52 protein-coding genes (1 of these 52 running past the window's edge) are annotated in these 57,671 nt (G+C 45.8%); 28 read left to right on the top strand and 24 right to left on the bottom strand.

Annotated features, from left to right (window positions below; genetic code table 11):
• The 6 genes from rpsG to QUA43_RS14090 all read left to right on the top strand — a co-directional run.
• A protein-coding gene (rpsG, locus tag QUA43_RS14115) for a 30S ribosomal protein S7 (protein WP_006632196.1) crosses the window boundary here: on the top strand, positions 1 to 32 show its 3' end. Its footprint begins 439 nt before the window's first position; only the last 32 of its 471 coding nucleotides appear in the window; its start codon lies off the left edge, out of view; its stop codon occupies positions 30 to 32.
• A 345-nt stretch (positions 33 to 377) separates the two neighbouring features.
• Complete coding sequence (gene fusA / locus QUA43_RS14110; RefSeq protein ID WP_333058224.1) at positions 378 to 2,450, top strand: elongation factor G; 2,073 nt, start codon at positions 378 to 380, stop codon at positions 2,448 to 2,450.
• A gap of 101 nt (positions 2,451 to 2,551) precedes the next feature.
• Entirely contained in the window at positions 2,552 to 3,781 is a 1,230-nt protein-coding gene (tuf, locus tag QUA43_RS14105; RefSeq protein ID WP_333374694.1) for an elongation factor Tu, read from the top strand.
• A 203-nt stretch (positions 3,782 to 3,984) separates the two neighbouring features.
• The gene (gene rpsJ / locus QUA43_RS14100) at positions 3,985 to 4,302 is read left to right on the top strand and encodes a 30S ribosomal protein S10 (protein ID WP_006632193.1); all 318 of its coding nucleotides are present in this window, start codon (positions 3,985 to 3,987) and stop codon (positions 4,300 to 4,302) included.
• A 407-nt stretch (positions 4,303 to 4,709) separates the two neighbouring features.
• A complete protein-coding gene (locus tag QUA43_RS14095) occupies positions 4,710 to 5,351 on the top strand; it encodes an LON peptidase substrate-binding domain-containing protein (RefSeq protein WP_015174045.1) in 642 nt (213 codons plus the stop codon).
• A gap of 216 nt (positions 5,352 to 5,567) precedes the next feature.
• A complete protein-coding gene (locus tag QUA43_RS14090) occupies positions 5,568 to 6,506 on the top strand; it encodes a PspA/IM30 family protein (protein WP_333374693.1) in 939 nt (312 codons plus the stop codon).
• Between the two features lie 33 nt (positions 6,507 to 6,539).
• Here QUA43_RS14090 and QUA43_RS14085 read toward each other — a convergent pair whose 3' ends face one another.
• Together QUA43_RS14085 and pheA are read right to left on the bottom strand one after the other, a co-directional pair.
• Positions 6,540 to 7,181 (bottom strand): pentapeptide repeat-containing protein, encoded by a 642-nt coding sequence (locus QUA43_RS14085; protein ID WP_333374691.1) that lies wholly within the window; start codon positions 7,179 to 7,181, stop codon positions 6,540 to 6,542.
• A 50-nt stretch (positions 7,182 to 7,231) separates the two neighbouring features.
• Positions 7,232 to 8,179 carry a prephenate dehydratase gene (gene pheA, locus QUA43_RS14080; RefSeq protein ID WP_333374689.1) on the bottom strand — a complete coding sequence of 316 codons (948 nt, stop codon included), beginning with the start codon at positions 8,177 to 8,179 and terminating at the stop codon, positions 7,232 to 7,234.
• Between the two features lie 208 nt (positions 8,180 to 8,387).
• On the opposite strand from pheA, the gene QUA43_RS14075 reads away from it, so the two are divergent.
• Positions 8,388 to 8,966 (top strand): DUF1997 domain-containing protein, encoded by a 579-nt coding sequence (locus tag QUA43_RS14075; RefSeq protein WP_333374687.1) that lies wholly within the window; start codon positions 8,388 to 8,390, stop codon positions 8,964 to 8,966.
• A gap of 138 nt (positions 8,967 to 9,104) precedes the next feature.
• Here QUA43_RS14075 and QUA43_RS14070 read toward each other — a convergent pair whose 3' ends face one another.
• The 6 genes from QUA43_RS14070 to pgl all read right to left on the bottom strand — a co-directional run bounded on the left by QUA43_RS14070 (position 9,105) and on the right by pgl (position 13,714).
• Positions 9,105 to 9,557: an FHA domain-containing protein gene (locus QUA43_RS14070; RefSeq protein WP_333374686.1), complete on the bottom strand. Its 453-nt coding sequence runs from the start codon at positions 9,555 to 9,557 to the stop codon at positions 9,105 to 9,107.
• Complete coding sequence (locus QUA43_RS14065; protein ID WP_333374684.1) at positions 9,554 to 10,000, bottom strand: hypothetical protein; 447 nt, start codon at positions 9,998 to 10,000, stop codon at positions 9,554 to 9,556. The genes QUA43_RS14070 and QUA43_RS14065 overlap by 4 nt, the downstream gene beginning before the upstream one ends.
• A 280-nt stretch (positions 10,001 to 10,280) precedes the next feature.
• Positions 10,281 to 11,018 (bottom strand): PRC-barrel domain-containing protein, encoded by a 738-nt coding sequence (locus QUA43_RS14060; RefSeq protein ID WP_333374682.1) that lies wholly within the window; start codon positions 11,016 to 11,018, stop codon positions 10,281 to 10,283.
• Between the two features lie 55 nt (positions 11,019 to 11,073).
• Positions 11,074 to 11,550: an FHA domain-containing protein gene (locus tag QUA43_RS14055; protein ID WP_445301972.1), complete on the bottom strand. Its 477-nt coding sequence runs from the start codon at positions 11,548 to 11,550 to the stop codon at positions 11,074 to 11,076.
• A gap of 97 nt (positions 11,551 to 11,647) precedes the next feature.
• Positions 11,648 to 12,439 (bottom strand): FHA domain-containing protein, encoded by a 792-nt coding sequence (locus QUA43_RS14050; protein ID WP_333374678.1) that lies wholly within the window; start codon positions 12,437 to 12,439, stop codon positions 11,648 to 11,650.
• A 555-nt stretch (positions 12,440 to 12,994) separates the two neighbouring features.
• Positions 12,995 to 13,714 carry a 6-phosphogluconolactonase gene (pgl, locus tag QUA43_RS14045; protein ID WP_333374676.1) on the bottom strand — a complete coding sequence of 240 codons (720 nt, stop codon included), beginning with the start codon at positions 13,712 to 13,714 and terminating at the stop codon, positions 12,995 to 12,997.
• Between the two features lie 462 nt (positions 13,715 to 14,176).
• Here pgl and QUA43_RS14040 point away from each other — a divergent pair, with 462 nt between their 5' ends.
• Positions 14,177 to 15,544: a hypothetical protein gene (locus tag QUA43_RS14040; protein ID WP_333374675.1), complete on the top strand. Its 1,368-nt coding sequence runs from the start codon at positions 14,177 to 14,179 to the stop codon at positions 15,542 to 15,544.
• 172 nt (positions 15,545 to 15,716) lie between these two features.
• On the opposite strand, the gene QUA43_RS14035 is transcribed toward QUA43_RS14040, so the two are convergent.
• The 5 genes from QUA43_RS14035 to QUA43_RS14015 form a co-directional block, all read right to left on the bottom strand.
• Entirely contained in the window at positions 15,717 to 16,883 is a 1,167-nt protein-coding gene (locus QUA43_RS14035; RefSeq protein WP_333374673.1) for an LptF/LptG family permease, read from the bottom strand.
• 81 nt (positions 16,884 to 16,964) lie between these two features.
• Complete coding sequence (gene lptB, locus QUA43_RS14030) at positions 16,965 to 17,693, bottom strand: LPS export ABC transporter ATP-binding protein (protein ID WP_333129396.1); 729 nt, start codon at positions 17,691 to 17,693, stop codon at positions 16,965 to 16,967.
• 173 nt (positions 17,694 to 17,866) lie between these two features.
• The gene (locus QUA43_RS14025; protein ID WP_333044586.1) at positions 17,867 to 18,337 is read right to left on the bottom strand and encodes an LptA/OstA family protein; all 471 of its coding nucleotides are present in this window, start codon (positions 18,335 to 18,337) and stop codon (positions 17,867 to 17,869) included.
• Between the two features lie 291 nt (positions 18,338 to 18,628).
• On the bottom strand, positions 18,629 to 19,036 hold the full coding sequence (locus QUA43_RS14020; RefSeq protein WP_333374671.1) for a DUF309 domain-containing protein: 408 nt from the start codon (positions 19,034 to 19,036) through the stop codon (positions 18,629 to 18,631).
• Positions 19,037 to 19,183: 147 nt separating this feature from the next.
• Positions 19,184 to 19,546, bottom strand: a complete 363-nt coding sequence (locus QUA43_RS14015) for a ferredoxin-thioredoxin reductase catalytic domain-containing protein (protein WP_194012549.1) — start codon at positions 19,544 to 19,546, stop codon at positions 19,184 to 19,186.
• A 300-nt stretch (positions 19,547 to 19,846) separates the two neighbouring features.
• Between QUA43_RS14015 and cas6 the strand changes: the two genes are divergently transcribed.
• Positions 19,847 to 20,965 carry a CRISPR-associated endoribonuclease Cas6 gene (gene cas6, locus QUA43_RS14010; RefSeq protein ID WP_333374669.1) on the top strand — a complete coding sequence of 373 codons (1,119 nt, stop codon included), beginning with the start codon at positions 19,847 to 19,849 and terminating at the stop codon, positions 20,963 to 20,965.
• A 140-nt stretch (positions 20,966 to 21,105) separates the two neighbouring features.
• Here the strand turns inward: cas6 and QUA43_RS14005 are convergent, their stop codons facing one another.
• On the bottom strand, positions 21,106 to 22,542 hold the full coding sequence (locus QUA43_RS14005; RefSeq protein ID WP_333374668.1) for a DUF2079 domain-containing protein: 1,437 nt from the start codon (positions 22,540 to 22,542) through the stop codon (positions 21,106 to 21,108).
• A 9-nt stretch (positions 22,543 to 22,551) separates the two neighbouring features.
• Complete coding sequence (locus QUA43_RS14000; protein WP_333374667.1) at positions 22,552 to 24,135, bottom strand: DUF2079 domain-containing protein; 1,584 nt, start codon at positions 24,133 to 24,135, stop codon at positions 22,552 to 22,554.
• A gap of 127 nt (positions 24,136 to 24,262) precedes the next feature.
• Here QUA43_RS14000 and dxr point away from each other — a divergent pair, with 127 nt between their 5' ends.
• Positions 24,263 to 25,453 (top strand): 1-deoxy-D-xylulose-5-phosphate reductoisomerase, encoded by a 1,191-nt coding sequence (gene dxr, locus QUA43_RS13995; protein WP_333291401.1) that lies wholly within the window; start codon positions 24,263 to 24,265, stop codon positions 25,451 to 25,453.
• A 400-nt stretch (positions 25,454 to 25,853) separates the two neighbouring features.
• Positions 25,854 to 26,546: a Uma2 family endonuclease gene (locus QUA43_RS13990; RefSeq protein WP_333374666.1), complete on the top strand. Its 693-nt coding sequence runs from the start codon at positions 25,854 to 25,856 to the stop codon at positions 26,544 to 26,546.
• On the opposite strand, the gene QUA43_RS13985 is transcribed toward QUA43_RS13990, so the two are convergent.
• A complete protein-coding gene (locus QUA43_RS13985; RefSeq protein ID WP_333374664.1) occupies positions 26,543 to 27,055 on the bottom strand; it encodes a phosphoribosyltransferase family protein in 513 nt (170 codons plus the stop codon). The genes QUA43_RS13990 and QUA43_RS13985 overlap by 4 nt on opposite strands.
• Positions 27,056 to 27,109: 54 nt before the next feature.
• Between QUA43_RS13985 and QUA43_RS13980 the strand changes: the two genes are divergently transcribed.
• Entirely contained in the window at positions 27,110 to 27,859 is a 750-nt protein-coding gene (locus QUA43_RS13980) for a pentapeptide repeat-containing protein (protein WP_333374662.1), read from the top strand.
• 325 nt (positions 27,860 to 28,184) lie between these two features.
• Here the strand turns inward: QUA43_RS13980 and QUA43_RS13975 are convergent, their stop codons facing one another.
• Entirely contained in the window at positions 28,185 to 28,385 is a 201-nt protein-coding gene (locus tag QUA43_RS13975) for a hypothetical protein (RefSeq protein ID WP_172186381.1), read from the bottom strand.
• Between the two features lie 695 nt (positions 28,386 to 29,080).
• Positions 29,081 to 29,305: a hypothetical protein gene (locus QUA43_RS13970; RefSeq protein ID WP_333374660.1), complete on the bottom strand. Its 225-nt coding sequence runs from the start codon at positions 29,303 to 29,305 to the stop codon at positions 29,081 to 29,083.
• A gap of 425 nt (positions 29,306 to 29,730) precedes the next feature.
• Here QUA43_RS13970 and QUA43_RS13965 point away from each other — a divergent pair, with 425 nt between their 5' ends.
• Both QUA43_RS13965 and QUA43_RS13960 read left to right on the top strand, forming a co-directional pair.
• Positions 29,731 to 29,949, top strand: coding sequence for a hypothetical protein (locus QUA43_RS13965; protein ID WP_333374658.1), 219 nt, complete (start codon positions 29,731 to 29,733; stop codon positions 29,947 to 29,949).
• A gap of 999 nt (positions 29,950 to 30,948) precedes the next feature.
• Entirely contained in the window at positions 30,949 to 31,140 is a 192-nt protein-coding gene (locus tag QUA43_RS13960) for a hypothetical protein (RefSeq protein WP_333374656.1), read from the top strand.
• 317 nt (positions 31,141 to 31,457) lie between these two features.
• Here QUA43_RS13960 and QUA43_RS30855 read toward each other — a convergent pair whose 3' ends face one another.
• Positions 31,458 to 31,625, bottom strand: coding sequence for a transposase (locus tag QUA43_RS30855; protein ID WP_445301971.1), 168 nt, complete (start codon positions 31,623 to 31,625; stop codon positions 31,458 to 31,460).
• 873 nt (positions 31,626 to 32,498) lie between these two features.
• Here QUA43_RS30855 and QUA43_RS13955 point away from each other — a divergent pair.
• The 11 genes from QUA43_RS13955 to QUA43_RS13905 all read left to right on the top strand — a co-directional run bounded on the left by QUA43_RS13955 (position 32,499) and on the right by QUA43_RS13905 (position 49,235).
• The gene (locus QUA43_RS13955) at positions 32,499 to 33,359 is read left to right on the top strand and encodes a calcium-binding protein (protein ID WP_333374654.1); all 861 of its coding nucleotides are present in this window, start codon (positions 32,499 to 32,501) and stop codon (positions 33,357 to 33,359) included.
• 378 nt (positions 33,360 to 33,737) lie between these two features.
• Positions 33,738 to 36,569 (top strand): tetratricopeptide repeat protein, encoded by a 2,832-nt coding sequence (locus QUA43_RS13950; RefSeq protein WP_333374652.1) that lies wholly within the window; start codon positions 33,738 to 33,740, stop codon positions 36,567 to 36,569.
• A gap of 24 nt (positions 36,570 to 36,593) precedes the next feature.
• The gene (locus QUA43_RS13945) at positions 36,594 to 40,685 is read left to right on the top strand and encodes a tetratricopeptide repeat protein (RefSeq protein ID WP_333374650.1); all 4,092 of its coding nucleotides are present in this window, start codon (positions 36,594 to 36,596) and stop codon (positions 40,683 to 40,685) included.
• The gene (locus QUA43_RS13940; RefSeq protein ID WP_333374649.1) at positions 40,678 to 42,540 is read left to right on the top strand and encodes a tetratricopeptide repeat protein; all 1,863 of its coding nucleotides are present in this window, start codon (positions 40,678 to 40,680) and stop codon (positions 42,538 to 42,540) included. Before QUA43_RS13945 ends, QUA43_RS13940 begins: the two co-directional genes overlap by 8 nt.
• A 42-nt stretch (positions 42,541 to 42,582) precedes the next feature.
• Entirely contained in the window at positions 42,583 to 43,224 is a 642-nt protein-coding gene (locus QUA43_RS13935) for a Uma2 family endonuclease (RefSeq protein WP_333374647.1), read from the top strand.
• A 332-nt stretch (positions 43,225 to 43,556) separates the two neighbouring features.
• Positions 43,557 to 44,291: a glutathione peroxidase gene (locus QUA43_RS13930; protein ID WP_333374645.1), complete on the top strand. Its 735-nt coding sequence runs from the start codon at positions 43,557 to 43,559 to the stop codon at positions 44,289 to 44,291.
• 200 nt (positions 44,292 to 44,491) lie between these two features.
• Positions 44,492 to 45,463: a sodium-dependent bicarbonate transport family permease gene (locus QUA43_RS13925; RefSeq protein WP_333374643.1), complete on the top strand. Its 972-nt coding sequence runs from the start codon at positions 44,492 to 44,494 to the stop codon at positions 45,461 to 45,463.
• A 1-nt stretch (position 45,464) separates the two neighbouring features.
• A complete protein-coding gene (locus QUA43_RS13920; RefSeq protein ID WP_223300725.1) occupies positions 45,465 to 45,776 on the top strand; it encodes a P-II family nitrogen regulator in 312 nt (103 codons plus the stop codon).
• Positions 45,777 to 46,603: 827 nt separating this feature from the next.
• Entirely contained in the window at positions 46,604 to 47,635 is a 1,032-nt protein-coding gene (gene gap, locus QUA43_RS13915) for a type I glyceraldehyde-3-phosphate dehydrogenase (protein ID WP_333374781.1), read from the top strand.
• Between the two features lie 246 nt (positions 47,636 to 47,881).
• Positions 47,882 to 48,247, top strand: a complete 366-nt coding sequence (locus QUA43_RS13910; RefSeq protein ID WP_333374779.1) for a DUF1823 family protein — start codon at positions 47,882 to 47,884, stop codon at positions 48,245 to 48,247.
• A 292-nt stretch (positions 48,248 to 48,539) separates the two neighbouring features.
• On the top strand, positions 48,540 to 49,235 hold the full coding sequence (locus tag QUA43_RS13905; protein ID WP_333374642.1) for a CsgG/HfaB family protein: 696 nt from the start codon (positions 48,540 to 48,542) through the stop codon (positions 49,233 to 49,235).
• Positions 49,236 to 49,484: 249 nt separating this feature from the next.
• Here QUA43_RS13905 and QUA43_RS13900 read toward each other — a convergent pair whose 3' ends face one another.
• Both QUA43_RS13900 and QUA43_RS13895 read right to left on the bottom strand, forming a co-directional pair.
• The gene (locus QUA43_RS13900) at positions 49,485 to 50,210 is read right to left on the bottom strand and encodes a glycosyltransferase family 25 protein (RefSeq protein WP_333374640.1); all 726 of its coding nucleotides are present in this window, start codon (positions 50,208 to 50,210) and stop codon (positions 49,485 to 49,487) included.
• A 161-nt stretch (positions 50,211 to 50,371) separates the two neighbouring features.
• A complete protein-coding gene (locus QUA43_RS13895) occupies positions 50,372 to 52,675 on the bottom strand; it encodes a protein phosphatase 2C domain-containing protein (RefSeq protein ID WP_333374638.1) in 2,304 nt (767 codons plus the stop codon).
• A 934-nt stretch (positions 52,676 to 53,609) separates the two neighbouring features.
• Between QUA43_RS13895 and QUA43_RS13890 the strand changes: the two genes are divergently transcribed.
• Entirely contained in the window at positions 53,610 to 53,924 is a 315-nt protein-coding gene (locus tag QUA43_RS13890; RefSeq protein ID WP_333374637.1) for a hypothetical protein, read from the top strand.
• An 82-nt stretch (positions 53,925 to 54,006) separates the two neighbouring features.
• Here the strand turns inward: QUA43_RS13890 and QUA43_RS13885 are convergent, their stop codons facing one another.
• Positions 54,007 to 54,351 carry an NAD(P)H-quinone oxidoreductase subunit M gene (locus QUA43_RS13885; protein WP_333239357.1) on the bottom strand — a complete coding sequence of 115 codons (345 nt, stop codon included), beginning with the start codon at positions 54,349 to 54,351 and terminating at the stop codon, positions 54,007 to 54,009.
• 223 nt (positions 54,352 to 54,574) lie between these two features.
• On the opposite strand from QUA43_RS13885, the gene QUA43_RS13880 reads away from it, so the two are divergent.
• Both QUA43_RS13880 and QUA43_RS13875 read left to right on the top strand, forming a co-directional pair.
• Positions 54,575 to 55,774 (top strand): AAA family ATPase, encoded by a 1,200-nt coding sequence (locus QUA43_RS13880; protein ID WP_333374636.1) that lies wholly within the window; start codon positions 54,575 to 54,577, stop codon positions 55,772 to 55,774.
• A complete protein-coding gene (locus QUA43_RS13875) occupies positions 55,768 to 56,388 on the top strand; it encodes a DUF4276 family protein (RefSeq protein ID WP_333374634.1) in 621 nt (206 codons plus the stop codon). Before QUA43_RS13880 ends, QUA43_RS13875 begins: the two co-directional genes overlap by 7 nt.
• Before the next feature lie 60 nt (positions 56,389 to 56,448).
• On the opposite strand, the gene QUA43_RS13870 is transcribed toward QUA43_RS13875, so the two are convergent.
• Both QUA43_RS13870 and QUA43_RS13865 read right to left on the bottom strand, forming a co-directional pair.
• Positions 56,449 to 56,970: a hypothetical protein gene (locus QUA43_RS13870; protein WP_333374632.1), complete on the bottom strand. Its 522-nt coding sequence runs from the start codon at positions 56,968 to 56,970 to the stop codon at positions 56,449 to 56,451.
• A gap of 186 nt (positions 56,971 to 57,156) precedes the next feature.
• Positions 57,157 to 57,588 carry a pentapeptide repeat-containing protein gene (locus tag QUA43_RS13865; RefSeq protein WP_333374630.1) on the bottom strand — a complete coding sequence of 144 codons (432 nt, stop codon included), beginning with the start codon at positions 57,586 to 57,588 and terminating at the stop codon, positions 57,157 to 57,159.
• Positions 57,589 to 57,671 lie beyond the last annotated feature (83 nt).

The raw sequence follows: 57,671 nt of genomic DNA, 5'->3' as shown, positions 1-57,671 counted from the left end.
CTAACAAGGCTTTTGCTCACTACCGCTACTAACTGCAACAACGGGCATGGAGAAGAGCGCGATCGTGCGGTATAAAAGCATCGGGTGAGAAATTGGAAAGTGTAAGTTTTGAGTGTTGAGATTGCTTCTCTTGGCGCACTTGCGATTGGTGAAGCAAACTCAAAACTCTCAAAATCAAAATTCATGCACTCAAAATTCATGCACTCTCTGAATCCTCCATGTCGCATCCTTAATATTTTTGTAAACAAATCTTGCAAAAAATATTAAAATGTAACAATAAGCTCCAGAGACTTTTGTAAGTCACTGGGGAGTGCAAAATAGGGTTACTGTGTAGTATAATAGTATTATAACAGCAACACAAGATTAAGGAGGTAGCTGTGGCACGTACCGTCCCGCTAGAAAAAACTCGCAACATCGGCATCGCAGCCCACATAGACGCGGGCAAAACAACAACAACTGAAAGAATTCTGTTCTATTCAGGCATGGTTCACAAAATGGGTGAAGTGCACGAGGGAACAGCAGTCACCGACTGGATGGAGCAAGAGCGGGAGCGGGGAATTACGATTACTGCCGCTGCTATCACCACCAGTTGGAAAGATTACAAAATCAACATCATCGACACTCCGGGACACGTAGACTTCACGATCGAAGTCGAACGCTCGATGCGAGTGCTCGACGGAGTGATCGCAGTGTTCTGCTCGGTAGGGGGAGTGCAGCCACAATCCGAAACAGTTTGGCGACAAGCCGATAGGTACAAAGTACCGAGGATCGTGTTCGTCAACAAAATGGATCGGATGGGGGCAAACTTCTACAAAGTCTACGGCCAAATTCGCGATCGCATGAGAGCGAACGCCGTACCCATCCAAATCCCGATCGGCAGTGAAGAAAACTTCCGGGGAATTGTAGACTTAGTGCACATGAAAGCCTATATCTACAACAACGACACGGGAACCGACATCGAGGAAGTAGAAATCCCCGATGAAGTAAAGGATCTAGCCGTAGAATACCGCACCAAGCTGATCGAGTCGGTAGCAGAAACCAACGACGCCCTCACCGAGAAATACCTCGAAGGCGAAGAGTTAACGGAAGACGAAATCCGCTTGGCCCTGCGTCACGGCACTGTCGAAGGTACGATCGTCCCCATGTTGTGCGGTTCGGCATTCAAAAACAAAGGCGTTCAGTTGTTGTTGGATGCAGTCATCGACTATCTGCCCTCGCCCTTGGAAGTTCCTCCAATACAAGGACTCCTGCCCAACGGCGACACAGCAGAGCGGTTTGCCGACGACAACGCCCCGCTGTCAGCTCTGGCATTCAAAATCATGGCTGACCCCTACGGCCGCCTGACCTTTGTTCGCGTCTACTCCGGTATCCTCAAAAAAGGAACCTACGTCCTGAACTCCACCAAAGACAAAAAAGAGCGGGTTTCTCGCCTAATTGTACTCAAAGCGGACGATCGGATAGAAGTTGAGGAACTGCGCGCCGGAGACTTGGGAGCAGCCTTGGGTTTGAAAGACACCTTCACCGGCGACACCCTCTGCGAAGAAGGAGCGCCAGTGATTCTGGAATCTCTGTTTATACCAGAGCCAGTCATATCGGTGGCTGTCGAACCCAAAACCAAACAAGACATGGAGAAGCTCTCCAAAGCCCTCCAGTCACTCTCGGAAGAAGACCCCACCTTCCGAGTCAACGTTGACCCAGAAACCAATCAGACAGTCATCGCCGGTATGGGCGAACTGCACCTGGAAATCCTGGTAGACAGGATGCTGCGGGAATTCAAAGTAGAAGCCAACGTGGGTCAGCCACAAGTAGCCTACCGCGAAACCATTCGCAAATCCGTCCGCGCCGAAGGTAAATTTATCCGCCAAAGTGGCGGTAAAGGTCAGTACGGTCACGTTGTGATCGAACTAGAACCCACCGAAGTCGGAAGCGGCTTTGAATTTGTCTCCAAAATTGTTGGTGGCACTGTACCCAAAGAGTACATCGGCCCTGCAGAACAAGGGATGAAAGAAGCCTGCGAATCAGGTATTGTAGCAGGATATCCCGTGATTGACCTCAAAGCTACTATGGTAGACGGGTCTTTCCACGACGTAGACTCCTCAGAAATGGCATTTAAGATCGCCGGTTCAATGGCGATCAAAGAAGCCGTGATGAAGGCGTCGCCAGTGCTGCTAGAGCCTATGATGAAAGTAGAGGTTGAAGTTCCCGAAGATTACATCGGGAACGTCATCGGAGACCTCAACTCGCGTCGGGGTCAGATCGAAGGTCAAGAGACGGATCAGGGAATTGCCAAAGTTTCTGTAAAGGTTCCCCTAGCAGAAATGTTTGGTTACGCTACCGACATCCGCTCGAAAACCCAAGGTCGAGGCATCTTCACAATGGAATTCAGCCATTACGAAGAAGTGCCGCGAAACGTGGCTGAAGCCATTATCGCTAAGAACAAAGGGAACTAATGATTTTGGATTTTGGATTTTGGATTTTGGATTGAATCCAAAGTCTAGAATCTAAAATCTCAAGTCTAAAATCGCTAAAAGAAACAAGGAACAGATCAAGAATGGCACGCGCAAAATTTGAACGGAATAAACCCCACGTAAACATCGGCACGATCGGTCACGTTGACCACGGCAAAACAACTTTGACCGCCGCGATTACGATGACTCTCTCTGCACTAGGCCAAGCAAAGGCTAAGAACTACGCCGACATCGACGCTGCGCCAGAAGAAAAAGCACGGGGTATTACGATTAATACTGCTCACGTGGAATACGAAACCACAAGTCGGCACTATGCCCACGTAGATTGCCCCGGACACGCTGACTATGTGAAAAACATGATCACCGGTGCAGCTCAAATGGACGGCGGCATCTTAGTGGTATCAGCAGCAGACGGCCCCATGCCTCAAACTCGCGAACACATCCTGCTAGCTAAGCAAGTTGGCGTTCCCAGCCTGGTTGTCTTCTTGAACAAAGAAGACATGGTGGATGATGCTGAACTGTTGGAATTGGTAGAACTGGAAGTTCGGGAACTTTTGAGCTCTTACGATTTTCCGGGCGATGACATCCCCATCGTCACAGGTTCGGGATTGAAAGCTCTCGAAGCGATGCTTGCTAATCCCAAGACTGTCAAGGGCGAAAATGAGTGGGTTGACAAAATCTACAAGCTGATGGAAGAAGTAGATGCTTACATCCCCACCCCAGAACGCGAAGTTGACAAGCCTTTCTTGATGGCAGTTGAAGACGTATTCTCGATTACTGGTCGGGGTACTGTCGCCACAGGCCGGATCGAACGTGGAACCATCAAAGTCGGCGAAACAGTCGAAGTGGTGGGTCTTAAGGACACTCGCAGCACTACAGTGACTGGTGTGGAAATGTTCACCAAGTCTCTGGAAGAAGGTTTGGCCGGCGACAACGTTGGTCTACTGCTGCGGGGGATTTTAAAGGCGGATATTGAACGCGGAATGGTGATTGCCAAGCCGAAAAGCATCCTGCCTCACACTCAGTTTGAATCTGAAGTGTACATCCTCAAGAAGGAAGAAGGCGGCCGGCACACGCCCTTTTTCTCTGGATATCGCCCTCAATTCTACGTCCGTACCACTGACGTGACCGGCACGATCGCACAGTTCACCGCTGATGACGGTACTGAAGCAGAAATGGTGATGCCCGGTGACCGGATCAAAATGACTGTTGAGTTGATTCACCCGATCGCGATCGAACAAGGAATGCGCTTCGCTATCCGCGAAGGCGGCCGCACCGTCGGCGCCGGCGTTGTTTCCAAAATCCTCAAGTAGGACTCCGATAACAGCTTAAATAGCAGAAAAGCCGCCAAATGTAATCAGGCTTTTCTGCTATTTAGTGAGTAGTGAGTAGTTATAGGTTAGTGGCCAGTTGTTAGTAGTTATGGGTTAAATGTTCAATAACAAATAACAAATAACAAATGACTGATCACTAATGACTAAAAATAAACTGAACCTCGAAAATTCAAGAAACAAAAATGGCAACAATTCAACAGCAAAAAATTCGCATCCGCCTCAAAGCTTTCGATCGCCGAATTCTAGACGCATCCTGCGAAAAGATTGTAGATACAGCAAATCGGACAGCAGCCACAGCGATCGGCCCGATTCCCCTACCGACAAAACGGCGGATTTACTGCTTGCTGCGATCGCCCCACGTAGACAAAGATTCTCGCGAACACTTTGAAACCCGCACGCACCGCCGCATCATCGACATTCACCAGCCATCGGCCAAAACAATTGACGCTTTGATGAAACTGGATTTGCCAGCCGGCGTAGATATCGAAGTCAAGCTGTAGATTGACACATCGAAAACTCGGAAAGAAGGAACAAAGATTAAATAAATTGTTCCTTCTTTTTGTTGAAATTTTCTTAGTCATGAGTTATTAGGTATTAGTTATTAGTTAATAATCAGCAAAAATTTCGGCTCTGGCACGAACTTAAATAATTATTTTTAATTAAGGCGCGATCACTACAAAAACGCTCCTTTAGCAGTCGCTATCATCGCCTTCGGACTCACTTAGTTTAGCAAAAAGGTATATTTAACATTTTGACGAAATAACGCCTTGGTCAAGCTGTCAGCACCAGAGATAGCTCGCCGTCGCTTCCGTTGCCACCGAAAAAGCCCGATCGCTCCCGCCCCGGAAAGCCTCAAATCAGTTAAAGTAAGAAAAATAAGCGCAAGTACCGTCACTTTTGAGCGACAATGGCATCCTCTTCCTCTGTAGCAGTTCGCGAACTCCCCTTATTTCCGTTGCCGGAAGTGGTTCTATTTCCAGGTAGGCCACTCCCACTGCAAATCTTCGAGTTTCGCTATCGAATCATGATGAATACGATTCTGGAGGGCGATCGGCGTTTCGGTGTGCTCATGTGGGACCCGAACCAAAACAAAGTCTCTGCCGTTGGCTGTTGCGCCGAAGTGATTCACTGTCAGCGCCTCCCCGACGATCGCATGAAAATTATGACTCTCGGCCAGCAGCGGTTCCGAGTGCTCGACGCCGTTCGGGAAAAACCCTATTTAGTCGGTCTAGTAGAATGGATCGAAGACGCACCGCCGCAACAAGACCTCAGACCTTTGGGAAAAGATGTCGAACAACTGCTCAGAGATGTAGTTCGCCTCTCCAGCAAATTGATGGATCAGCCGATCGACCTGCCGGAAGACATTCCCAGTTTGCCTACAGAATTGTCCTACTGGGTAGCCAGCTACCTTTACGGCGCAGCGACAGAACAGCAAACTCTTTTAGAATTGCAAGATACTGCTGCGAGATTGGAACGCGAAACCGAAATTTTGACTTCTACTCGCAATCACTTGGCAGCGAGGACTGTACTTAAAGATACCCTCAAGTAGCCAATTTGCCTAGGAAAAAGCACGATCGGTTTGACCTGCATTGCAGAAAGAATTACACACAAATCATTCGATTTTCGATTTTCGATTTTTGATTTTCGATTGACTGATGAACTAAGGGTTTGGATCGCGCGCTTACAGTTCCATTATTTTTTGGAACTGGATATGTGTTTAATTCTTAACTTCCAACAGGTTCGGATAGGTTCCTTATAGCAGTAAATGCTTGTGTTAGAAAATCACGACCAACCGAAACCATACGATGCAGTTAGAGGCGGTCAACTGCCACCTCCTGTGGGCGGTGTAGTGCTCGGCGGACTAGCAGGAGTTAAACATCGGCTGTCTAGTTCTGTCAACGAACATCGAATTGCCGCCCTGAGAGAGACACTGAATTACGGCGATGCAGGCTTAAAAATAGTCATCAAGATTTGTCAAAGCGAAACAGGGCCAGTGCAGCGGGCGGCCTGCGATTTGCTTCGACAAAGGCTGAATTCGATCGCCCACGAAAAATTACAGGCCTTTGTAGCTTCAAGTTCAGATGCAGAAGCTGAGTTAGACAGCACGGAAAAAATATTAAAGCACTCATCCGGTGCAGTCTCAGAAAAAAATTACGATCGGCAAATGTCCGAAGCAGAGTTAATATTTGAGACAATTACGCAGCAAATGCAACCAAATTTGTTGCTATTAGAAGCACTGGTAGCCTCTGTAGAACGGGAAGAATTTACCAGCGAACTGATGAATCTTTGGGAACTATTAATCTTAGAAATTCAGGAACCTCTCAAAGAACTGCGTCAGGCTGTTGGCATTGCGATTTCCGCCCAACTGCGGATTCAGTGGCTATACAATCAAGCTGAATCTCAAGCCAACCAGTGGCAGCAGCGAGCTTTGCTAGCTTTTCAGACACAGGATGAAAATTCAGTCCGCCTCGCCGTGGTTCGCAAGCAGGTTCAATTAGATCAGGCGGCAGAACTAAAAATTGACTTAGACTACCAAACTGTGCGAGTAGAAAATCTCAACCGCAACTTGCTGGCTTTGGAAAGTAAGATTGCTCAAGCTAATTCTAAGAAAGAGATCCTCAAAATGCAGCTTCATTTTGCTAAGGTACAGCAGCAAATAGACTTCACTTTCAGCCAAGTCAATAGTATATTTTTTAGTTCTTAGTTGTCGGATTATGCGGTTATATATTGCGTGATCTCAAACTTGTCTGACGCAAAAATGTATTGCTCCACTTAAAATTGCCTCATCTAGCTTAGCTCCTTCCAGATTAGCTCCGCATAAAAATGCCCCGCTCAAATTAGCACCGCTTAAATCAGCACCGCTTAAATCTGCGCCCTCAAGGTTACTTTCACACAAAAAAGCGTTTCTCAAGTTGGCTTTTCTCAGACTCGCTCCCCGCAGTTTAGCCTCGCTTAGATTGGCTTCTTCGAGGTTTGTATTGTCCAAGCAAGCATCTAGGAGGTTGGCTTCCATCAAGTTGGCGTTTTCCAAGTTTGCTCCGCTCAAATTAACACCAATCATTTTGGTGTCGCTCAAGTTGGCGTTTTTCAGGTTTGCCTCAATCAGGTCAGCTCCTGTTAATCTTGCGAAAGTTAGATCGGCTCCGCTTAGGTTAGCCCCATTTAGGCGGGTCATCACTAGGCAAGCATTCTTTAGCTTGGCAGCTATTAAGTTTGCCCCCCTTAAGTTCGCCAAAGCAAAATTGATTTCCTTCAGATTTGCACAGGCTAGATTAATATGAATTAGGAAAGCTTCTCGCAAAAAAGCCTCTTTCAAGTTGGTTTCATGAAAATTTCTTTCTCCGGCTGCGTATCGCTTGAGAAGTTCATCAGCATTCATCTCGCCAGCCTCCTAAGTTTTACTTAAAAAGTATAGTACATAAAAATAAATTATACTACTGACAGTAGGCTGTAGCAACCAAAGATTTTTAAAGTTTCTGTGTGATTTTTTAACTCTTCGAGTGCCGATCGAACAAATGCTTCGCAGGCGTTAGCCTCAACGTCCATAAAGAAAATATATTCTCCGAGCGATCTTTTAGTCGGTCTAGATTCAATCCGACTTAAATTAATACCGCGACTGGCAAATACTTCCAAAGGTTTTACCAGTGCTCCCGGCATATTGGCCGGTACGCTAAAAGCTAGTGAGGTATGGGTGCAATTAGACGGTGAAGTATCGAGGATCAACTTAGCAGCAGATTTTGTGCTGGATTTAAGGGATGAGCGATCCGCTGCTTCTACGTTGGCGATTTCTCCACCACTCCTGCTGAGTACCCAAAAGCGAGTGTAATTATCGGGATAATCATTAATGGGGTGAGCTAACACTGGCAAATTGTAAAGTTCAGCAGCTCTTGGCGAAGATATCGCTGCTACATTTCTATCTTCCAGATATTGCAATGCTTCCGTGGTAGAGTTCGCCGGAATTAATTGAGCTGAGGGAATAAACTGCCCCAACCATATCTGACACTGAGCTAGCGCTTGCGGATGAGAGTAAACTTTGTGAATCTCGTTAAAATTTTTGGCATTAGACACTAGCGCGTGGGAAATTGGCAACACTAAGGCGTGTTGAATGCGGAGTTGATCGAGTCGCCACAGTGTATCTAAGGTGACAGTCACGCTGCCTTCGATCGAATTTTCGACAGGCACAACTGAATAGTCAACCTGCCCTACGGCAGATGCCTCTAGCGCTTGGGAAATGGTGGAATAAGGACACAGGGTGCATTCCAAGTTAGTTTCCAGGCTCAACCAATTGACATAAGCTAGAGCCGCTGTTTCTGCATTTGTACCAACAGGGCCGAGATGTGCGATCCTCTTCGAGGGCTTCGCTAACGAAATTTTCATTTACAGGCAATTTTAGGTTACAAATGTTTGCTTTACTCTCATCAGCTAGGAAGTATGATGAAAAATTAGCGATGTCCCGAAAGCTTTTATCCGTGATTTCTCGGATGACATTGCTGGGTTCGCGACTTAGTGCGCGACTTATGTCACCTTAAAAAAGGTGATACTTTATTAAGATATGCTTAGGAATCCTATATTTTGATATTTTCTCATGTATATCCGCTTTAATTCTTCCCAATCCGTTGAGATCGCCGTACCAGAGGAACGAGTTCCCATTCAACATTATCTGCGCCAGCCAAGGCGACTGGTGAACGCTCTTGTCGATCAAAGTCGCACAGAACAGCTAAGCGATGACTGTTTCCGCCTTAAAATGCGACCGTTACAATTTATGATGCTGAGCATTCAACCCACAGTAGACATGAGGGTGTGGGCCCAGTCGGATGGCACAATCAATTTGGAGTCCGTCGCCTGCGAAATTCGTGGCGTGGGTTATATAAACGATCGCTTTGCTCTCAATCTCAAAGGAAAGCTTTGTGTACACCAAAGCAGCGGGGTAGCATACTTGAAGGGAAAAGCGGATTTGGAAGTGCAAGTAGAATTACCGCCGCCGTTTTGGCTGACGCCCAAACCCATTTTAGAAGCAACAGGCAATGCTTTGCTCAAGAGCGTACTGATGAGCGTCAAACAGCGGTTGATGCACCAGTTGCTCTTAGATTACCGCCGCTGGGCAACCAGCGAAAGTGAGCTAAGATCGATCGATCTCCCCCCAATCTTATCTTTAGAAGGGTGAAATCCTACTAAAGAAGCTGTTAATTAATGTATAGGGATATTGAGGCACAAATCAGGCCACTTACCACAATAATTAGTTAGACGCTCGAATTGGGCATCTGAGCTTTGTTTGAACTAGCCTGCAATTGATAGCTGCCCGTCAGTCAAGATCGATTTGAGTCAGCCCTCCAAGTTCATCGTCTTCGATTATTCCCACGCCCCCAGGCCAAGCTGTTGACCGGTCTTTTGAAACTTCGTCGTTTTGGCGGAGTTCGCGCTGCGGTGGCTTAATTATTTTGCCCGGTTGATTCGTTGCGCCCACCCGAATCCTGATTTTTGGCCCGGAATTGCCCAAGCGAATTGTCATCCCGTCCACAAGGGACACCTGAGCGATCGGTCTATCATCTACATAAGTGCCGTTAGCACCAAAATTAATAATTTCCCAGCCATTAGCGTGATTCCACAGTTCTACGTGGTGGCGGGAAACTACAGCGCTGTAAATAATTACATCATTGTCGTTCGATCGACCGATCCGAACCACCGGTTCTGATTCAAAACACCAACTTTGAACCGGGACAGACTGGATAGGATGTAAAAGAGTTAAGGTAATCACTGATGTTTTGACACTCCACCGCCAGACAGAAACGGGGATACTTCCAGAGAGATTTTTTGGGAGAAAACTGCAAAAAATTTGCTTTTTAAAGGCGTCGTCAGTGCGCCAATATTCCCTCTATCTGCCGTAAAAGTCGAACTTTTGGCGGCTTGAGGCTGAAGCAACTTTTGATGGTTAGCTTTTGGCGCAGGCGCAAATTTTTGCGGTACTCGGTAACAACCAAACACGATGTGATTAATCGGGTGAACTTCCCAATGATGGACAGCGGTCTTAACCGCTTGATTAATTTGGTCTGTGAGGGCGCGAGTGTGCCGATGGGCGAGCCGCTCAATTCGATCGGCCCAATCACCCTTTTCCCGCTGATGAACCCGAGAATTTAACTCAGACCCGCGCTGGTTGCACCGCTGATTCGAGTTCTCGCTCGGGCGACAGTCACTGCTCAACGACTCACTGTTTATAAAGAAAGAAGTTAACCAATTATTAATCCTGGGGTCTCTAGATAAAATACTTGTTGATTGTATCAAACAGCATAGGTCTTTTTGAGTTGCTAACATTTTCCTTATTGATGCGATACCTTTAAAATACAATGCTTTGAGCAGCACTGGAATTTTGAGGGACAACGCATCAATCTCTCATAGTAAAAATACCGATCGACCTTCCTCGCGCGCGCCGCCCCAAAATGCGATCGGCAATTAGTTGCAGGGCGAGCGGGAAGGCCAAACTTCAGCTCAAATCTGAGTCAGGCGGCTCCAGGTTCGGCTCTGGCGGGACAGATTCTTGCCTTTGCCGCTTCAACTCTGCAACTTTTTCTTGAGCTACATCCCTGACTTCGAGAGCTTTATCTTGGAATTTTTCCGCGAAACTTTGAGCGCCCCGCTTCACACCTGCCACATTTTTGAGAGTTCTGTCGAAATCTTCATGTAAAAACTCTGCTACCAGACCGACTTTTTTGTGCAGTCCCTCCGCGTACTGCACTGGCTCCGATACAGCAGCTTCAGAGACGATCGCCCGCTTGCTGCCGATGGTCGAAATAGCTGCCACAGGTAACAAGTAAATGTCGTCTAAAACACCGCGCCAGCCGCTCGATTTAAATAGGTAGTGGGTGACTGAACCCGTGCGGACATCAAATAGGTAGTCAACGACTGCACCTGCCTGATTCCCAGCGTCCGTGAGCACCTCAAGCCCGATCGGACAAACAGCTTGTTCCGGCTGATGCAATTCCGGCAGTTCCGGGTTAATGGTGACAAAAACATTTTCCCCCACCGTATCAACTTGCGCCCAAGCGAACCAAGTTTTTTTGCTGCCCAAAAGTCCCGACTTGCAAGTAAAGCCGATCGCCCGCTGGGAGTGAGCATCGAGCCAAACCCGATCTACCCTGCCGACCTCTTCCGCCGTTCTGCGGTCGATGGTGCGGCGGTTGAGCAGTTCGCTGCGCCTAACAATCTGTGGTGATGTACTCATAAATAAACTCCTGAGTGCCGCCTTTGAAAAATGTCGATCATCCAAAGAAGCCGATTTAATATTCTTCTTCCGAATAATGGCGATTATTATCTGCCTGGGTTAACTCCTCCTCTTCCCTGGAAGTGCCAACTTCTTTTTGGTCGGGAACAGGAATCGTGCTAATGTGCACGCCGCCCGAGGGAGCGTGAATTTCCTTAGCATCCCTGGGCTTGACGCTAATTTGTCCTAACTGGACTGAGGACTGATTCGGGCCTACGTTGATTTGAATTTTCGGCCCTGAGCGAGCCAAGTGAACGATCAGACCGTCCACAATGGGAACCTTAGCGATCGGCTTACCATCGAGGTAAGTGCCGTTGGTACCTAAATTGATCAGTTCCCAAGTTATGCCGCTGCGCCGCAATTCGATGTGGCGACGAGAAACCACAGCGCTAAAAAGAACGACGTGGTTTTCGGTCGAGCGCCCGATCCGGACGACCTGCTCGTCTTCAAAGATCCAACTGCGGACGGGTATAGACTGGAGTGGATGTAGCAAGGTCAGCTTAATCACATTGGCTGCATTGAGTTTTGGTAGAGCGCCTCAAGATGCGATTTTAGATTTTAGACTTTCGATCGCCCAATCCAAACTCGATCTAAGAGATTTGAAATAAAAACGTAACCAGGTCTCCTTTGCCCAGAGAGATGCGGTCTCCCGGTCGCAACCGATGGCGGTTTCCCTTGGGTAGCGGAGTATTGTTGACGTAAGTGCCGTTGGAACTACCTACATCTTCTAGGTAGCAAGCATCTCCCTCCACCCGGAGATTTGCGTGTACCCGAGAAACTATCTCAGAATTAGCAAATCCCGAAACATCAATATCCGGCGGCACTAAGTCATTTGGCTTGCCTATGTGAACCACAGCCAGACTGTGAGGCAATTCCATCGGGGTATTTGTCTGAACGTGTAGGAGTCGCGCCGACTGCTGTTGCAGTTGAGTTTTAGCTACACCTGCTGGCTGTGGGCCCGGAACCGGAGGAGAGATAGTTACTGGTGTTGCCACCGATTCAGTTGTAACAGGAACCGAGGGCGAAGGCGGGGGATCGGGAATTGTCGGAATGCTGGCGGGAGTTTTTTCCAAGTTGAGCCCCTTATTCAGGGTAACTAGAGGTTCCATTGCCATCAGGGGATCGGGTGGCACTAAATCGGGCGCCGGTGACGATACCACTGTGGGGCCTACAGGCGAGGGAGACGGTACTGTCACCTCAACTTCTGGAACTATGGAACCCGGACGCAAGTTAAAGCCACACTGGCCGCAAAATGCTGCATCTGTCTGAACTGCTGCACCGCAGTTCGAGCAACTTGCGGTAGCAGGTAAAGGCGTGTAGCAAGCCTCACACTGGCTGGCCCCGTCGGGGTTCTGGTGATTGCAATTGGGACAGACAATCATCGATTTCTCCTTGCTATCGGCCAGATTTTCAAATCAGCCTCATCAAAAGTCGTTGGGTCTGAAACCCCGTCCTTACAGGACGGCTTTACATTGAATTGAATCCCCTTGCGGGGTAGGGGGGTATGGTTGCCCCCCCGTGAGGATATGGTTGTCCTCAATCTCCCATTTCTGGGGTAAAGTTAGCTTGTCGGTCAATGTTTAGGGAGCTTGTTAGGCTAGCAGCACTGTTCCAGTGACCTTAGAACTGTTTAACCACTAGCGACAGAGCAAGGGACTAGCTTCGTATCCCAGGGTGTCGTGACTCACAAAACGTAGTCAGTTAAGACTTAGGCCCGTCAGAATGGCTTGTTAGATTTCTCTTTCAAGCCTCATGCCTGATAGCTGAGGTTCCTGACAACAATACTCGTGTATATGGTCAAATTTTAACTTTAACCGCCACAATTCTTATATTGCTTCTAATACTAGCAACTGAGCTGACGCCGTGACGTTAGCTGTGATGGGCAAGATTGAGTTAGTGATAATGCTGACTATGTTGGCCATGGGCGGCTCTGTCGGCTATTTTACTGCTTCACCAGCCGCCGCATCGAGCAGCCACCACAGCTCGCCTTCTGGTTGAACGAGTCTGGCTGGATAGGTCATTTCGTCGGCTGCAGGGGCAAAAATTTGAGCAAGGGCGGGTTGTTTGCTGGCTCCTGCGACCATGAAGATGACGCACCGGGCCCGGTTGATTAAGGGGACTGTAAAGGTAATGCGGGGTTGACCGTCTTTGTTGCCGACAGTTACTAGGGCATCGCGGACTTCCAAGGCTGCTGTGCCGGGAAATAGAGAGGCTGTGTGGGCGTCGTCTCCTATGCCCAATAAAATGATGTCGAAGGCAGGAAACTCGCCGTCGGATACTTTGAAGAACTGCTGCAATTCAGTTTGGTGCGTGGCAGCGTCGGCTGCGGGGTCGCCGGCGCCTGTGGGCATGGGGTGGATGTTGCTGGCGGGGATATTCACTCGATCGAGCCACGCGAGGCGCGCCATTTTTTGATTGCTGTCTGGGTGTTCTGGGGGAACGTAGCGTTCGTCGCCCCAGAAAACGTGAATTTTGTCCCAAGGCAGGTCTTGGGCTGCTATCGCTCTGTAGAGGGGTTCCGGTGTGCTTCCGCCCGCTGCGGCGATCGTACAAAGTCCGCGTTCTGCTATGGCTTCTGAGATTTTCGACAGAACAATATCGAGCGATCGAGCTATTAGTTGTTCCCGATTTGCTAATACTTCTACTATTTTTTTCATTAATTTCCTCTCAACTTTGCTTGGGTGTTGTTCTCAGCAATTGCCAATTTTACCTTGACATTTTGGTTTGAGGTCGATCGGCTGACAGACCCGGCAGGCCGCGCACCGCATCCCATAAGATTTTATCATCTTATGCCCCTTGATTTAAGGAAAGCAAGACATATTTCTACCAGTGCTTTATGGATTTTCACCTGTTGCATTGAGCTGTCGCAACTTTCAATCAAAAGTTCGATTGTACTCGGAGCATCTCTGCAGAAAGTAAAAAGCGTTTTTTGGGAGTGCGATCGTCCCGAACAGCAAAGTCTATAAATATAGCGATCCGGACGATGGCACACCGACAGTAAAAGCCAAACCGAGATGCTCCCGATCGCACTTACCCCGGCATAGCAAAAATAATCAAGATTGATGTGGTAGACTAGGAAAAATAGTTTTAAATCCGCACGATCGGATGGAAGCAAAACTATGTCAATTTTTAAGCGATTTCCTACATCAGTCCGCTATCTAATAGCGCGGTTGCGCCACTGGACCCAACCCGCGGTTTGGGCTCCCTTAGCCGTGCTCTGTGCAGGGGGATTATTTATCTGGGAGGTCTCTGTAAATCCAGAAAGGTTGAGCATAGATGGCGAAGAAGAACCAGCCTCAAACAATCCAGCTTCGCTATCGGGACTATCTGCTGAAGATACCGCCATTGCGGCTGAAATCGACAGCTCACCAGTGCTAGTCAATCAGTTTAATGGCTCTACTGCTTCTGAACTGAACTTGTTAAATTCATCAGTAGTAAAAAGCAAAGGTTTATTCGAGGAACTTCGAGATCGGGACTTAGAAACTCCTCAGCCATCTTCAGCCCCCAATCGGGTAGGAAGCAGCGGATTTTTCTCCTTGCCAAATTTAGCAAATCCTGCTGTCGAGGCCGGAAACAATAACCCCCAAAATTCCAGCTTGCCAAGTTCAAACGCAACATCAGCGTTGAGTTTATCTGGCAGCGGGAGACTAACTTCCGGGATAAAAACGATCAAGCCTGAGTCAGGGGGTACAGCGACAGCAACTTTATCGCAGGCGTCGAGTGATGTTAATTCAGCTAAACAAAACGAAAATTCTCTGCCTTTGAGTCCGCTGCAAGCAGCTATGAAAAAATACGTCGTTGCTAACACTTCGCCAACGGCGGCTTCGGCTGAGAAAACAGCAGACTCGGCTACATTGCTCGATCGACCGGCTTCCGATCCGGCGGCAGGAAATGCGACAAATTTGCTCCCAACGACCGCTACAGCTCAAGGTGGAGCAAATCCTGTGAATGTTCCCACAGCACTTCGCCCACTTGTGGCTCCGACAAATACTGTGAGCAAGGAATCTCAAGAATTCTTAAAACCGACAGCTACAGTCCCGGAATCATTGGCTGGGTTAAATTCCAGAGTACCGAACCTCCCCGAAATTAATGCAGGGGCTGCAACGGTGGCTTTGCCGAAAAATCCCTACCAAACTAATTTATCTGGCTCAGGCTTCGCACCTGAAGTTCAACCTGTGGCACTTCCAGTAGCCATACCTTCGCCAACACCTCTACTTCCAAATGTCGGCCCATCTCCCTTTCCAAATGGGATTGGGGGAAGCAAGATAATTAGCCCTCAATTCTCTCCTAATTCAGCGAATTCTCAATTTCAAACACCTCCACCGAGTCAGCTTAATTTACCACAGCAGCCTAACTTTGGAGTTGTTCCCCAAAACACAAATCAGGGCGTGCAGCCCATTCAACCTCAAACTTTTGCTACACCCCGTTCCCTGGCTCCGGGACGCTACATTGGCGGTGGCGAAATCAATACTTTTTCTAATCCTTAAATGAAGGAAGTTCGGCCACGAAAACGATATTATCAATTCCCAATACTTAGGCTACGCTGTTCCTGCCCTTCGACTTCGGTTCTCCTCAGCGTACTCGAAGGGAAGGGAGCCGAAGGCAGTGGAAGGGCAGTACAAGTTCCGAATTACCCATTCCCATTGTTATTGGTAAAACTTACCTAGCCGCGGCCCGCACCAACAACAATCCCCCGATTCCCAAACCAAACACGATCGGCAGCCAAGCCGAAAGAATCGGAGTCAAAACAGCTTTCACGCCCATAGAACTGGTGATGAAAGAAAATACATAGTAAGTAAAAATCACAACTACGCTAATACCAAAACTCGTACCCTTGCCGGAGCGGCGCGGTTGAGTTCCCAAAGCGGCTCCCACTACACCAAATACCATGCATACGAAAGGAAAAGCATATTTTTCTTGAATTCGCACCTTTAATTTGCGAATTTGTGGTTCGTCGCCACTGTTTTTAAGGATATCCAAACGCTCTAAAGCTTGGGCAATGTTCATTTCCTTGAAATCCCGCGCTCTCGCAGCTAAATCTAAGGGCGTGCGGGGGAGTTGCAATTGCTGGTGTTGAAACCTAACTATATTGCGGTAAGAGCCGTCAGGAGCAACTATATAAGCGGTTCCGTTGAAAAAATCCCAGGTATTTTCTGAGGGATTCCAAGTAGCTGATTCTGAAGAAACGATTTGATTGAGGCCTGGGGTGGAGCGATCTATAATTGTTAAACCTTTCATTTGTTGGCCGTCAAATTGTTCTGCATAAAAAAAGCGGGCCAGGATTTCGTCGCCGCCTTTTTCGGGTTTGCGAAATTCTGTGTAGATAATATTTCTATCTTGAAATGTCGGTTTTTCTCGCTTCAGGGCTCTGTCTAAAGTCAGAGTTGCTCTGTAGCTGGCGGCGGGTACAACTAACTCTTGCAAACCAAAAGTTAAGCCTGCAACAATTAAACTCATTATCACAGCAGGCAGTATTAATCGGTAAACGCTAACTCCGCAACTGCGGAGGGCGATGAGTTCGCTGTCGCTGGACATTCGGCTGTAGGCCATTAAGGTTGCTAGCAGCATTGACATGGGGAAAGCCAATACTACGAAGTAGGGAATTTGCAGGAGAAAAATTTCGATGGCGGCGCTGTAGGGTAGGCCGGATTCTGTTACTCTGCGGACTAATTCAAATAAGGCTCCAACTGTGACGGCGACGGATGTAAAGAGTCCGACGCCAAACAGAAATGGGCCGATTAGTTCTTTGGTAATGTACCAGTCCATTACGGAAATTCTCGGCAGCCAGTTGATGGGATTCAAAGAATTGGATATTGCTATTTTCATAGTGGCGCGTTCTCGCAGATTGCTCCTCAATCTAACATCTAAAATCTCAAATTTGACCGTTTGCCGAATGCATTCAAAAGACTATCGCACGAAGCTGTCACCTAAGTAATACTGCCGCACTAAAGGGTTGCTGTAGAGTTCTTCTTCAGCCCCGGAGGCTAAAATTTGACCGTCTCGCATGATGTAGGCTCGATCGGTAATTTCGAGGGTTTCTCGGACGTTGTGATCGGTGATGAGGATGCCGATTTTACGATCGCGCAGTTTAGCAATAATGGTTTGAATTTCGTCTACTGCGATCGGATCGACGCCTGCAAACGGTTCGTCTAAAAATAGGAACATAGGGCCGTCTCGCCCAGCGGCTAATGCTCTGGCCAGTTCAGTCCGCCGCCTTTCTCCCCCCGATATTTGAATTCCCAAACTAGATGCTATTTTTTCTAAGCGAAATTCTTGCAATAGGAAATCGACTCGCTCGCGCCATTCCCAGCGTGGCACTTGAGTTTGTTCTAAAACTAACAAAATGTTGTCCCGCACGCTCATGTTTCGGAAAATGCTTGCTTCTTGAGCGAGATAGCCAATTCCCAAATGCGCTCGCTGGTGCATCGCCAATTTAGTGATGTCTAAATCGTTTAGCCAAACGGTGCCTTGATTTGGTTTTTCTAATCCGGTTGCTATGTAAAATGTTGTGGTTTTGCCGGCACCGTTTGGGCCTAGCAATCCTACGATTTCTCCTTGGGCTACCGACAGGTTGACGCGACTAACTACATTGCGTTTTCCGTAGGATTTGTGAATATTTTCGAGTACAATTTTCATTTTCGCTCCCGGCAACCTCTACAAGCTAAATTTCAGACTGCGGCTTTGTGCGATCGAGTCTCTAATTTAAATTTTACCTTTTCAAGTTGGTGAGTTTTATAAAGACGAAATTTCGCATCTATCCCAAGTAGTATGTTTTGGCTGAGGCGAAATTTCGCTGCTGCGAGCCACTGTTACCGGGGTGCTGTAGTTGGACGTTGGGAGCCAACAGCATTTTGGGCTGCTGCATCTTGTTCCGGGGCAACCAGATAAACAGATTCTACCTGTCCTGGGTTGTCGGGCAGGGCAATAAACCGCCCTTCGTCGATGAGGTATGTTATGGTTTCGCCGCGCAGGCTGTTGCCCTGCTGCAATACGTAAACATCTCCGCTGAGAATGATCCGGCGCTCGCGGCTGAAATATTGAGCTTGAGCCGCAGTTGCTTGTATTTGGCGGGCTGGATAGTTGATTTGGACGTTGCCGCGGGCTGTCACGATGCCGGTTTTGGAGTCGGCTTCTTGAATGTCCGATCGCACACTCAGAGTGCGGGGCGGCCCGGCTTGCGGGTAAGTGGGAGAGGCGATCGCGCCTGCCAGAGTCAGGGGCAACAGCAGCGATAATCCTTTGAATATTCTGGAATTGAGTAGTTTAGCGGAGGGCATCATAAGCTTGGAGCCTCAATATTTGTGAAATTGCTGAAGGGCATTATCTCCAGTTAGATATTTTATCTTAACGGCCAGAAAGATTCCCGTGAGGTCGATCGATTGACCCGATAGTCTCAACCAATTATCGTAGCAAGACAACAGCGAATTTAATTGTTTTTTTTGCTGAGTGGCTGCAACAGTCTTAACCGGGAACCGGCAAGATACTCCTTCCACAGTAAATTAATCTGCTTGGGCAGCCAGCCCTCCTCTGTGTAGAGGCCAAGTATACTGCACCCTAATACAAACATTTATTTAACTTTTTGGTACTTTGATAATTTGCGGCAATTGCAAGCCTGCAACTTCTGTACCTGCGAATAACTGTTGAAATTTAGCTACTTCTTCCGGGCCAGCTTGTTGCAAAGCGCTCAAAAGTTTAGCACTTTGTCCAAGCAAGCCTTCAACAGCAATTCCAGCATAACTCGGCTGATAATAACTGAGCCGATTTATTCCTTCTCCCAGCAAGATTACCGCACCGCGCCAGTTTTGATTTCCTAAGTGATAAAGTGCTACCGCAATTTGCAATATTCCCTGATAAAATCTTTTTTCCGGCTCGCCGGCTTCCATCCACAATGCCTCTAAAGTATCGTGACAAGCGTAAAATTCTTGGCTGTTAAACTGTTCAATACCTTGCCAAAAGTCTAGCGGAATTTCCTCTGTCATGCGATTGGAGATTGGGGATTTTCGATTGCGGATGTATATTTGAGTAGGCGGCGATCGATTGTTTTTTAATAGCTAAGTCTTAAAAATAGGAAAAATAACGACCTGTTTTCAAAACTACTGCCATTTAACGACCGCCTACTTAACCGATTACATAGTCTCTCTGACAGCTTGAATCTGATCCATTCCTATTTCCTGATTAGTTCCAGCGAAATCGTTATCTGGCGTCAAAAATAACATACAGTGACACTCTTTGCGCTCGCGCATGGGAATGCAGGGACAGTTCCAGTAGGCGGCTTTTACTTCGGCTTCTTTATCTTCGTAATGGCGACAAGGGCATAAGGGTGCGCCTAGTTCATCCTTGTGTTTTGCTAGTCCTTCTATCACGACAGCAGTGACGGAAGGTTCGGAACAAAAGTAAGTTCCCGTGCGCTTGGCGTAGGTTTCGGAGAAATTCTTCATCGCCTCCAAAGTTTTTTCGTTGGAGAGTTTAGATTTTTCTGTTGTGTTCATAGTTTAGGATCGGAGTTGAGGATGCTACGAGCTTTTGACAATTGTAGCGCAGAATGTGATTTTAAACACTGGTATATTTCTGTTTAGTTACAAGGAAAAAAACCTTGACAAAGATTGAGTTTTAGGTTGTTGGTTTTTTAGTGGTTTTTGTCTATCCCGGAGGGTGGGGGAAACTGGCGGCAGACCCGGTTTTTGGAGCCACCAAAAGATTTGGGCGATCGATCGCCCTCAAAAACCATCCCCCAACGGGGATAAAAATCGGATAAGATAGCACAGCCCTGTCCCTGTGAGTGGCATCTGATGGTAGCTGCCCCTCACCGCGATCGAAAATCTCCTCCCTCTCGGCTGATTTGGCCGGCTGACACCGAGTTAGTCGGATTAGTGTTTGAATTGACTCCCCGCACTGCGAGCTATCTGTACGCGCAGTATGCTATAGGTTTGCACGCGTGGTTTTTAGGTCAAGTACAGCAAACTGACCCGGATTTATCGAAACTTTTGCACGATGAACAGTCAGAAAAAGCCTTTACTATTTCGGGATTGGAAGGTGATTTGCTCCCTGGTGGCAAAGAATTTCAGCTTTTGGGCGATCGCATTTATCGCTGGTACGTAACAGGACTTTCAAAGCCCGTAGTGCAGTGGCTGAGTCAGTGGCTGCAAAATTTGCCCGAAGAGATAGATTTACGAAATGCTCCGCTGCTAATTCGCTCTTGGGATATTGCTTTTGCTCCCACAACTTACCAGCAATTATTAATAGCCGACCCCCCCTTTTCGCCAACCATCAAACTTAGTTTTGTGACTCCTACAAGCTTTCGTAGCAAAGGCCATCACTTCCCTCTGCCAGTTCCAGAAAATGTTTTTCACAGCTATTTGCGCCGCTGGAATAACTTTTCGGGGGTAAATTTTGACCAAACAGAATTTTTGAATTGGATTGATGAAAATGCAATTATTAGTCGCCACAAATTGGAGTCGCAAAAGGTAGTGGCGGGCAAAAAAGGCATGGTAACGGGGTTCACTGGGGCTGTGGAATTTGGTCTAGGGCGATCGGCTCACAATCGTCCTGATTTTGTACAATTATTTTATGCTTTAGGGCGGTTAGCGCCTTATTGCGGCACTGGCCACAAAACAACTTTTGGATTGGGACAAACGCGAGCACAATGGTTGACAGAAGCGCTACCTGAAGTGTCGATACAAAGCGTATTGGCGGCGCGAATAGAGGAATTGACACAGAAGTTTATGGCGCACAGAAAGCGTAAAGGTGGAAGTCGCGCTGCTGAGATTGCTGAAACTTGGGCAACGATTTTGGCGCGCCGGGAATTGGGGGAATCTTTGTTTGATATTGCTGCTGATTTGGAAATGCCTTATGAAACTGTGAAAACTTACGTGAAGTTGGCAAGAAGGGCTGTGAAAGTGGAGGATTAGCGCGAATTTGTTGACTGTTGACTGTTGACTGTTGACTGTTGACTGTTGACTGTTGACTGTTGAATGATGAGTGATGACTAATGACTCATGACTGCTGACTAATGACTAATGACTGATGACTACTGACTCATGACTGCTGACTAATGACTTTTAGTGAATAGATATATGTCGTCTCGCTGATATTTGAGTTGAAATTGAGGGGTGTTTTTTAGTTGAGTTACTAGGTTTTCCACAAAAGCTCGATCGCTCATCCAGCCAGGATATCTGAGGTTCAGCAATACATAATCAAATTCTGCGAAATTTGCAGGCGGCGCGTTAGCCTGAGTTAATTTTACGACAGGGCGGTGCGCTAAGTGCGGAGCAATCTGAGCAGTTGTTAAAACACTGCCTTTGGTTTCAACAAGAGAAATTGCTTCTCTGGTAGCTGGCAAAGTGTCGAGCCCATTTAAATAAATAGTCCAAAAATAGCCGTATTTCGCTAAAGCTAAGAAAGCCATCAACGACCAAATTACAATGACTCTAGGCAATGGATAATTAGGAAGTGGCAATCTATCAAATATTGTCTTTCGCTTTTGCTGATTGCTAGCTGCTAAACTGGAAATTACAGCAACCAACAAAAACGGCAATATCGGCACAGAATATTGATGAATTAAATCCCGCTGAGCGGGGATATCGGAAAGAATATTCATCGCCAACATCGGCACAGCACTAATTAAAGATGACAGATGACGCGGGGACAGCCACCAAATTACAGGTAATAGCAATAACGCTAAATATCCAAAAGTCTCTAGAGAAAACAAACGCCCTAAAACTAGATTGGGCTTTACTATTAAATTAATAGCAATTTCAAAAACCGAGTTTCCCAGATATTGATATCGTCCGATCCCCGCGTGTTCTCTTCCCTGATTAAAATACGGTATAACGGCCTGAGTAACTACCAGGAACCAACCCGCGCCTAGAAAGAGAGCTATGAGCCCACAATTGCGTTTTTTGTCAAAATACAACAGCCACAAACCCATCGCAGCCACAGTTAAAGATAGCACGGCTTTGCAGCTCAAGACTAATACAATAGCAGCACAAAACCACAAGGTTTTATTCAGCCTCGCGGCTAAGATTGCTGCTAGCAGTGCTGGTAAAGCAATGACTTCTGGGTGGAAGTCGAAGAGATTGACATTAAATACTGCGGGATAAAGCAGATATACGGCTGAAATTGCAATTGCTTTTTGCTCGTTTAATCCGGCTTGACGTGCCAAACTCCAACTCGGCCAAGCGCCTAAAGCTAGGGAAACAGCTTGCACTAAAAAAAGCCAGTGAACATCTGGATATATTTTGTACAGTAAAGCTAGTGGATAGAAAATAAAAGCGGCATGATCGCCCCAAATATTGATTGCCATTAAAGAGGAAAATGGCGTTTGATTTTGGGAGATTAAATAAATTGCTTGGTCAAAAATTGCTAAGTCGAATGCAGTTGACTGAAACAAAGCGTGCCGCGCGCTGCTGGCGGCAAATAAGACTATCGTTGTCACGACAATCATTAAAAATACTGGATGATTTTTTAGGGATTTTAAAGTTAGCATTTTATGGGTTTAATCAGCGCTTCGTTTAAATAGCAGAACTTCGTTTTTTTGATAAGTTAATTTAAAATCGGGAGAAGTTTTAAGTTTATTTGCTAAGGTAGCACCAAGTTTTTCAGTATCAGGCCAGGGATGGCGCAGGTTTAATAATATGTATTGAAATTCAGCTAAATTTGTTTGGGGCGAAATTTGTGACAGCAATTTTACTATTGGGCGGTGGGCAAAGTGAGGGGCAAGTCTATTATCGGTTAAAATACTGCTTTGCGGTTGAACTTGTGCGACTGCTTCGCGTGTAGCTTGCCAGGTATCTAGTCTATTTATGTACAGATAAAAATCTTTATATTCGCCCACACATAGGAAAATTAGTAATGACCAAATTATCATGATTCTCGGCAATTGAATTCCCTGCCAAAGTTGAGAAATTCGGAAGTTTTTAAATTGTGGCAGATTGACCCATGTTAAAAAATGTTGCTTATTTGCTTTATCCTCTTCCTTGTTGCCTTTTATTTCTTCCCTGTTCCTTGTTTCTTCCTTCGCGATTACTGCTAAAAATAAAAAGGGAATTACAGGTACTGAATACTGATAGGCTAAGCTGCGTTGAAATGACAAGTCAGAGAGGATATTGATCAGCAGGGTAGGGATGGCAGGAATTAGCGCTGTTAAATATTTTAGGCGTAGTTGGCCAGAAAATGGTAATAGCAGCCAAATCACAGGTAAGGTGAGGAGAAATAAATATTTGAATGTATCGAAGGAAAGGATTTTTCCTAATACTAACTGTGGTTTTAATATGAGATTGATGATAATTTCTAGTACGGATTTGCCTAAATAGCTGTAGCGCCCGACTCCAGCGACTTCGCTGCCGCTAAAGAAGGGGATGATTTTCTGGGAAGCTATCAAAAACCAAGCTGCACCGAGCAAAAGTGCGATCGCCCCGTACCGTTGCTTTTTTTCGCAAAAAAACAGCCAGAAACCCATAGCAACAACGGTTAGAGATAAAACCGCCTTGCAACTGAGAACTAACACAATAGCGGTACAAAACCACACAATTTTATTTAAACGCGCCGCCAAAATTGCTGCCAAAAGTGCGGGTAAAGCGATTACTTCCGGGTGAAAATCAAATAAATTGATGTTAAATACCACCGGATAGAGCAAATAAATCAATGCGATCGCACGGGATTGTTCTTGATTTAAACCAGCCAAACGCGCTAAACTCCAGGTAGGCCAAGCCCCCAGGGATAAAGCAACTGCTTGTACCAACAGCAGCCAATGCACATCCGGGTAAATTTTGTACAGCAAAGCAAGCGGATAATAGATTACCGCTGCGTGATCGCCCAAAATATGAATCCCCATTAAAGAAGAAAAAGGCGTTTGGTTTTGGCTGATTAAGTAAATTGCTTGGTCAAAAATTCCCAAATCGAAAGCTGTTGATTGGAATAAAGCGTGGCGTAAACTGCTACACAAAAAGAAAATTGCCGCAGCAGTAGCGATCGCCCAAACCAAACTCGACGGTAGCTGCGATCGACCTTCCTCTCTATTTTCGCCGATCGAGACACTGATGTCCTCACGGTCATCAGCAAAATTTTCCCTATTCTGCATGAAATATGGCACTAGGTGGTCACTCAAAATATGATTCCATCGAATGTGCTTTCCACGCAATAGTTAACCACTAATTTTTATCCCCGCAATCGTAATATTAGAATAATCCACAAAACATTAAAAAATTGTGAAAGCAATAACTCTTCTCGGCTCCACAGGCTCCATCGGCACTCAAACTCTGGATATTGTAGCTCAATACCCCGATCAATTTCGGATTGTCGGGTTAACGGCCGGACGAAATGTAACCTTGCTAGCCCAGCAAATTCGCCAGTTTAGACCGGAAATTGTCGCGGTTTGCGACGAAGATAAATTACTGGAATTGAAGGAGGCGATCGCAGATCTCGACCCTCAACCTATTTTACTTGCTGGCGAGTCAGGCGTTGTCGAAGTTGCCCAATACGGTGACGCTCAAGCCGTCGTCACCGGCATTGTTGGCTGTGCCGGTTTGCTGCCAACAATTGCGGCTATCAAAGCAGGCAAAGATATTGCCTTAGCCAATAAAGAAACATTAATCGCAGGGGGCCCTGTTGTCAACCCCTTGATAGAAAAATACGGCGTTAAAATATTGCCTGCTGACTCGGAACATTCGGCAATTTTTCAGTGCCTCCAAGGTGTTATGGTTGGCGGGTTGCGGCGAATTATTCTCACTGCTTCGGGGGGTTCTTTTCGAGATTTGCCGATCGACAAATTAGCAGGAGTAACAGTAGCCGATGCTTTGAAACATCCGAATTGGTCGATGGGGCAGAAAATCACGATCGATTCTGCTACTTTGATGAATAAAGGATTAGAAGTAATTGAGGCTCATTACTTATTCGGAATGGATTATGACGACATTGATATTGTCATCCATCCCCAGAGCATAATTCACTCGTTAATTGAGCTGCAAGATACCTCGGTTTTGGCGCAATTGGGATGGCCGGATATGCGATTGCCGCTGCTTTACGCTTTGTCTTGGCCGGAGCGAATTCATACAGATTGGGAACGGCTGGATTTGGTAAAAGCTGGGGATTTAACTTTCCGAGAACCCGACCACGAAAAGTATCCTTGTATGCAGTTGGCTTATGCGGCGGGACGTGCGGGCGGTTCGATGCCTGCGGTGCTGAATGCGGCAAACGAACAGGCGGTAGCGCTATTTTTGCAGGAGAAAATTCAGTTTTTGGATATTCCCAAGTTGATTGAAAAGGCGTGCGACAAACATCAAGCCGATAACTGTGAAAGTCCTGGTTTAGACGATATTTTGGCCGCGGATAGGTGGGCGCGGCAGGAAGTTTTGGCAGATAGTATGGAATTGGGCGATCGTATTCTTTCGGTTCGCTAATTGTATCAGCCGACTTGCACTTACCCACAATTCCGGCGGGGAATTAATTCCCCGTCTCATAGCTAAAGTTGGTTAAAACTTATATCTTGCACCATTCTCAATAAGCCTTTTAGGAACAGGCTCTCCGGCCTGTTCCACAAGAAAATTCACTCTTTGTGGAACAGGCATCTTGCCTGTTGCTGACAATGGTGCAAGATGTGAGTTGAAACCGACTGCCCAACCTTGATAAATATCCAGTCCTCTTTCAGAGGACTTTAGCTATGAGACAGGGGTTTTTAACCCCTGGCGGACTATGCCAAAAAGTGCAAAATATCGGCTAAAGCCAAATCAAAGTTTTGCCATGTCATTCTTCAGTCCTTTGATAAAATAGAGCTATGAGTCCCATTCCTAGAAGCAACCGATGCAAACTGAAACCAAATCCACAGTATTTGAACTGAATCAACTAATTGTCCCCCCCGGCAATAAAGTGCAGTTACAAAACGTTAGCTGGGAAATGTACTCGTCTATCCTAGACGAGTTAGGAGAAGGTTACGCAATTCGACTTACTTATTACAAAGAAACACTGGAAATTAGGATGCCACTACCCAAACATGAAAAAGCTAAATCATTGATTGGTGACTTGGTTAAGTTACTGCTGGAAGAACTTAATATTGATTGTGAAGTTTTAGGTTCCACTACTTTCAAAAGCAAAGATATGCAGAGTGGCGTAGAACCTGACGATTGTTTCTACATTCAGAACCAAGCTGCTGTTAGAGGCAAGGATCGAATAGATTTAACAGTAGACCCGCCTCCCGATTTAGCGATCGAGGTTGACAACTCCTCACTAACCGCTTTAAACAGCTATCAAGCTTTGAAAGTGCCGGAACTTTGGAGATATGACGGGCGAACCCTGAAAATCTATCTGCTTCAAGAGGGAAAATATACTGAGTCCGATACCAGCCAAAATTTCCCCGACTTTCCCATTATTGATGTAATTCCCGAATATGTCGATCGCGCCAACACCCAAGGCAGAAGCCCGACAATCAGAGCATTTCGAGCTTGGGCAAAAGAACAACTACAAATCAAAGACTCCGTTGAGGGCGGGTTTTACTAATTTTTGACTTTCGCAGCCAAATCAGCCGCACTCATCTTTTCGTACATTTCAAAAGGTTGGTGAATCCAAGGATTGTCAGCCAAATAATCTACATAATAATCCGGCTTTGCCACAGAACAAGCCTTGTACCAGAGTACAGCAGTCCGAATTTCCTGAATATCCTCGCCGTAGCGACTCTTGAGCCAAGCGATACCTTGCTCTAAACTAATTCCCGAATCCACCAAATCGTCAACCAGGAGAATGCGGCTGCCCAAATTATCGCCCACCATTGTCAAATCGCGGGCAAACTCGATCGCACCCCGGACATTTCCCTCGGCCCCACCATAGGACGAGGCAGCTAAAATCGCCAGAGGTTTGTCGAAAATCCGTGACAGAGTATCTCCAACCCGCAGCCCTCCCCTCGCCAGACAGACAATTCGATCGAATTTCCACTGAGATTCCTCAATTTTTACAGCCAAATCCTCAATTTTCCGATGGTACTCAGGCCAAGAAACGTAAAGGTCACTCATTCCTAATATTATTGAAATATCAAAGGTATTATTAATTATTTTGGGGAAAATGACATGGATGCAGATGAACTTCTCAGACGGTATGCAGCCGGAGAACGGGTTTTTCACAAAGTAGACCTGAGCGGTGCCAATATGTCAAGGACAAATTTGCGCGATATTGACCTGAGTCACGCTAATTTAAAAGGTGCAAATTCGATCGGTCTCACCCTCTACAGAGCTAATCTGTATCAAGCAGATATCAGTCAAGCCAACCTCTCCCAAGCTAACCTCATGTCCGCTAATTTTGGCGAATGCGAGGCGGTGGGAGCGAACTTGAGCGGAGCCATCTTGCGGAGTGTCGTCTTCAGCGGGGCCGATTTAACGGGGGCGAGTCTCAGGGGTGCAGATATGAGAGATGCAAACCTTCAGGGGGCAATTTTGATTCAAGTTTATGCAGTTAACGCTAACTTGCAAGGTGCAAACTTGACAGAAGTAAAGCTTTGCGGAATCAACCTGAGCAAAGCAAATTTAACGGATGCGAACTTAACACAAGCTGACCTCAGCCGTGCTAACCTAACTCAAGCAAATCTGAGTTGGGCAAATTTGACGGAAGCAAACCTGGAAAAAGCGGATTTGAAGGGAGCCGATTTGAGCGGAGCTAACTTGAGCTGTGCAAATCTCCATCAAGCCGATTTGAGCGGAGTTTCCCTTAAGGGAGCAAATCTCCGGGGAGCAAACTTGCATCAAGCTTCTTTGCGCGGGACAAATTTGGATGAAGCGAATCTGAGAGAGGCCATGATGCCTGACGGCACAATCTCTGACTAAATAAGCTGAGAAAATAGAAGTTAAAACCGCAGGGTGCTGGTGGCGCACCCTACATTTAGACTCATGCCTGATTTTTTTAAGGGATTTAATTTTGCGTTAATCTCAGGCGCCCAAAAATCGAGAGAAGCCCCGGACTCTTGTTGTGGAGAGGCAAAAATTTTAGAGTCTTGTTCAAGCTCCCAGATTCATCTGTGGAGTAAATCTAAAATCTCAAATTGTTCGAGTGAGCGGGACTTTACGGTTCGACTGAGCGCTTGCGGAAGTCTAAAATCCAAAATTGACTGACAGTTCATTTAAAGAGAGTGGCAAAAAAATTGGCGAGAATTTAATCTACAACCTTCAGCCAGCCGCGGCGAACTGCGTGGAGCAAGCGGTTGATGGCTGTTTGATCTTCTTCGGTAAGACTGTCATTTAACAGCGCTGTCTTGAGCTGTTGTCGGTGAGTGGGAGTCAGCAGACCAGAGTGATATACCTGAAAGACTAGCTCTGCAATAGTAAATTGAGGTAAAAGCGTTTGGGTTGTCATCATGTGTTTGTTTTTTGAACTCACTCTTGACAGTATTGACTGATTTCCCCAATGTTTATGTGATTTAACTACGCAATTATATGTGATCGATTCGCTCTTAATTGGTGATTTGTGTCAGCCTGATTTGGGGATCGGATGTTTTCTCGCTCGCCCTGCAACTCGAAACACAAACTCCGTCCCGATTTCTCGCTTTTGGCCAATCCCAAATCTATACTTGTTGTCAAGAAACTCTGACAAATAAATTAATATTTATCTATTATCTAGATGATTAATGACGGCTAATTAATGACTGCTAACTAAATCGATCGACTTAATTAAATCTAAAAGTTTTACGCTGTTGAGACATCTGCCTTTGGTTACATTTACCGAAGGTCTTGGCGTGGGTTTTTTTCCGTGGATATACTTAATACAGCAGATTCCAGGCAAATAGAGTACACCTTAATCCCAAGCACTTACCAAAATAGTTGACAAACCCTTGCAACCGTACTCCATAAACCTGAAAATTGCTGTAACTGCTGACTGACTACAGGCTACTGACTGCTGACTGCTTCAGATCAAAAATCCCGGCTTCTTCAAGAAACCGGGTTCGAGCTTTTCGATCGCAGTACAATTTTTTTTGGAGAGGGTTAATGGAGCTACCTACTCACGAAAATCTGATTGTTGGCCAAGCTTGACAGGAGAGTAAGTAGAAATACTCATCTCAACTTCTTGTGTGAGGGGACTAATCGGAAATACTGACCCATCCGCGGCGGATGGCGTGGCAGCAGGCGGTTGACTGCATCTCTGGCGTCTTCGCTGAGAGGGCTTTGGCAGAGTTCGCGCAATCCGTGGCTTTCAGTGCGAGTCAGATTGCCTGAATGGGTGACTTGATAGAACAGTTCAGCGATCGCGCGATCGGATTTTAAAGTCAGAGCTTGCATGAAATCTCATTGAACTCGACTATTGCAATATCGAGCATTTGATAAAAGAGTAGGGTGATTGCAGTCGGCTAAGCGGTGCGATCGTTCTTGGCTCGATTTGTGACCGAAGTCTGCCAGTCTACGTGATTTAAATCACATAAAACCAAATACCTCGATCGCATAAGCTATGATTGGGGTGGTAGCCTCAAGGTTTGACAAAACCTCGAAAAGCCATTAACGCAAGGCTTTGAGTTTTCCAGACCGCCGCGCAAAGGGAGTAAGTCCACTCAACATCGCAGGCTGTGGACTTGGATAGCTGTGAAACTTTGGGTTTTAGACACTTGCAGCTTGCAGCTCAGGGCATAAAGTTGCGATCGACGAACCACACCCTGAGATACAATAATTATAAATACTTCTATCCCATCTATAGGCAGGCAGGTAAAAAAATGATAATTATTAGCTACTTTTCGATTGCCTTAATCGTTTTTATTGTTTGGTTCAAAAGTTTTTGGAATGATACTGCGACCTCTAAAAAAGACTTGATCTCTTGGATAGCCTTAATCCTCGGGCCTCTCTTTTGGCCTGTTGTTCTGCCCCTATCCCTTTTGCAAATTACCAGCAAAAAGTCTGTTGTAAAAACAGCTCAAGGCGATCAAGAATTATAATAAATTGGGGAAGTAACTGGCTTCGACATAGTTGGTTATCTCGTGCTAAATTTTTCGGCGTGCATCGCTCCTGGCAGCGAGTAATTTATTTTTTTAATTGTAAAAAATGTAGCGAGAAGGTAGAACCCAATAAAAATTCTGAATTATAAAACAGTATTTTTTTACCGCTATCAAATTCTGCCTTCTGCTTTTTGACCCTGCCCAAAAACGGATACAAGTTTCCCACAGGAGTCGGCAGCAGCCCAAAACTTTAGGCTTTTGTTCAAGCTCTCAGATTCATCTGTCGAATAAATCTCAAATCTCAAATCGTTTAACTGAGCGAGATTGACTCAGCGCTCGCTGAACGTATCACACCGAAGTCTCCAATCGACTGATGCCTACTTTTTTCTGTCACATCGTGAATTAATGGTGCGGCTCAGTCAAAATTGTTCAGTCAAAATTGTCAGACTCAAATTATCGGACAGCGACCGCAACATTTTTTTACTCAAAAATTATTTGCCACCTCAACCCAGCTCAAAATTAATATGTAATGTAACATAGCCTCTTGCTTGCAAAAATATAACTTCAGACATATTTCCGCCTGCCGCTGACTAACTTAAGAATTTTTATACTTCCGGCTGCTACGTACCATTAATCGAAGCTGGGAAAATCCTCGCTAGGCGTTGAAAAACAGCTAGGATGTTTGCTCTGTAACCTTTTTCAGCTCGCTTTCTGCAAATTGTAGCAGCTCTAAACAGAAAATTGTAGAGTTCGTCTGCGCCCAAATTGCCTAACTCTTACCGCAGTTAGATAGACAATTCAAGGCAGAGACTGCAATATGAAATAGGCAACTAAAACTGTTTCAAATCGCAAGTACGACGTATTTTGGGTGATCGAGCATCAGGAGTGTATAACCGGAGCCAGCTAAATTTTTAGAGGTGCGAGATGGTTGGGAACTTCTAAAAAAAAGTGCCGTCACGGTATCCAAATTCGCTATTTGCATAAAAAGTAGGAGTCAAAATGAACCAAGTATCTGAGAAACCAATTTATAGAGTTCTTCATCTATTGTCGCTGCTAGCGCTGGCATACTATGGAGCTACTTCCATCAATTATATTTTCGAGAGTGACTCTCACGTTCACATCTACAAGTACGACAGTCAGAGCAACTCCAACGCGTCACCAGCGCAACTAGAAGCACACCGCTCGGAATAAATACTAGAGATAGATTTTCTCTCAATGAATGCCGAACCAACTTTCTGAGAATTTGCCAATCGTTAATTAGCAGCTCGAAGTTAACAACAATTAGTCAAAAACTCTTGGCTAAAAACTTAATATTTAAACTCACAGCTATTAGCCATCGAACATACCACAAAAATCAACTATTTAATTTGTTCTCAAAAGAGACCACAGTGATGAAAGGATGCCCAAGCATTTTCATCAGTAGAAGCATTAATAGCTTTAGTAATCGCTTCATCAAGAATATTTGAAGGTGGATATCCTTCAGAACAGAAAATCGCTTTGATTTTGGTCTACACCTCTATCGGAGATAAATCCGGTGAGTAGGGGGGTAATAATTTTACCTTGGCTCCGATAGATGCAATCAAAAAATTGACGGCTTCAGCATTATCAACAGGTAAATTATTCATAACTACAATTGCGCCAACCCATAACTGGGCAGGATTCGCCAGCAGCCCCAAATTTTATATCCTAGTTCCAGTTCCCAGATTCATTTTGGGAGTAAATCTAAAATCTAAAATCTAAAATCTAGTGACAGTACCGTCATAAATCTACCGGGCCACCGTTCCTCCCAACTTCACCAAAAGACGAGCGCTGCATTGTCTGATTGTCCCGATGGATGTGGATCATGGCTGAAATGAGGGATTGTGGTTGAAAAACTGGGTTTTTTAGCCAAAATCCTAAATTGAGCGTGAGGGATTTGGCTGGAAATATCAAGGTGAAGAGGCTCAAAAACCCGTCGGGGACTGTGTTGGGAGGCAGTTTTGATTGAATCCGGCCTCCAGCTTGCGCCGGCTTGCTTTCAAAGCCAGTTAAAAAATTTTGATTTCTGGGGAACTATTGGCGAAAATCAAAGGTCTGGTCAGGTACAGTGTACTTAAAAGAAATCGCAGCTTAGTTCCAGCCCCATTGCGGGCGATCGAACTCTCCGGCGATCGACAGTGCCCGCAGGCCCGGTGCAACTTCTCAATCTTGAGAGCATACTCCCATTAAAAATGGTCTCTGTGTATCTTCCGGGTATTGTTTTAATAATGACTAGCCATATCGATGGTCATTATGGTAGACTCGCAAACGTTTAAGTGGAATATTTTCGTGTTAGAGGAGGCAGTGGTGGAGTCGAGAGTCAAAAGCAGGAAACAACCGAGATTTGCTGCTCAACGAATACAGGATTCAACTCGCGCTCCGAGGCTCGCTGCTGACAATTTAAATTACATGACAGCTTATAGCAGCCGGGTCAATTAGGGTCTCAACCGATGTCCGGTTTCATTTATTGAATCCCTTTGGAGGGAAAAGTGTATTGTAGAAAAATGATTGATCTTTTAGGAGGAGTGTAAATGACACAGGTAACAAATCCAACACAACCAGCAAGTTCACTACCAGGTGGTGGTGGCGGTGGCTCAACCGTTATCGGCATCACTGGCGCCAACAGGTTGAACGGCAGCGAAGGCAGCGATATTATCCTGACTTTTGGGGGCGCAGATGTCGTCTCCGGTGGCGGTGGCGACGACCTGATTATTACCGGAGGCGGAAATGACAGTATCGGCGGCGGTAGCGGCAACGATAATATCTTTTCAGGCAGCGGCGCCGATGTGGTCGCTGGTGGCACCGGCGACGACCGGATCTTTGCTGGTAAAGGGGATGACCTCGTAGACGGCGGTGATGGCAATGACTTGGTTTCTGGCGACAACGGCAACGACACCGTACTCGGCGGAAGTGGCAGCGATACAGTCTTTGGTGGCCGAGGCAACGATATTGTCGATGGCGGCGACGGCAACGACACTGTCTACGGCGGTAAAGACAACGATACTGTCAATGGTGGCGGTGGCAATGACTTTATCTCTGGCGACAGAGGCAGCGATGTACTGACGGGCGGTGCTGGCAGCGATACGTTCTACTTCTTCTCCAGCGGTGGTGATTATGGCGTAGACACGATCACTGACTTTACCCCAGGCGAAGATAAGATCCGCTTGAAATCGGGTGGTGTGTTCTCTGGTTTGGGCAGCAGCTTCGAGGCAAGCGAGTTTGTCGTCGTTTCTGGTTTCAACGCAGCCACCCCAGGAACAGCCACGACGAACAAGTTGGTCTACGACCCAACAAGCGGTGCGTTGTACTTCAACGGCACCAGCGGAGTGCTAACTATTGCTCAGTTGCAGCCTGGCCTGACAATTACCTCGAACAACTTCGAGTTGTTCTAAAACAACTGGCTGTTGTGGGGCGGCACCGGATAAGATTCGGGGCTGTTCTCACAAAGCCGGTAGTTTTAAAGGATTTCAACCTCACTCTGCTACAAGCGGGGTGAGGTTGAAATATTCAATGCAGGAACTAAAGCAATCCTAAATGACTCGTAAAATTTTTACCCCACCCCAACCCTCCCCTTATCAAGGGGAGGGAGTAAGAAATTCACAAATGATTTAGGATTGCTATACAGCAGGGGCAGTAAAAAAAAATTGATCGACAGTTATTGATAAAATTAATCGATCGCCCGATCGGGCAAAATATAAATACAAACTTTTTAAATTAGAATTTATAGGTTTTACTGAAGCGGTAAAGAAACCGCAACTGCACCGCGAGCAATGAGCACTGAAGAATATATCCGGCAAGCCCAAATTTATTTGAACCGGGGGAAGTTAACTGAGGCGATCGAGTTTTGCAAAAAGGTGATCGAACTTCAACCGTTTTCGCCCTCGGCTTACACGACATTAGGCGAAATTCTCGACGCTCAAGGCGATCCGACGGCGGCAAGAGACGCTTTTGTGCAAGCTTTGGAGATTTCGCCACAGTTTTTTCTGGCTCATGCTTATTTGGGTCAACTTTACAGCGACTATGCGTGGCTGGATGAGGCGGTTTTTCACTACCGACAAGCTCTGGATTTGAAACCAGATTGGGCGCAAGTTCATTATAACTTGGGAAATGTTTTTCACAAGCAGGGTAATTTGTTGGGGGCGATCGACTGTTACCGAAATGCGATCGCCCAAAAACCGGATTATCTCGATGCTTTATACAATCTGGCTGTAGTTTTAGATGAAAATAGTCAGCTCAAAGCGGCAATGGATACCTACCGACAGGTGATTGCCGTGGCGCCGGATTACGTGAAAGCTTACAGCAATCTGGGTGTGATTTTGCTAAAGGACGATCGCGCTGCTGAGGCGATCGAAGTTTACCAGCGGGCGATGGAGATTAAGCCGGATTGGGCGACGCTGCACAATAATTTGGGTCAAGCCTTGCTGGACAAAAGTCCGGAAAGGGCGATCGCATCTTACCTCACAGCTATTGAGTTGGAGCCGGACATGGTTTTGGCTCACTACAATCTGGGGAAAGCTTGGCAATTACAGGGGGAACATTCGGCGGCGGTTGCTTGTTTCGATCGCGCGATCGAGATCGATTCCGACTATATTTCGGGCTATACAGACGCCGGGTTTTCTTTGATGGTTTTGGGCAAAATTGCGGAAGCCATGCCTTATTTTGAGCGGGCGATAGCTCTGAAACCAGATTTTGTTGAGGCTTACTGCCGTTTGGGAGAAAGGCGCAGAGTTGCGGCGGTAGAAGATGATGAATTGTCAAGGGCGATCGCTGCGTGCGATCGATTTCTCACAGCACTAACTGGAAGTTCGGCAACGGATTTTGTAGCAGATGTCACGGATGTCACGGATGTCACGGATGTCACGGATTTAACAGATTTAAAAGTAAATAAAAAAGATGGTGCGGCTAGATATTTGTCAAGTGCAGCTTGCGAATTACCAATTGCTGAAATTTGCGATAATTTAGCCCAAATTTACTTGCATTTGGGAAATGCTTTAACAGAGTACGGCGGACACGAATCGGCCACCGCTTATTATCAAAAAGCTTTGCAAATTCAGCCACAAAATGCAGAGATTTACTGGCGGGTGGGAAATTCCTTAGCCCAGCAACAGCGGTTGAGCGCAGCAATTGCAGTTTACCGCATGGCTTTGACGATTCAACCTGCTTTACCGCAGGTTTATTTTGAGTTGGCAAAACTGCTGGAAAAACAGGGGCGCTGGGAACGGGCGATCGATTATTATCAAAAGGTTTTAGAGCTGCAATTGCACGGGTATGGAGAGCAGAAAGAGTGGAAAAAAAAGAGTTTTATATTGCCAGATAGCACTTCTATAAAACCTCCTCACGGTATTTATTTATCGAGTTGGGACTGGCTGGTCAATGCTAAGTTGGATGCTGACAATTATGTGGAAATATTTTGGGAAGTTGCACCAGAAGCAAGTGCAGAAAATATTCCCAATTCCCAATTTGCGAGATCCAATTCCAAATTGGCAAATTCCGATTGTGCCGGTTTAACTTGCGGGCTGTGTTTGCAGAGACTTTCTAAGTGGTTCGATCCGGTGCATTTGGGTTGGGGAGTTTGCCGTTTGTCCAACTTGCAACCGCTACCTGTGGAGTCGCCCAAGACTTTTGTGGCACAGATTCCCAAGGGGCGAGTTTGGATTGTTCCGCAGGAAAATTATTGGATGGTTTGCAAGGCGATCGCTGTAATTACTCCTGACAATTATTTATTGGCTGATGTGTCGAGAGATTATCCGGGGTTTTTGCCGGGATGCGAAAAGCATGATGTGAGGAAACACAGCGTTTTTCAGTTAGAATCCTTTCCAGCTTTAAAGCAAATTGACGGCAGCGTGGCGGTGCTTTCGGGTTTGTCGGGGAATGTCTATTTTCACTGGATGGTTGATGTTTTGCCGAGGATAGAATTGCTGCGGCACAGCGGTAGGGATTTGGCGGAAATTGATTGGTTTTTGGTGAATAGTTGTCAGCACCAATTTCAGCGGGAAAGTTTGAGAATTTTGGGCATTCCCGAAGAAAAAGTCTTGGAGAGCGATCGCTTGCCTCACATTCAAGCAACCGAGTTAATTGTGCCGTCTTTTGCGGGATATTTGGGCTGGCCTTCTGGGTGGGCGATGGATTTTTTGAGGCGCGAGTTTCTTAAGGGAATTATACCTAGTTCCAGCTATCCAAAACGCATTTATATCAGCCGCAGCAAAGCAAGATACCGACGAGTCTTGAACGAGGAAGATGTGGTTGAGGTTTTGGAGAACTTTGGCTTTGTTTCTATTTTACCTGAGTCCTTGTCTTTGGCAGAGCAAATTGCTCATTTTTACCATGCTGAGGTAATAGTTGCAGCCCACGGCAGCGGGTTGACAAATACAATTTTTTGTCGCCCGGGAACTAAAGTAATTGAGTTGGTGTCGCCTCACTATATCAGCCATTATTACTGGGGAATCAGTCAATATTTACAGTTGGAACATTACTTTTTAACGGGGGAGGCTTTTGAATGCTATCCTATTAGACAGTTGATGTATCAGAATTCCCTGACTGAGGATATTTTGGTGAACTTGAGTTCGCTAAAAAGGATGATTGAAGTGGTGGGTTTGGGTTAGTTGGTGTCTGGAGCAAGTTTAATTATGCCCTCGATTGAGAAGATGGAAAAGGCAGCGGTTGATTTGAGTCGGCAAGCAGAAGTTTATTTAGCCGAAGGAAGGTTGAATGAGGCAGTTGCTGCTTGCGAGTCAGCGTTGAAAATTGAACCGAATTTGGCGGCAGCTTGCCAGACGCTGGGAAAGGTGATGCAGGTTCGAGGTGAAATCGAGCAAGCTAAGCAGTGGTATGAATCGGCAATTGATCGCAATCCAAATTTGCCGGAAGTTTATGCTAATCTCGGCATTTTGTATTCTCAAGAAAAACAGTGGGAAAAGGCGATCGCCAATTGTGAAAAAGCAATTTCGCTAGCGCCGAATTTTGCTGCTGTTTATCGGCAGTTGGCGAGAATTTGGACGCAGTTGGAGAAGCGAGAAGAGGCGGCAGACTGTTGGTATCAAGCTTTTAATATAGAGCCGAATTGGGCAACTGCTGAGGAGCACGTCACTCTGGGAAATAGTTTGGTTGAATTGGGAAAGTTCGATCGCGCTATGGAGTGTTATTCGCGGGCAATTAAGTTAAACCCGCAACTGGCAACAGCTTATCACAATTTGGGGGAAATGCTGGTTGGCCAGAAGCGGTGGGATGAGGCGATCGCCAATTACCGACAAGCCATTGAAATTAATCCAGATTCTTTTGAATCTTACCACAGTTTGGGTAAAACTTGGGCGGATCGAGGAGAATTAGATCGGGCGATCGCCTGTTACCGCAAAAGCATCGAACTCAATCCAAATTATGCTCGTGCTTACATGGGTTTAGGTAATGTTTTCGCACAAAAACGCGACGTTGATGCAGCCATTAAATGTTACCGTCAGACTCTGGAAATCAATGATAATTCCTACTGGGCATACAATTGCTTAGGGGACGCTTTGGCTCAAAAACAACTGTGGCCAGAAGCTATTAGTTGCTACCGCAAAGCTATTAAAATCAATCCAAATATTCCTTGGTTTTATGTCAATTTGGGAGTTGCCTTAACCTGCGAAAACTCCTGGGATCAAGCTGTGGCTGCTTACCTGCACGCGGTTCAGATTGAGCCGAATTTGACGGGAATCAATCAGCGGTTGGGATATGTTTTGCGGAAGCGCAGCGAATCGGGTTTAGACAGCACAATCGAAACTTATTGTCAAGCTATTGAGGTACTTGCAAGCGGGAAAATTTACCACAATTTGCTGGGAATTGAGTTAGAGGGAGCAGAGTTTTATATAAATTTAGGTAATAGTTTAGCGAAACAGAAGCAGTTGGAAGGTGCGATCGTATTTTATAGTATGGCACTGCAAATTGAACCCAATGCTGCGGAAGTTGTCGGCCAACTGAATGATGTTCGGGCAAAACAACAGGAGTTATACGCACAAATTGCCACTTACCGTCGCCAAATAGAAATTGAGCCGACCAATTCTAAGCCTTACAACGATTTAGGAAATATTTTACCCCAATTAGGGGAATTGGAAGAAGCAATTATTTGCCACCAAAAAGCGGCAGAATTGAGGAGTTGGCCTGAGTGTGCGGCGAAAAATTATCAATTTACTCAAGATTGGTTTACCCACAATATTCCTATTTGGAAACGCCATTTACAGGAATTTACGGGAATTGCGGATTTTCAAGTGGTGGAAATCGGCAGTTTTCAGGGAATGTCGGCTTGCTGGCTGCTGGATAATATTTTAACTCATCCGACGGCAAAGATTACTTGTATTGATTTGTATTTTCAACAACATTTTAAGGGCAATATTGTAAAAACGGGAGCAGCAGATCGGGTAATTGAATTAGAAGGTTACTCTCAAGATTTGTTAATAAATTTGGCTGCGGAATATTACGACGTTGCTTACATTGACGGCTGTCATAAACCCACCAGTGCTCTGCAAGATGCAATTTTATCTTGGAGGTTGGTGAAAGTTGGGGGCTTGATGATTTTTGACGATTACGAGTTCACTTTTCCCGACAGCCCGGAGCAAGATACTAAAATTGGGATAGATGTTTTTTTGGAGATGTTTGGAAGTCAGTTAGAAGTTGTACACAAAGGCTATCAACTGATTGTCAAAAAAATCGGCAATCAAAGTTTGGGCGAAGAGCAAACTCTGTTGTCTCTGGGTTGGGAAAAGTTGGGGGATATTGCGGCGAATTCCGGTTATTTTGATGAGGCGAGCGCCCGCTATCAAACAGCTATTAAAATTAAGTCTGGAAACTATTTAACTTACCACAAGTTGGGTAAAAGTTTGCAAAAAAAAGAACTATTTGACGAAGCTAGGGCAGCTTACCAACGGGCGATCGCACTCAACCCTAATTTTAGTTGGGTTCACCACTTTTTGGGGGAAACTTTACAGGCAATTGAGGAATACGACGAAGCCGCTGCTGCTTACCGCAAAGCTATTGAGTTAAATCCCGATTTTTGTTGGAGTTACAACAATTTAGGTGATGTGCTGATGGAGCTTTCTGAGTGGGAGGAAGCTGCTGTTGCTTACCGCAAGTTAGTTGAACTAAATCCAGATTTTTGTTGGTCTTACGACAGGTTGGGCAAGGCTTTGGTTGCACTGGAAAATTGGGAAGAAGCGGCGGTGGCTTACCGCAAAGCTATTGAATTAAATCCAGATGATTGTTGGTTGTACAATTGTTTGGGGGAAGTTCTGGAATTCCAAGAAAATTGGCCAGAAGCAGCAGTCGCTTTTGGTCGTGCTATTGAGCTAGAATCTGAGCATAGTTGGCTGTACAAAAAGTTTGGTGATGCACTGCGGAATCTAGGGGAATTAGAAAGGGCGATCGCCATTTATGAAAAAGGTATCAATCTCGATCCAAAATCCTGTTGGTGTTACGAAGGATTGGGTTTGAGTTTAATTGCCAAACAGCAGTGGGAACCTGCAATCACTAATTTAGTCCAAGCACTGCAAATTCAACCCGATTTGTTTGAAGCTTACGATAATATAGGGTATGCTCTGGAACAACAAGGAGAAGTCGATGAGAGCGATCGCGCAAAATGCAGTAATCAAAATTTACCCTTAAGTATTCTCGAAAAATACTGTGGGTTTACAGAAGATTTGACCGTTGCAGCAGAATCAAATCCGAACCTCACCTGCATTGACATTCATCCTGCGAGTCAAATCAATTTATCAGATTCCAAAACAATCGACACCAGCCGCAGATTTTGGGAACATCAAAGTCATTCCAGAAAAGCTTTTGTTGCCGTCTTGCCAAACGGACGAGCTTGGGCAGATGTTGTGACTACCGCCGTGATTACTTCAAACAATAAACTTGTTGCTGATATTTCAATGGGCTGTTCTGAATTGGTAATCACTTCCGACAAATTGCCTCCCGCTGAACACGTCGATGGAAATGTGGCTTTTTTATCTGCTCGCTGGGGTGGAGCCGCTTATTTTCATTGGATGTTTGATGTGATTACGCGCTTTGATCTTTTGCAGCGTAGCGGATTGATAGAAACTATAGATAAGTTTGTTGTCAATGCCAGGGATTCTTCCTATCAAGCAGAAACTTTAGATACTTTAGGAATTCCTCAAAATAAACTTTTAGAAAGTCGCTGCAATTTACACATTACCGCTGATAAATTAATAGTTCCATCAATATCTTATGACGGATCGGGGGCGGTTTCAAAATGGAAGTGTGAATATCTCAGAAATACATTTTTAAAGGAACAACAGCCACTAAGCACCGACTATTCGGAGCGGATTTATATCAGCCGCCAACAAGCTTCCTATCGGCGAATCGTCAACGATGAAGAGGTAATTAAATACTTAGAAAAATTTGGTTTCCGCAGTGTCAAGCTGGAAACGATGTCGATAGCGGAACAAGCATCGTGTTTGGCTGCTGCTAAAGTAGTTATCGCCCCCCACGGAGGGGGGTTAACAAATCTAGTTTTTTGCAGTCCGGGAACTAAGGTAATTGAGATTTTTTCTCCCCTTTACGTTCCGCATTGTTATTGGATGATTAGCAATTTGTGCGGCTTGGAACATTACTATTTAATTGGTGATTTGGTTGATGATGGAACTCCGACCAAACCTTTACATAAAGATATGCAGTTGGATTTGAACTCGCTGGAAAAATTACTGGCTATGGCAGGAGTTTTGCATGGATAATGACTACCACAATTTGGGGAATTCCCTGCAAGAAAGCGGTAGGTTTGATGAGGCTGTTGCTGCTTACAAAAAAGCTATTGAATTAAATCCCAAGTTTTCCTGGTCTTATCACAGTTTGGGCGATGTTTTGCTGAAACTTGCAAAATGGGAGGAAGCTGTCGCTGCTTACAAAAAAGCTGTTGAGTTAAATCCCGATTTTTCTTGGTCTTATCACAATCTGGGCGATGCTTTGCTGAAACTTCGGCGATGGGAAGAAGCTGCTGCTGCTTACCGCTGCGAGATTGCACTCAACTCGGATTTTGCTTGGTCTTTTTGCAATTTAGGTGACGCTTTAACTAAACTAAAACAGTGGAATGAAGCTATCGCTACGTATTTAAAAGCTATTGAGATTGACGGAAATTTGCCGGGAATTTACGAGAAGTTGGGATATGCTCTCGGACAAACAGAGTCGGATTTAAAGTTGGTGTTAGAAGAATGTCAATTGCCAATTACACCTGAAAATTGGGAGTTGTATTTGCAGTTAGGAAAGAATTTAGCCAAGTACGATCGCCCAAAAAGCGCAATTATTTTTTACCAACTTCTCTTGACATATGCTCCGAGTTGTGCAGAAATGTCAGCAAAAATAGAGGAGTTGTTGCAGCAGCAAGAAAAGTGCGTTAGTGAAGCCCTCGAAGAGGATCGCGCATTAGCCTCATCTCGCGCCACTGTCGCCCAAAAACCCGATGATTGCTGGTCTTATTATAATTTAGGTGCTGTTCTGAGCCAGCAAAGATATTGGGAGGAAGCGGCGGCGGCATTTTTTCAAGCAATAGAAATAAATCCCGATCTTCCTTGGTGGTTTTATTACAATTTGTGGGAAGTTTTGGTTAGGCAAAACAAGCTACATGAAGTGGAGAACTTTTGCCGCGAAGTTGTTGCAGCTAAACCGGAGGCTTTTTGGCCTTATCTGAATTTGGGGGAAGCTTTGACGAGGCAAGGTAAAATTGCCGAGGCGATTGATTTTTATCGAACTGTCAGTTACAAACAAAGTTTTGCATCTGTTATCAGTAAGAGAACAGGCAAGATGCCTGTTCCACAAGCAGATACAGGCAAGATGCCTGTTCCACAAAATTGGAACTTAAAACCCGTCAAAGTTCCTAACTTTATAATTATTGGTTCTCAGCGGTGCGGGACGACTTCTCTGTATACTTATTTAGCTCAACACCCGCAAATTTTGACTCCGATTAAAAAGGAGATGGATTTTTTTTCGTGGCACTTTGACAGAGGAATTGATTGGTATTTGGCTCATTTTCCGCCAATGCCTTCGGGAGAGGAATTTTTGACGGGCGAAGCAAGTCCGAGCTATTTTGACTATCGGGAAGCACCGGAACGGCTCTACAGCCTGTTTCCAGAGGCTAAACTGATTGTACTTTTGCGAAATCCGGTCGATCGGGCGATTTCTCAATTTTACCGCTTGACTGCATTAAATTGGGAAGCGCGATCGCTCGATCGAGTAATTAGCGATGAAATTGAACGGTTGAATCAAAATCCAGAATACATCATCGGCGAGGAACCGGGGAATTATTTAGCTCGCGGTAGGTACATAGAATTTATAAAAAACTGGCGGACTTTCTTTCCCCCAGAACAGTTGTTAATTTTGAAAAGCGAAGATTTTTATGCAGGTGCGGCGGCTATAGTCCAGCAGGTTTTAGAATTTTTAGATTTGCCGGAATATCAATTGTCTGAGTACCAAAATGCTAATCCTGGTTCTTATCAGAGGGTAAATGAATCGGTTCGCGACAGGTTGAGCGATTATTTCCGACCTTACAATCAGGAATTAGAGGAATATTTGGGGAGGCAGTTTGATTGGGAATAAAGTTGAGCTAAGATTAGAACAACTTGTAAGGAGGTAATACCGATGCTGACGAGCGAGCTAGATACATTACTTAAAGAACAAGCACTCCAACGCCAAGATCCTGAAGATCGCTACCTTACCGATAGCGCCAACTGGGAACAATACGAGACACTGCTGAATCGGATTGGAGATGCGGCAGGATATCGAGTTACTTATTTAGATGGAGTTTTGGAAATTATGTCGCCTTCTCGCCGCCATGAAAGTAGAAAAACTCGCATTGGAGATCTGCTGCTTATTTATTTTGTAGAAGCTGACATCGAATATTTCCCTTTTGGGTCTACAACTCTGCGACAAGAGGAAAAACGTGGCGGTACGGAACCGGATGAAGCTTACTGTATTGGCACAGATAAAGAATTTCCCGATTTGGTAATTGAAGTGATTGTTACCAGTGGCAGCATCAATAAACTAGAACTGTATAGAAGGTTGAATGTGCCAGAGGTTTGGTTCTGGCGAAATGACCGATTTTCTATCTACCATTTGCGAGAAGAAATTCCGGTTGAATTCGTGTCCAACTGCGGTTATGAATTAATCACACAAAGCGAATTGCTACCGGGAATTGATATCGATATGTTGGGAGAATGTGTAAAAAATCCTCACCCGTTAGCAGCAGCAAAGGAATGGAGACAGAATTGCCGACCTACTTAAACAGCAAGTTTTAAATCTGCTAGCTGTCGCAAAGACAATGAACTGGGCTCGCGCGCGCCGCGAGATTGATTCGGACTATGAAATGAGAATTAAATAACTTACAATTTTGATGGTTCTTGTGGGATGGGCGTCCCGCCCGCCCCACAAACTTGTGTAAATTATTTAATTCGCGATCCTATGATTCAAACTATCGTCGCAAAGACAATGAACTGAGCTCGCGCGCGCGCCCAAGTCCGAGAAAAAAACTCGCCTACCCTTGACAACTCATACTCGTTATGAGTACGCTATAATAAGCAAAGGAATTGAACCCAAGTACCCAAAAATTTAAAATCATGCTGACGAACCAAGAAGGTCAAAGAGTACCCAAAGTCACCTTTCGCACTCGCAAAGACAACGAGTGGGTCGATGTCACCACGGATGATATATTTGCAGGCAAAACCGTAGTAGTCTTCTCCCTGCCTGGGGCATTTACGCCCACTTGTTCGTCAACGCACCTCCCCGGTTACAACGAATTGGCGAAAGTTTTCAAAGAAAACGGCGTAGATGAAATCGTTTGCATTTCCGTCAACGACACCTTTGTGATGAACGAGTGGGCAAAAGACCAAGAATCAGACAATGTGACGTTAATTCCCGACGGTAACGGCGAATTTACTCAAGGCATGGGAATGCTGGTAGACAAAACAGATTTAGGCTTTGGGAAGCGGTCTTGGCGTTATTCGATGCTGGTAAAAGATGGCGTGGTTGAAAAAATGTTTATTGAGCCAGAGGAACCGGGCGATCCTTTCAAAGTGTCCGATGCCGAGACGATGCTCAACTACATCAACTCCGCAGCAACCAAGCCGAAGGTAGTTTCGCTGTTTACAAAAATGGGCTGTCCCTTCTGCGCTAAGGCTAAGGCACTGCTGAGTAAAAATGGCTTGGATTATGAAGAAATCGTCTTGGGCCGGGATATCACAACTCGATCGCTCCGGGCTATGACTGGGGCTACAACTGTGCCGCAAGTATTTATCGACGGCAAGTTGATCGGTGGTTCCGAAGCCCTAGAGTCTTATTTGGGTGTTGCTTAGTTAAACACAAATACTTAGCCTGCGGGTGCACAGTGCAAACCTTCGTTGTAGGGTGCGTACTGTGCGCCTTTGCCGTATTTGGGGGTATTTAGCCCGATCGAGCTTCTGAGTCAAAAGTTCGATCGGTCTATTGATCCATTCTCGTGCAACAATTACTGGGGAAGTAATATTAAAAACGCAAGAAATGGGAGTGACCGATCGTGGATTTGAGTTTAGTATCGTCAAATATCTTAAATCCCCCAATATTAGCTTTTTTCATGGGAATGCTGGCAATTTTTCTCAAATCTGATTTAGAAATTCCAGCGCCCATCCCCAAACTGTTTTCGCTGTACCTGCTGTTTGCGATCGGATTTAAAGGGGGCGTCGAACTGTCTAGAAGCGGAATTGACCAGCAAGTCGCCCTGACAATTTTGGCAGCGATGCTGATGTCAATGCTCGTACCCATTTATACTTTTTTCATACTGAGGATCAAACTCGACTCCTACAATGCCGCGGCGATCGCAGCCACCTACGGTTCCATCAGCGCCGTCACATTTATCACCGCAACCTCCTTCCTCACAGCACAGGGGATCGACTTTGACGGTTACATGGTAGCCGCGCTAGCATTAATGGAATCCCCAGCAATTATAGTTGGTCTGATTCTAGTCAGTGTATTTGGCGGGGAAGAAGGAAAACGCGAAATAGTTTGGTCCGAAGTGTTGCAAGAAGCTTTCCTAAACAGTTCAGTTTTTCTGCTGATTGGCAGCCTAATTATGGGCGTACTGACAGGAGAACATGGTTGGGAAGTTATGAGTCCGTTTACTCAAGACTTGTTTTACGGAGTTCTGACTTTTTTCTTGCTAGACATGGGGCTGGTTGCTGCTAGCAGAATTAAAGATTTGCAAGAAGCAGGAATTTTTCTGATCGGCTTTGCAATCCTAATTCCCATAGTCAACGCAGTAATTGCTTTGGTAATAGCCAAATTAATCGGAATGCCACAGGGAGACACTTTGCTGTTTGCCGTATTGTGCGCGAGTGCTTCTTATATAGCAGTACCAGCAGCCATGCGCCTAACTGTTCCCGAAGCGAATCCAAGTCTTTACATTTCAACTGCCTTAGCAGTGACGTTTCCATTTAATATCATTGTAGGCATTCCCCTGTATCTATACGGAATCAATATGTTTTGGAGGTGAGATGATGGAGTCAGTCAAAAGAGTAGAAATCATAGCCCACTCAGTAGAACTCGGCAAGATTTTAGACGGTTTAGACAAAGCTGGCGTACCCGGTTATTCGGTGATTCGTGATGTCGCTGGAAAAAGCACTAGGGATCACGTTTCCCGTGATTCATCAATGACGGCGCTGGATAACATTTATGTGCTTGCTTTTTGTTCCCCAGCTCAAGTTTCAGCAGTTGCAGAAAACATTAGACCAGTGCTCAATAAATTTGGTGGGTCGTGTTTTATTTCAGATGCGGTGGAATTGCTAATTACTAGGTGCGTCGGGTAGTCATTAGTTATTAGTCATTAGTCATTAGTCATTAGTCATTAGTCATTAGTCATTAGTCATTAGTGATTAAGGATCGTGGATTAAATAACTTCGTAGGTTGGGCCCGTGGAACGAAACCCAACAATCAAGCGTGGCGTTGGGCGGAGTGAAACGGAGGGTTCGTTCCACGGGCCCAACCTACAAAAAATGCAACTTATTTAATTCTCATTCCTAAGCTGTTCGACATTTAAAAGAGGATAGTAGGGTGCGTCAGTACATAAGCGTTTCCCGCATCTACCGTAAGTGTTCTAGCTGACGCACCTTACCTGGTTCGTTAGTCGTTTAAATGCTCCACAGCTTAGTCATTAGTAATTATACCAATTCGTAAAAGTAGAGCTGCATATAGATTGTACGCCCTATGTGTAAGGACACGGCATTGCTGTGTCCTTGCGCGTATCTGCGACTTTAATCTTAGGCTTTGGTTCCGACAATCGCCACTGGTGAGAATGCAAATCCGTTTCGCCTTTAGAATAAGTTTTTTATTATTACTTTAGCCTGATTTTAAAAAAGCGATTTTGAAAATAATTTCTGTCTATTATAGCACTTTTACAATTTGACATAAATCAGCCATTAGCCATTAGTCAGCGGTTGTTTCAGGATGAATTGCCCTTCCCAGCCGGGGCAGAATTCAGAATCCTTAAGAGATAGAAAAGAATCAGTTGCAAAAATCCGTTAGCGTGGTAAATTCTAAGCCACCACAGGCGATTCTCTTCGTTCGCGTAGCCCCCGTAGGGGCGGGCTTCGCTAACGCCCGATCGACTAACGAGATTTTCAATAGGAGTTTAAACATGGCTGCATTAAAAGTTGGCATCAACGGATTTGGTCGCATCGGACGGCTAGTCATGCGTGCCGGCATCAAAAACCCCAACATCCAATTTGTCGGCATTAACGACTTAGTTTCGCCAGAAAACCTGGCTTATCTTTTCAAATACGACTCCACCCACGGCATTTACGACGGCGAAGTTGAAAGCAAACCAGACGGGATTGTCGTTGACGGAAATTTTATCCCCTGTACAGCGATTAGAAATCCTGCCGAATTGCCCTGGGGTAAATCCGGCGCAGATTATGTTGTAGAATCTACCGGATTGTTTACAGATTTTGAAGGCGCATCAAAACACTTGACGGCAGGAGCAAAACGAGTAATACTTTCAGCACCGACAAAAGACCCGGAAAAAGTTGCAACTTTTCTAGTAGGCGTCAACCACCACAAATTTGACCCGACAAAAGATACGGTTGTTTCTAATGCTAGCTGTACGACGAATTGTTTAGCACCAATTGCCAAAGTTATCAACGATAACTTCGGATTGGAAGAAGGTTTAATGACGACAGTTCACGCAATGACAGCTACTCAACCAACTGTAGACGGCCCCAGCCAAAAAGATTGGCGGGGAGGACGCGGTGCGGCTCAAAATATTATTCCATCTTCGACCGGTGCAGCAAAAGCTGTTACTTTGGTGTTGCCAGAATTGAAAGGAAAATTGACGGGAATGGCTTTGCGCGTGCCAACTCCCGACGTGTCTGTAGTTGACCTTACTTTCAAAACGGCGAAGGAAACTAGCTATAAAGAAATTTGCGAGGCAATGAAAAAAGCTTCGGAGGGCGAACTCAAAGGCATTCTTGGATATACTGAGGATGCAGTGGTTTCGACAGATTTTCAGGGCGACGCGCGATCGAGCATTTTCGATGCAGGTGCGGGAATTGAACTGAATTCTAAGTTTTTCAAAGTTGTTTCCTGGTACGACAACGAGTGGGGTTATTCTAGCCGGGTGATTGACTTAATGCTGTCTATGGCCGAGAAAGACGGAATTTTGAATAATTAATTTTTTGGGGGTGGCATTTTGGGCGGGCTCGCGTGCCCAACCCCTACTCCCCACAAACAAATTCCTATGATTTTTTGTGGAACGGGCCGGAGATCCCGTTCCTGATAATTATATAGCAACCTTCTCGGTAGTTAAAGCATTTTTAATTGCTGAAACAATTGGTTTCATCTTCCCTCTTTCCCAATGCCCAATGCCCAATGCCCAATGCCCAATGCCCAATGCCCAATGCCCCCTCCCTTCCTTTATATGTCTGAATTACCACCGCTGAATAACGAAACTATTTGGGCTATTCTCAACGAAGAAATCGACGATGCTGCCGTCAATCAGCTAGTTTGGCAGTATCTGGGCTACCGCTGCGATGCGGAGACTGGCAAGTGGAACAGTGCAGGTGTTGCAGCCGAGTGGCGCCAAGAGTACCCGGAACCGCCGGATTTTATCGATTCTAGGCCGGCGACAGTGAAATTGACTCGATCGACTCCTCCAGAAAACAAGCAGTTGCTGAAGGAAAAATTAGGCTTTAAAGGCTATAAAATTGGGGAATTCGGGCCCAGACAGACTCGCAGGGCGACAATGGCTAATTGGTTGATGGGTTTTATGGAATCTGGGGTGTAAGAGGAATTTTGGATGGCTGTGCGGTTCTTGCCACCGTTAGAGTACAGAGATATTAGATTTTTGGGCAGGAAAACCCCTAAATCCCTATAAAGGATTGAAAGCTTGATTAAACTCTTCCTTTCTTTCTCAGTGTCCTCTGCGTCCTCTGCGGTTAATTAACCAAAATTAAGCCTGTTGAAAGTCCAAACACACTAAAACCCGCCAATTCTAACCTCCTCACCCCCAACCCTGACATCGGACTGTTCCGTAAAGTATCCTAGAGTTGGCACAAAACAACTGTGAGGTAAGCTTTATGAAAACAACCACTATATCTCGCTTAACCAGCATTTCCCTCGCTACCCTAATGCTAGCCGGCGTTTCAGTCAATGCGATCGCCACACCAGCCACCATCAAACCCGCCACCCAACTCGCCCAAGCTACCGCCAAAAAGCGCCTCGTCGTCATGGACTTCGACTACGGCACCACCAACAGCTATTACAGTTCCTATCGCGGAGTCGGCGCCGCCAAAGGCATCAGCGAACTGTTAATCAACGAACTCGTCAACAACGGCACTTATACAGTAGTCGATCGCAGCAAACTCGAACAAGTGCTCAAACAGCAAAATCGCAGCGGCGCGATGGATGCCGGCACAGCAGCCGAAATTGGCAAACAATTAGGAGTTGACGCCGTACTCATCGGCACCATTACCAAGTTTAATATCGACAAACAATCCGGCGGCGGCAGTTTCATGGGAATCGGCGCCGGTTCACAAAAAACCAAAGCTACCGTTCAAATAGATGTGCGGTTAATCGGTACAGCTTCGGGAGATATTCTTGCCACTGCCAAAGCAGTAGGAGAGGCAGATCAAAGCGATTCTAATATTTCTGTCCGAGGTGTCAGCGGCAATTCTGGCAGCAGCAATGAAGACTCACTTTTGAGCGCGGCAGTTGACAAAGCCGTATCCCAAATGGTGACTAAACTTGCAGAGGTATCTAAGAAATTAGGTTAGCAATCAAGCATCATATCAAATATGCTGATACCAAATCCGGCTTAAATATTTCCTGGATCTCTTACTCTGTCCGAGCCAAAGTCGTGTCGCGTAAACTGCGGCATACTTTATTTGTATAGTTTGAGGTCAAAAGGTTCCAACCTCCTCCTTCATAAAGAGAGTAATAAACCCGGATTTGGTATTAATTATTTTCCGGGCAATTGTGCTCACAGATTCGAGTTGAGTAAACTATTTTAAACTCGAACTCAATTAAGTAGAAAGGCTACGCTTCAGCCATGTTTTGGTTGTTCTTGCGGCACCTGCCAATTGCCAGACCCCAGGTACACGGTCAAACCAGGCATTAGGATAGATGTCGCTACGAGAACTCCTTTGCCACCCCAGGTTTGGAGAAGCAATCAAGGTGACAACATCAGGATTTTGAGCTCGGAAAGTAGAATAAGCTCCGTCGAGGTGCATCGGACCGCCGTCGGGATGTCCCGGAGGTCGCTGTTGCAGTTCTTCCAGAAACCGCAGGAGGCGATCGAAAATCCTGCCATTTACAGCGTAAAAATGAGTGGTCATCACGCCCTCAGAAAAGGGAACGAGGGCGACAGGAGACTTTTTTTCAACCTCTTCGATGTGTCCGAAGTAGACGAAATCCCAATCTTGCTGACACAGTTGTTCGACGATAACAGCTTGGTGTGCTCTTAACTTTGGTGAAATTTCTAGGTCGTCTTCTACAATCAAGATATTGCTCAACCCCTGCTGTTTTGCCTGCTTGAGGATAGCTACATGACTGGAAAAGCATCCCCTCGCCCCAATGCTGGGGAAACCTCCAGCTTCGTCGGGGCGGATTGCAGGAAATATCTCAACCTTATGGGGCATGAGGGGCATCCCTGCTTCTTCTAATTCCTGGACTATGAGCTGGCGTCGGTCTTTCCTCTCAGGAAGATTTACGGCATAAACTCCCTGGAAATACTCTGTGATTTTCGTCATAGTTCGATCTCGCATCAAGAAGTAGATAAATCTTCGGCTGGCTAGACTCCGATTTCTATTGAAGTCTCTGTCTGCCTTAAATTCCTCTATCTTTAGCAACATGTATCTTCCTTTTTCTCAAACTTACTCAAATCCCCTCGGCAAAATATAGCAGTGAGAGTTTAATTAGCATTGGGATTTAAGTCAGAATCAACGCATTTTCCCTTTTGATTAGGGTTTAAGGCTAGGTTAGATACTACTTTAGAAACAGCAGCTTGTTCTTGAATCCATCCGATTTCCCCCGGTTGCAGCTTGGCGCTTTCTACTTCAACTGTTGGCTTAACTGCCGGGGAAGGCGAGGGAGTGGGAGTTGCCACAGCGGGAGATGGATTCAGTGCGGGTTTTGAAACTGTAGAAAAATCTTTATTTGACTCGGGTTTGGGAGAGTTCGATCGCACTATTTCAGGAATCGAACAAACTTTCAATTCCAGCCAATTGCCTTGAGGCGTAAGCTGTTTGTTTGTCACCTGCAAAACGCTGCCGGCGGGGACTGTTCCTTTGACAGTCAACTCACCGATTGCGCCTCGCAAATCCAAGCGATCGCCCTCTTTTTCCACTTCCCCAGCCGCAGAACTTTTAATCTCTATAAACGAGCCTGTTTCTAAAGATTTGACCGGAGAAGGTACAGATTCAACTGTTTTCTCCGGTGTGCTTGCAGGATTAATTAAACCGCGTTTCCCGAAAATCGACTCCCCGGCAGTATCGATCGCGCGACCCACCGGAGGGATGAAAAAATAAGCAAATACACCCCCCAAGCCTAATAAAAATAAAATTTTCAGCAGCAGCGAAAATAAACTTTTGCTTTTTTCCGGCTGTAACAACTGCGTTTTTGCTGGAGAATTCCCATCGCCAAGGCTTGTGCTTTCGGTCAAATCCGTTGGCATATCCTCGCTATCGGAAATTAGTTCGATCGGCGTATCTAAAGGTGCGACAGACAGTTCTGTAAAAGTATTGCCGTCTTCCCTCAAATGTGCTTGACAGTGAATTAAAGCAACAGTGACGTTATCGTGACCGTTTCTAGTATTAGCAATCTCAATCAGTCGATCGCGCGCCTTATCCAAATTAATGCTACCGTCGAGAATTGGCAAAATCTCCGCTTCCCAACATTCCTCAACCCGGTCTTTATCACTCAAACCGTCGGAACACAGCAGCAAAACGCAGTCTTCATCCACTGGAAAACGCTGCACAGTCGGGTGCAAAGTGTTGGACGAAGTAATCCCCAAAGCTTGAATCAGAGCTCCGGCGGCGACTTGTTCCAAAGCATCCCGGTAGAGAGAGTAGCCCAAACGCACCTCGCGGCAAGCCACATTATCATCGAGAGTAAGTTGATAGCAGCCGGTGCGGGTAATCCAGTAAGCCCGGCTGTCTCCGACGTGGGCGACGTAAAGCTCGTGAATGTGGGCTAAAGCCATAACTAGCGTAGTGCCCATCCGCTGGCGGCCTTGGCGGTGTTCGCTGTCGTTGCGACTGGCTATCTTGTCGTTAGCAGCACAAGCCGCCCGTTCCAGCTTGGAAGTCAGGCTCAACGGGTCCCAATTAGCCTGATGCAGGGGCATTTGCTGCAACTTGTCGCGCAGCACACCAATTGCTTCTTCCGAAGCGACTTCGCCGCCGTCTTGTCCACCGATACCGTCGCAGACGATCGCGCAAGCTTCCGCACCCGGGCTTCCTGCGAACAGCGTACCGCTGGGCGGATAGCAAGCATCTTCGTTGTGAGCGCGGGATCTGCCTACATCCGTGCCCGTGGCAATTTCAACGTGACGATCGTAAAATCGGCCGCATTTTGCCAAAGCTTTATCCAACTGGCCCATCAGTTGTTCGCCGTGGCGCACTTGACCGGCAACCATTTGCTGGCAAAGTTGCCTCAAAAAATTGGCAATAGCCGGGTGAGCATCTTCGAGCCACTGCTGCCACAATTTGCCCAACTGCGACAAATGAGGCGGTTTGCGATCGGGCTGCAATTCCAGAAACCGCACCAATTGCCCTTCCACCCGTAGCAGTTCGGGAGTCAGCAGCGTCGAAGCCACGCCCTGAGCGATACACGGCTGCCACAACTGGGCTATTTGCCACAGCCAATTGAGCTGGCGCATCGCTGCTGCTCCTTTCCAGGAGTCCGCCAATTCCGGCATTAAAGATTCCGTCACCTTCAAAATCGGCCCATTTTCCAGTAGCCAAATATCTCCCGAGAGCTTGCTCATCTTGGACGATACCAGGCCGTATACTTGAGGTACGTGCAACTGATAGGCAAACAGTCTCAGATAAGGAGTGACAACACTCGGAATCTCTTCGGGCAGTTCCGGCAAGTGTTCGGGTTGAGTATCGACAAGAAGTCGATCGCGCTTGACCAAGTAGCGACCAGCGATCAGATCGCCTGGCTTACACCCTTTGATCCCTTCACCTAAAGCCCATAAGTAGTGTTTTGCCACAGAGTTTTGCATAAGGGTTCCTGACGCCTTTGGGCAAGCGTGCTGATCTGAACTATTTTAGCGATTGAACCTCGACGGGTTGATACGTGGCGATTATTTGACACCCCCGCTTTCTCAACATACGGAGATTCTTAAGACTTCGCAGTCCTAATATCCTGATTTTTCAGGTTCCTCGGCTCACCACGTTTCCACTGTTGTGTGGGTAGTGATATCTCCTTACAATGTTTTAGGCGTGACTTTCCCCCAGTCCAGGGGTAGGTTTTAATGTCTTGTACTGACACGAACAGTTTACCATTTTGTTGACAGCCGGATGAATCTTGCTATGAGCTTTCAGGGTTAGACGATCGCGCGACACCCCAGTCATCGGCTTGAAATCACGCTGTTTTCAGCATATTCCTGATAGCGGCAATTTCCGAAGAAATCGCGATCGTCAAGTGAATTGAGATTTTAGACTAACTATAATGGTAGGATGCAGCTAGGTAGAAATCACCTGACCCGACAGGTATAAATAAATATCAATTCTCGGTTTTCTCGCGAAGGGTCATCTGTGCCTCGCGCCGTAGTTTCGCAAGAGAAGTTAAATTTAACCCTACCCAAAGACGGATACAAGCCCGCAGATTCATCTGTGGAGTCCATCTCAAATCTCAAATCTCAAATCGACTGACGGATGCCAGCCCCCGACAGGAGTCGTGGACAGCAAAAAAATTAGATATTAGTTCAAGCCCGCAGATTCATCTGTGGAGTCCATCTAAAGTATAAAATCTACAATCTCACATCTCACATCTACTGATGGACGCAAGCCCCCGACAGGAGTCGGGGAGAGAAAAAAAATTAGATATTTAGTTCAAGCCCGCAGATTCATCTGTGGAATCAATCTAAAATCTAAAATCTCAAATCGACTGACCGGCCTCTGCAAGCTGTTGAGTATTTAACCATGGCCCCACATGAACCCAGCGCCTTTTCCAAGAATGTGTCCGATCCGAAGCTACTGCCTGCAGTTGAAATAGACGAAATACTCACTAGCATTCAACATTCTCACAGTTTTTATTACAAAGTGATGAATCTTGAGGTTTGGGCGCTGGTGGAAACCTTGGATGGGCTGTTTCCCGGCGCTTGGGGTCAGTTTATGACCAACCGCCAAATTGCAGTTAAACAGTTTTTGGAGCGCGATCGTACTCCCAATTGGGCGGTTGAGTCCAAAGATGCCGGAACAGACGCAGAAACTATCGGCAGTGAAGAAGAAGCATGAAGGAAGAAGGAAGAAGGAAGATTTTCCCCCTCTGCCCCTCTCCCCCTGTGCCGAAACCCTTGCAATTTATATGTCTAGCAGCTTACAGGTGAATTTTGGCATCAACTTGAGGCAAGCCCATGCTGTAGTTGACAGCGCGGCTGTTGAGGTTGTAGCTGATTTGGCCTTTTTGTAGGAACGATCGTACCAAGTGCTCCAACTCCGAACCGATACGGCGGAGGTTGTACTCGGTCAAATCTTCGCCCTCGTAAGCGTCTACGAGTTGGTCGAATTTGGCATATACCTGTTTGACTGACTCGTCGTTCCAGTTAAGTTCGTTATCTGGGTCAATGTCGAGGGTCAAAAGGTCATTGCTGGGGACGAGTTCGTTGTCTTCGAGGATGGCGGTGTATATGCGAATATGGCGGGTTGTTGACTTAAGCTGCATGACTTCTTATGTGTAAAGATTTTTTGCTGAATTAATTGTAAGGGGTCAAAGACCGTTGCAGGAGAGTAGGTCGCCTGTTGTGTGATCGATCGGCATATCTCACTCCCCCTCCGACTTCAAGGCAAAGACTGGGAATCGGTAGTTTTGAAACCTACTTAATTCAAGACTAAAAACGAAAGCTTTCGTAAAGTATAATAGTTCAGAATTGGCATAGGAGGACAAGGTGGAAGGCAAGAGATTTATTCACTCCCTGCAACTGCAAAACTTCCTTTCCTATGGAAGTGAAGGGGAAAAAATTGAACTGCAACCCCTGAATGTATTGATCGGTACTAACGCATCCGGCAAATCTAACTTAATTGAAGCGATGGGAGTGTTGAAAGCAACAACTACCGACTTACTTGCTCCGATTCGTCAAGGAGGTGGTATCAGCGATTTTCTGTGGAAAGGTGAAAAAGGTACTCCCACAGCAAAAATTGAGGCTATTTTAGATTACCCAGAACGAACGATGCCACTGCGCTATCAGATTAGTTTTACCGCAGTCGGTCAGAGACTTGAAGTAGTGGACGAAGCTATAGAAGATAGGGCACCGCGCAATAGTTCTGAAAGCCAGCCATTTTTCTATTACCGTTATAACGATCGGGGTCGCCCTGTTATCAATGTTATACAGGACAACGAGCAGCAACCAAGGACGCTGCGGAATCTGCGGCGAGAAGATATCATTCCCGATCAATCTATCTTATCTCAAAGAAAAGATCCAGAACTATATCCAGAACTATCATATCTGGGAAATAAATTTGCAGACATTGGTTTATATCGTAACTGGCAGACAGGGAGAGATGCAGTATCTAGAAAGGCTCAGCAAACTGACTTGCCAGAACATCCCCTCCTAGAAGATGGCGGAAACTTAGGACTGGTTTTAAATAACTTACAGTATCAATTAGGAAGTAGGCTGATTATTGAAAAATTACAACTGTTCTACGATGCAGCCGAAGAACTGAGTATCAAGATTTATGGCGGTACTGTCCAGATATTCATCCGCGAAACAGGATTAATTCAGCCAATTCCCGCAACTCGTTTATCAGACGGTACGCTGCGTTATTTATTCTTAATAGCTTTACTTCTAGATCCAACTCCCCCGCCACTTATTTGTATTGAAGAACCGGAGATTGGCTTGCATCCCGACATTCTGCCTGCTGTTGCTGAAATGTTGATCGAAGCGTCACAGCGCACACAATTGATTGTGACAACTCATTCCGATGCTTTAGTGTCGGCTCTGAGTCCTGAGTCAGTGTTAATATGCGATCGGGATGATAGAGGAAGTCACCTGAACCGTCTCGATCCCGAACGACTGAAAAAATGGCTTGAGAATTACACTTTGGGAGACCTTTGGCGGATGGGAGAAATCGGGGGCAACCGATGGTAAAAGAGATTCGCATTTACATCGAAGGCGGCGGCGATGGCAAGAATACAAAGCAATTACTTCGAGGAGGATTTAGCATTTTTTTCAAAGAAATTGTGCAGGTTGCCCGCAGCAAGCAAATCAAGTGGAATATCACTGTTTGCGGTTCCCGGAATAATGCTTTTAGGGATTTCAAGAATGCTTTGACCGATCACCCAGATGCGTTTGTCATCCTTCTGGTTGACTCAGAAGCACCTGTTGTAAAGCAGTCGCCTTGGGAGCATTTGAAGTGGAGGGATAATTGGGATTCGCCTGGGGTTGATGACACTCATTGCTATCTCATGGTTCAAGCGATGGAAGCTTGGTTCATGGCGGATATTGATACTTTAAAAAGATTTTACGGACAGGGATTTAAACAAAATGAGATTCCTAAAAATATCAATGTAGAGACGATTGAAAAGGATTTGTTAGAACGAAGTCTGAAAGCAGCTAGCCGCGACACAAAATCGAAAGGCGAATATCAAAAGATACAGCACGCTTCCAAGCTGTTAGAAATGTTGGATGTTGACAAGGTTCGCAAGGCTTCTTCAGAGTGCGATCGTATTTTTACAACTCTCATCAAACTCATGGAGGATTGAAGCGATGAAAGTAGCCAAGGGCGCGAAGCAAGACAGGGAGAAAGGGAGGGCGGGCGATCGTCAATTTCTCGGAATCCCGAAATTTTTTAGTTGTTCGGCAGTCCAATTTTTGTAATATTCAGTTTTCTCTAAAGAATCGGAAGCTGGCTTCAGCTTAGAATTTACTTGAACAGTGAAGCCCGGATACGGCATCCTCCTAGTATGAAGCCCGTCAATATTAAAATCTTCTTCGGGATGGATGTGAAAAGCCAGCAAGCCCAATTCTGAAATCTGATTATTGAGTTTGTCTATCAATTCTTTAGTTTCGGGCGCACTAATTGCAGTTTTTTCGGGATTAATTACTACCATGATTTCAAATTCCGAATTGTAAAATTCATGAATTGATTTCATGATGGCAGAATCGCGATCGAACTCAGTCAGCGCTGAAAACCGCTCGATTTTGAATAAAATTTGATTAGCCAAGCGTGCCTTTTTAGCGAAGGGACAAATCGGTAAATCGCTGAAAACTGGATGCGGTAACTCGACAAACTCAGTCATCCATCTGAGGGTAGATTCTATAATTTCCGTGTCAGATTTATTCATCGAAAATCTATGTATTTGATCTTTCACACTCATCATACTTTATTTTTATGGAGGGCGATGCACACCATTGGTGTCAATTTAACGCTATTTCCCTCAGTCCGGCAGGGAATGAATTCCCTGGTGGACTTTCGGTTAAATTCACACCAACACATTGCCCACCTTGCTGTTTAATATTGGCGATCGAATTTATTTGTGAATTGTGCCGTCTGGCATAATTGCACCTGTGAGTGTTGCCTTGTCCAGATTTGCTCCAAGCAGTTTAGCTTCCTTCAGGTTAGTTTTCTCTAAGTTTGCATAGCTCAAATTTGCCCCACACAAGTTTGCAGAATTTAAGTCTGCTTCACTTAAGTTGGCTCGGTGTAGGTTAACCCCAGACAGATTAAAGCCACTCAAGTTTTGCCCGATCAGATTAACGCTCTGTAAGTTTACCCCAATCAAATTTACCCCTGTGAGGTTAGCACCATCCAAGTTAGCGCCTAAACAGTTTGCCCCACTCAAACTTGCTCCACTTAAGTTAATCCCAATCAACTTGGCATAACTTAAGTTTGTGCCCGTCAAATTTACCCCACTCAAATTCATGCCACTAAGGTTAACTCCTTGAAGGTTTACCCCAGTCAAACTTACCTGACAGGTGTAGGTTTTTTACAACGGGGTAGTATAAAGTCAATTAAACCAGGCGACAATAAGGGTGATGAGCAGGA

The organism is Microcoleus sp. N9_B4 (assembly GCF_036701635.1).
GTDB lineage: Bacteria > Cyanobacteriota > Cyanobacteriia > Cyanobacteriales > Microcoleaceae > Microcoleus.
Note: the sequence above shows the minus strand (reverse complement) of the source record. Positions and strands in the feature narration are given on the sequence as shown.

What these genes read in the sequence shown, in the direction of transcription:
- tuf (WP_333374694.1), top strand. Translation starts at nt 2,552, where the DNA reads ATGGCACGCGCAAAATTTGAACGGAATAAACCCCACGTAAACATCGGC.
- rpsJ (WP_006632193.1), top strand. Translation starts at nt 3,985, where the DNA reads ATGGCAACAATTCAACAGCAAAAAATTCGCATCCGCCTCAAAGCTTTC.
- QUA43_RS14095 (WP_015174045.1), top strand. Translation starts at nt 4,710, where the DNA reads ATGGCATCCTCTTCCTCTGTAGCAGTTCGCGAACTCCCCTTATTTCCG.
- QUA43_RS14090 (WP_333374693.1), top strand. Translation starts at nt 5,568, where the DNA reads ATGCTTGTGTTAGAAAATCACGACCAACCGAAACCATACGATGCAGTT.
- QUA43_RS14085 (WP_333374691.1), bottom strand. Translation starts at nt 7,181, where the DNA reads ATGAATGCTGATGAACTTCTCAAGCGATACGCAGCCGGAGAAAGAAAT.
- pheA (WP_333374689.1), bottom strand. Translation starts at nt 8,179, where the DNA reads ATGAAAATTTCGTTAGCGAAGCCCTCGAAGAGGATCGCACATCTCGGC.
- QUA43_RS14075 (WP_333374687.1), top strand. Translation starts at nt 8,388, where the DNA reads ATGTATATCCGCTTTAATTCTTCCCAATCCGTTGAGATCGCCGTACCA.
- QUA43_RS14060 (WP_333374682.1), bottom strand. Translation starts at nt 11,018, where the DNA reads ATGAGTACATCACCACAGATTGTTAGGCGCAGCGAACTGCTCAACCGC.
- QUA43_RS14050 (WP_333374678.1), bottom strand. Translation starts at nt 12,439, where the DNA reads ATGATTGTCTGTCCCAATTGCAATCACCAGAACCCCGACGGGGCCAGC.
- pgl (WP_333374676.1), bottom strand. Translation starts at nt 13,714, where the DNA reads ATGAAAAAAATAGTAGAAGTATTAGCAAATCGGGAACAACTAATAGCT.
- QUA43_RS14040 (WP_333374675.1), top strand. Translation starts at nt 14,177, where the DNA reads ATGTCAATTTTTAAGCGATTTCCTACATCAGTCCGCTATCTAATAGCG.
- QUA43_RS14035 (WP_333374673.1), bottom strand. Translation starts at nt 16,883, where the DNA reads ATGAAAATAGCAATATCCAATTCTTTGAATCCCATCAACTGGCTGCCG.
- lptB (WP_333129396.1), bottom strand. Translation starts at nt 17,693, where the DNA reads ATGAAAATTGTACTCGAAAATATTCACAAATCCTACGGAAAACGCAAT.
- QUA43_RS14025 (WP_333044586.1), bottom strand. Translation starts at nt 18,337, where the DNA reads ATGATGCCCTCCGCTAAACTACTCAATTCCAGAATATTCAAAGGATTA.
- QUA43_RS14020 (WP_333374671.1), bottom strand. Translation starts at nt 19,036, where the DNA reads ATGACAGAGGAAATTCCGCTAGACTTTTGGCAAGGTATTGAACAGTTT.
- QUA43_RS14015 (WP_194012549.1), bottom strand. Translation starts at nt 19,546, where the DNA reads ATGAACACAACAGAAAAATCTAAACTCTCCAACGAAAAAACTTTGGAG.
- cas6 (WP_333374669.1), top strand. Translation starts at nt 19,847, where the DNA reads ATGGTAGCTGCCCCTCACCGCGATCGAAAATCTCCTCCCTCTCGGCTG.
- QUA43_RS14005 (WP_333374668.1), bottom strand. Translation starts at nt 22,542, where the DNA reads ATGCTAACTTTAAAATCCCTAAAAAATCATCCAGTATTTTTAATGATT.
- QUA43_RS14000 (WP_333374667.1), bottom strand. Translation starts at nt 24,135, where the DNA reads ATGCAGAATAGGGAAAATTTTGCTGATGACCGTGAGGACATCAGTGTC.
- QUA43_RS13990 (WP_333374666.1), top strand. Translation starts at nt 25,854, where the DNA reads ATGCAAACTGAAACCAAATCCACAGTATTTGAACTGAATCAACTAATT.
- QUA43_RS13985 (WP_333374664.1), bottom strand. Translation starts at nt 27,055, where the DNA reads ATGAGTGACCTTTACGTTTCTTGGCCTGAGTACCATCGGAAAATTGAG.
- QUA43_RS13980 (WP_333374662.1), top strand. Translation starts at nt 27,110, where the DNA reads ATGGATGCAGATGAACTTCTCAGACGGTATGCAGCCGGAGAACGGGTT.
- QUA43_RS13975 (WP_172186381.1), bottom strand. Translation starts at nt 28,385, where the DNA reads ATGACAACCCAAACGCTTTTACCTCAATTTACTATTGCAGAGCTAGTC.
- QUA43_RS13970 (WP_333374660.1), bottom strand. Translation starts at nt 29,305, where the DNA reads ATGCAAGCTCTGACTTTAAAATCCGATCGCGCGATCGCTGAACTGTTC.
- QUA43_RS13965 (WP_333374658.1), top strand. Translation starts at nt 29,731, where the DNA reads ATGATAATTATTAGCTACTTTTCGATTGCCTTAATCGTTTTTATTGTT.
- QUA43_RS13960 (WP_333374656.1), top strand. Translation starts at nt 30,949, where the DNA reads ATGAACCAAGTATCTGAGAAACCAATTTATAGAGTTCTTCATCTATTG.
- QUA43_RS13955 (WP_333374654.1), top strand. Translation starts at nt 32,499, where the DNA reads ATGACACAGGTAACAAATCCAACACAACCAGCAAGTTCACTACCAGGT.
- QUA43_RS13950 (WP_333374652.1), top strand. Translation starts at nt 33,738, where the DNA reads ATGAGCACTGAAGAATATATCCGGCAAGCCCAAATTTATTTGAACCGG.
- QUA43_RS13945 (WP_333374650.1), top strand. Translation starts at nt 36,594, where the DNA reads ATGCCCTCGATTGAGAAGATGGAAAAGGCAGCGGTTGATTTGAGTCGG.
- QUA43_RS13940 (WP_333374649.1), top strand. Translation starts at nt 40,678, where the DNA reads ATGGATAATGACTACCACAATTTGGGGAATTCCCTGCAAGAAAGCGGT.
- QUA43_RS13935 (WP_333374647.1), top strand. Translation starts at nt 42,583, where the DNA reads ATGCTGACGAGCGAGCTAGATACATTACTTAAAGAACAAGCACTCCAA.
- QUA43_RS13930 (WP_333374645.1), top strand. Translation starts at nt 43,557, where the DNA reads ATGCTGACGAACCAAGAAGGTCAAAGAGTACCCAAAGTCACCTTTCGC.
- QUA43_RS13920 (WP_223300725.1), top strand. Translation starts at nt 45,465, where the DNA reads ATGATGGAGTCAGTCAAAAGAGTAGAAATCATAGCCCACTCAGTAGAA.
- gap (WP_333374781.1), top strand. Translation starts at nt 46,604, where the DNA reads ATGGCTGCATTAAAAGTTGGCATCAACGGATTTGGTCGCATCGGACGG.
- QUA43_RS13910 (WP_333374779.1), top strand. Translation starts at nt 47,882, where the DNA reads ATGTCTGAATTACCACCGCTGAATAACGAAACTATTTGGGCTATTCTC.
- QUA43_RS13905 (WP_333374642.1), top strand. Translation starts at nt 48,540, where the DNA reads ATGAAAACAACCACTATATCTCGCTTAACCAGCATTTCCCTCGCTACC.
- QUA43_RS13900 (WP_333374640.1), bottom strand. Translation starts at nt 50,210, where the DNA reads ATGACGAAAATCACAGAGTATTTCCAGGGAGTTTATGCCGTAAATCTT.
- QUA43_RS13890 (WP_333374637.1), top strand. Translation starts at nt 53,610, where the DNA reads ATGGCCCCACATGAACCCAGCGCCTTTTCCAAGAATGTGTCCGATCCG.
- QUA43_RS13885 (WP_333239357.1), bottom strand. Translation starts at nt 54,351, where the DNA reads ATGCAGCTTAAGTCAACAACCCGCCATATTCGCATATACACCGCCATC.
- QUA43_RS13875 (WP_333374634.1), top strand. Translation starts at nt 55,768, where the DNA reads ATGGTAAAAGAGATTCGCATTTACATCGAAGGCGGCGGCGATGGCAAG.
- QUA43_RS13870 (WP_333374632.1), bottom strand. Translation starts at nt 56,970, where the DNA reads ATGAATAAATCTGACACGGAAATTATAGAATCTACCCTCAGATGGATG.